Source organism: Exiguobacterium artemiae, from assembly GCF_033342815.1.
Classification (GTDB): domain Bacteria; phylum Bacillota; class Bacilli; order Exiguobacteriales; family Exiguobacteriaceae; genus Exiguobacterium_A; species Exiguobacterium_A artemiae_A.
The window spans coordinates 1-57,025 of the sequence record NZ_JAWPEN010000007.1 but is presented as its reverse complement, the minus strand read 5'-3'; the positions used below and the strand labels follow the sequence as shown (position 1 = coordinate 57,025).

General features: G+C 46.0%; 61 protein-coding genes, 1 tRNA gene, 1 riboswitch and 1 other annotated feature. Of the genes, 21 read left to right on the top strand and 41 right to left on the bottom strand.

Translation table 11 applies throughout. The features are described 5' to 3' along the window. Positions 1-7 precede the first annotated feature (7 nt). The 4 genes from R7V76_RS08625 to R7V76_RS08610 all read right to left on the bottom strand — a co-directional run bounded on the left by R7V76_RS08625 (position 8) and on the right by R7V76_RS08610 (position 3,623). Complete coding sequence (locus R7V76_RS08625; RefSeq protein WP_012369488.1) at positions 8-229, bottom strand: hypothetical protein; 222 nt, start codon at positions 227-229, stop codon at positions 8-10. A 174-nt stretch (positions 230-403) separates the two neighbouring features. Next, entirely contained in the window at positions 404-1,378 is a 975-nt protein-coding gene (gene asnA / locus R7V76_RS08620) for an aspartate--ammonia ligase (RefSeq protein WP_318092070.1), read from the bottom strand. Between the two features lie 67 nt (positions 1,379-1,445). Then, positions 1,446-1,705: a binding site (T-box leader), on the bottom strand. A gap of 143 nt (positions 1,706-1,848) precedes the next feature. Further along, positions 1,849-2,736: a carbohydrate ABC transporter permease gene (locus R7V76_RS08615; RefSeq protein ID WP_318092069.1), complete on the bottom strand. Its 888-nt coding sequence runs from the start codon at positions 2,734-2,736 to the stop codon at positions 1,849-1,851. Continuing rightward, a complete protein-coding gene (locus tag R7V76_RS08610; protein WP_012369485.1) occupies positions 2,733-3,623 on the bottom strand; it encodes a carbohydrate ABC transporter permease in 891 nt (296 codons plus the stop codon). The genes R7V76_RS08615 and R7V76_RS08610 overlap by 4 nt, the downstream gene beginning before the upstream one ends. A 167-nt stretch (positions 3,624-3,790) precedes the next feature. Between R7V76_RS08610 and R7V76_RS08605 the strand changes: the two genes are divergently transcribed. Both R7V76_RS08605 and R7V76_RS08600 read left to right on the top strand, forming a co-directional pair. Then, entirely contained in the window at positions 3,791-5,470 is a 1,680-nt protein-coding gene (locus R7V76_RS08605) for a formate--tetrahydrofolate ligase (RefSeq protein WP_318092067.1), read from the top strand. A gap of 10 nt (positions 5,471-5,480) precedes the next feature. Then, positions 5,481-6,452, top strand: a complete 972-nt coding sequence (locus R7V76_RS08600) for an alpha/beta hydrolase (RefSeq protein ID WP_318092066.1) — start codon at positions 5,481-5,483, stop codon at positions 6,450-6,452. A 41-nt stretch (positions 6,453-6,493) separates the two neighbouring features. Here the strand turns inward: R7V76_RS08600 and R7V76_RS08595 are convergent, their stop codons facing one another. Together R7V76_RS08595 and R7V76_RS08590 are read right to left on the bottom strand one after the other, a co-directional pair. After that, positions 6,494-6,913 carry a hypothetical protein gene (locus R7V76_RS08595; RefSeq protein WP_214767353.1) on the bottom strand — a complete coding sequence of 140 codons (420 nt, stop codon included), beginning with the start codon at positions 6,911-6,913 and terminating at the stop codon, positions 6,494-6,496. Next, entirely contained in the window at positions 6,910-7,455 is a 546-nt protein-coding gene (locus tag R7V76_RS08590; protein WP_261966374.1) for an imm11 family protein, read from the bottom strand. The genes R7V76_RS08595 and R7V76_RS08590 overlap by 4 nt, the downstream gene beginning before the upstream one ends. 172 nt (positions 7,456-7,627) lie before the next feature. On the opposite strand from R7V76_RS08590, the gene R7V76_RS08585 reads away from it, so the two are divergent. Then, positions 7,628-7,701, top strand: a tRNA-Gly gene (locus R7V76_RS08585). Between the two features lie 171 nt (positions 7,702-7,872). Then, on the top strand, positions 7,873-8,682 hold the full coding sequence (locus R7V76_RS08580; protein ID WP_318092065.1) for an MBL fold metallo-hydrolase: 810 nt from the start codon (positions 7,873-7,875) through the stop codon (positions 8,680-8,682). 50 nt (positions 8,683-8,732) lie between these two features. Here R7V76_RS08580 and argF read toward each other — a convergent pair whose 3' ends face one another. Genes argF through argC form a run of 7 tightly spaced genes read right to left on the bottom strand, consistent with a single transcriptional unit; the run spans position 8,733 to position 17,880 of the window. After that, positions 8,733-9,671, bottom strand: coding sequence for an ornithine carbamoyltransferase (gene argF, locus R7V76_RS08575; RefSeq protein WP_318092063.1), 939 nt, complete (start codon positions 9,669-9,671; stop codon positions 8,733-8,735). Continuing rightward, positions 9,668-12,700 carry a carbamoyl-phosphate synthase (glutamine-hydrolyzing) large subunit gene (gene carB, locus R7V76_RS08570; RefSeq protein ID WP_318092061.1) on the bottom strand — a complete coding sequence of 1,011 codons (3,033 nt, stop codon included), beginning with the start codon at positions 12,698-12,700 and terminating at the stop codon, positions 9,668-9,670. Before carB ends, argF begins: the two co-directional genes overlap by 4 nt. After that, the gene (locus R7V76_RS08565) at positions 12,687-13,742 is read right to left on the bottom strand and encodes a carbamoyl phosphate synthase small subunit (RefSeq protein ID WP_318092059.1); all 1,056 of its coding nucleotides are present in this window, start codon (positions 13,740-13,742) and stop codon (positions 12,687-12,689) included. Before R7V76_RS08565 ends, carB begins: the two co-directional genes overlap by 14 nt. Next, the gene (locus R7V76_RS08560; protein WP_318092058.1) at positions 13,739-14,881 is read right to left on the bottom strand and encodes an acetylornithine transaminase; all 1,143 of its coding nucleotides are present in this window, start codon (positions 14,879-14,881) and stop codon (positions 13,739-13,741) included. The genes R7V76_RS08565 and R7V76_RS08560 overlap by 4 nt, the downstream gene beginning before the upstream one ends. After that, positions 14,847-15,620, bottom strand: a complete 774-nt coding sequence (gene argB / locus R7V76_RS08555; protein ID WP_318092057.1) for an acetylglutamate kinase — start codon at positions 15,618-15,620, stop codon at positions 14,847-14,849. The genes R7V76_RS08560 and argB overlap by 35 nt, the downstream gene beginning before the upstream one ends. Further along, positions 15,617-16,834 (bottom strand): bifunctional glutamate N-acetyltransferase/amino-acid acetyltransferase ArgJ, encoded by a 1,218-nt coding sequence (argJ, locus tag R7V76_RS08550; protein WP_318092056.1) that lies wholly within the window; start codon positions 16,832-16,834, stop codon positions 15,617-15,619. Before argJ ends, argB begins: the two co-directional genes overlap by 4 nt. A 14-nt stretch (positions 16,835-16,848) precedes the next feature. After that, positions 16,849-17,880 carry an N-acetyl-gamma-glutamyl-phosphate reductase gene (argC, locus tag R7V76_RS08545; RefSeq protein WP_318092055.1) on the bottom strand — a complete coding sequence of 344 codons (1,032 nt, stop codon included), beginning with the start codon at positions 17,878-17,880 and terminating at the stop codon, positions 16,849-16,851. A 502-nt stretch (positions 17,881-18,382) separates the two neighbouring features. Here argC and nhaC point away from each other — a divergent pair. Together nhaC and R7V76_RS08535 are read left to right on the top strand one after the other, a co-directional pair. Next, complete coding sequence (gene nhaC / locus R7V76_RS08540; RefSeq protein WP_318092054.1) at positions 18,383-19,756, top strand: Na+/H+ antiporter NhaC; 1,374 nt, start codon at positions 18,383-18,385, stop codon at positions 19,754-19,756. Positions 19,757-20,013: 257 nt separating this feature from the next. Then, positions 20,014-20,223, top strand: a complete 210-nt coding sequence (locus tag R7V76_RS08535) for a DUF3006 domain-containing protein (RefSeq protein ID WP_012369470.1) — start codon at positions 20,014-20,016, stop codon at positions 20,221-20,223. A gap of 87 nt (positions 20,224-20,310) precedes the next feature. On the opposite strand, the gene R7V76_RS08530 is transcribed toward R7V76_RS08535, so the two are convergent. The 5 genes from R7V76_RS08530 to nfsA form a co-directional block, all read right to left on the bottom strand. Further along, entirely contained in the window at positions 20,311-20,760 is a 450-nt protein-coding gene (locus R7V76_RS08530; protein ID WP_318092053.1) for a hypothetical protein, read from the bottom strand. Between the two features lie 4 nt (positions 20,761-20,764). Beyond that, a complete protein-coding gene (locus R7V76_RS08525; protein WP_318092051.1) occupies positions 20,765-21,310 on the bottom strand; it encodes a TlpA family protein disulfide reductase in 546 nt (181 codons plus the stop codon). Positions 21,311-21,487: 177 nt separating this feature from the next. Beyond that, positions 21,488-22,198 carry an NAD(P)-binding oxidoreductase gene (locus tag R7V76_RS08520; RefSeq protein WP_318092050.1) on the bottom strand — a complete coding sequence of 237 codons (711 nt, stop codon included), beginning with the start codon at positions 22,196-22,198 and terminating at the stop codon, positions 21,488-21,490. A gap of 79 nt (positions 22,199-22,277) precedes the next feature. Further along, complete coding sequence (locus R7V76_RS08515; RefSeq protein ID WP_318092049.1) at positions 22,278-23,495, bottom strand: LCP family protein; 1,218 nt, start codon at positions 23,493-23,495, stop codon at positions 22,278-22,280. Between the two features lie 14 nt (positions 23,496-23,509). Beyond that, the gene (gene nfsA / locus R7V76_RS08510) at positions 23,510-24,256 is read right to left on the bottom strand and encodes an oxygen-insensitive NADPH nitroreductase (RefSeq protein WP_318092048.1); all 747 of its coding nucleotides are present in this window, start codon (positions 24,254-24,256) and stop codon (positions 23,510-23,512) included. Positions 24,257-24,443: 187 nt separating this feature from the next. Between nfsA and R7V76_RS08505 the strand changes: the two genes are divergently transcribed. Further along, positions 24,444-25,355, top strand: coding sequence for a hypothetical protein (locus R7V76_RS08505; RefSeq protein WP_318092047.1), 912 nt, complete (start codon positions 24,444-24,446; stop codon positions 25,353-25,355). Between the two features lie 67 nt (positions 25,356-25,422). On the opposite strand, the gene R7V76_RS08500 is transcribed toward R7V76_RS08505, so the two are convergent. Continuing rightward, the gene (locus R7V76_RS08500; protein WP_318092046.1) at positions 25,423-25,686 is read right to left on the bottom strand and encodes a hypothetical protein; all 264 of its coding nucleotides are present in this window, start codon (positions 25,684-25,686) and stop codon (positions 25,423-25,425) included. Positions 25,687-25,796: 110 nt separating this feature from the next. On the opposite strand from R7V76_RS08500, the gene R7V76_RS08495 reads away from it, so the two are divergent. Continuing rightward, the gene (locus R7V76_RS08495) at positions 25,797-26,639 is read left to right on the top strand and encodes a GNAT family N-acetyltransferase (RefSeq protein ID WP_318092045.1); all 843 of its coding nucleotides are present in this window, start codon (positions 25,797-25,799) and stop codon (positions 26,637-26,639) included. Here the strand turns inward: R7V76_RS08495 and R7V76_RS08490 are convergent. The 4 genes from R7V76_RS08490 to R7V76_RS08475 all read right to left on the bottom strand — a co-directional run bounded on the left by R7V76_RS08490 (position 26,628) and on the right by R7V76_RS08475 (position 29,105). After that, a complete protein-coding gene (locus R7V76_RS08490; RefSeq protein ID WP_318092043.1) occupies positions 26,628-27,560 on the bottom strand; it encodes a hypothetical protein in 933 nt (310 codons plus the stop codon). The genes R7V76_RS08495 and R7V76_RS08490 overlap by 12 nt on opposite strands. 116 nt (positions 27,561-27,676) lie before the next feature. Then, positions 27,677-28,048: a hypothetical protein gene (locus R7V76_RS08485; RefSeq protein WP_318092042.1), complete on the bottom strand. Its 372-nt coding sequence runs from the start codon at positions 28,046-28,048 to the stop codon at positions 27,677-27,679. A 44-nt stretch (positions 28,049-28,092) separates the two neighbouring features. Next, positions 28,093-28,560 carry a GNAT family N-acetyltransferase gene (locus tag R7V76_RS08480; RefSeq protein ID WP_290829729.1) on the bottom strand — a complete coding sequence of 156 codons (468 nt, stop codon included), beginning with the start codon at positions 28,558-28,560 and terminating at the stop codon, positions 28,093-28,095. A gap of 29 nt (positions 28,561-28,589) precedes the next feature. Then, positions 28,590-29,105 carry a GNAT family N-acetyltransferase gene (locus R7V76_RS08475; RefSeq protein ID WP_318092040.1) on the bottom strand — a complete coding sequence of 172 codons (516 nt, stop codon included), beginning with the start codon at positions 29,103-29,105 and terminating at the stop codon, positions 28,590-28,592. A gap of 261 nt (positions 29,106-29,366) precedes the next feature. On the opposite strand from R7V76_RS08475, the gene murB reads away from it, so the two are divergent. Beyond that, on the top strand, positions 29,367-30,281 hold the full coding sequence (murB, locus tag R7V76_RS08470) for a UDP-N-acetylmuramate dehydrogenase (protein WP_012369457.1): 915 nt from the start codon (positions 29,367-29,369) through the stop codon (positions 30,279-30,281). Positions 30,282-30,369: 88 nt separating this feature from the next. On the opposite strand, the gene R7V76_RS08465 is transcribed toward murB, so the two are convergent. Beyond that, complete coding sequence (locus tag R7V76_RS08465) at positions 30,370-31,593, bottom strand: aminopeptidase (protein WP_318092039.1); 1,224 nt, start codon at positions 31,591-31,593, stop codon at positions 30,370-30,372. Positions 31,594-31,688: 95 nt separating this feature from the next. Here R7V76_RS08465 and R7V76_RS08460 point away from each other — a divergent pair, with 95 nt between their 5' ends. Continuing rightward, complete coding sequence (locus R7V76_RS08460) at positions 31,689-32,111, top strand: DUF1232 domain-containing protein (protein ID WP_318092038.1); 423 nt, start codon at positions 31,689-31,691, stop codon at positions 32,109-32,111. A gap of 79 nt (positions 32,112-32,190) precedes the next feature. On the opposite strand, the gene R7V76_RS08455 is transcribed toward R7V76_RS08460, so the two are convergent. Continuing rightward, on the bottom strand, positions 32,191-33,027 hold the full coding sequence (locus R7V76_RS08455) for a formate/nitrite transporter family protein (protein WP_012369453.1): 837 nt from the start codon (positions 33,025-33,027) through the stop codon (positions 32,191-32,193). A 183-nt stretch (positions 33,028-33,210) separates the two neighbouring features. Next, positions 33,211-33,819, bottom strand: coding sequence for a hypothetical protein (locus R7V76_RS08450; RefSeq protein ID WP_318092037.1), 609 nt, complete (start codon positions 33,817-33,819; stop codon positions 33,211-33,213). Between the two features lie 139 nt (positions 33,820-33,958). Here R7V76_RS08450 and R7V76_RS08445 point away from each other — a divergent pair, with 139 nt between their 5' ends. Beyond that, positions 33,959-34,828: a YitT family protein gene (locus R7V76_RS08445; protein ID WP_318092036.1), complete on the top strand. Its 870-nt coding sequence runs from the start codon at positions 33,959-33,961 to the stop codon at positions 34,826-34,828. Positions 34,829-34,990: 162 nt separating this feature from the next. After that, complete coding sequence (locus tag R7V76_RS08440; RefSeq protein WP_318092035.1) at positions 34,991-35,635, top strand: CHASE3 domain-containing protein; 645 nt, start codon at positions 34,991-34,993, stop codon at positions 35,633-35,635. A 35-nt stretch (positions 35,636-35,670) separates the two neighbouring features. On the opposite strand, the gene R7V76_RS08435 is transcribed toward R7V76_RS08440, so the two are convergent. The 7 genes from R7V76_RS08435 to R7V76_RS08405 form a co-directional block, all read right to left on the bottom strand. Next, positions 35,671-36,042, bottom strand: a complete 372-nt coding sequence (locus tag R7V76_RS08435) for an ArsR/SmtB family transcription factor (RefSeq protein ID WP_251136040.1) — start codon at positions 36,040-36,042, stop codon at positions 35,671-35,673. 154 nt (positions 36,043-36,196) lie between these two features. Further along, positions 36,197-36,640 (bottom strand): hypothetical protein, encoded by a 444-nt coding sequence (locus R7V76_RS08430; RefSeq protein ID WP_318092034.1) that lies wholly within the window; start codon positions 36,638-36,640, stop codon positions 36,197-36,199. Between the two features lie 14 nt (positions 36,641-36,654). Continuing rightward, positions 36,655-37,293 carry a thiamine phosphate synthase gene (gene thiE, locus R7V76_RS08425; RefSeq protein WP_318092032.1) on the bottom strand — a complete coding sequence of 213 codons (639 nt, stop codon included), beginning with the start codon at positions 37,291-37,293 and terminating at the stop codon, positions 36,655-36,657. Next, on the bottom strand, positions 37,283-38,053 hold the full coding sequence (gene thiM / locus R7V76_RS08420; RefSeq protein ID WP_318092031.1) for a hydroxyethylthiazole kinase: 771 nt from the start codon (positions 38,051-38,053) through the stop codon (positions 37,283-37,285). The genes thiE and thiM overlap by 11 nt, the downstream gene beginning before the upstream one ends. Next, positions 38,034-38,843: a bifunctional hydroxymethylpyrimidine kinase/phosphomethylpyrimidine kinase gene (thiD, locus tag R7V76_RS08415; protein WP_318092029.1), complete on the bottom strand. Its 810-nt coding sequence runs from the start codon at positions 38,841-38,843 to the stop codon at positions 38,034-38,036. The genes thiM and thiD overlap by 20 nt, the downstream gene beginning before the upstream one ends. Before the next feature lie 116 nt (positions 38,844-38,959). After that, positions 38,960-39,070, bottom strand: a riboswitch (TPP riboswitch). Positions 39,071-39,130: 60 nt separating this feature from the next. After that, the gene (locus R7V76_RS08410; protein WP_318092028.1) at positions 39,131-40,408 is read right to left on the bottom strand and encodes a murein hydrolase activator EnvC family protein; all 1,278 of its coding nucleotides are present in this window, start codon (positions 40,406-40,408) and stop codon (positions 39,131-39,133) included. 210 nt (positions 40,409-40,618) lie between these two features. After that, positions 40,619-42,061, bottom strand: a complete 1,443-nt coding sequence (locus tag R7V76_RS08405; protein WP_318092027.1) for a murein hydrolase activator EnvC family protein — start codon at positions 42,059-42,061, stop codon at positions 40,619-40,621. A gap of 254 nt (positions 42,062-42,315) precedes the next feature. On the opposite strand from R7V76_RS08405, the gene R7V76_RS08400 reads away from it, so the two are divergent. Continuing rightward, on the top strand, positions 42,316-42,723 hold the full coding sequence (locus R7V76_RS08400) for a VOC family protein (RefSeq protein WP_012369442.1): 408 nt from the start codon (positions 42,316-42,318) through the stop codon (positions 42,721-42,723). Between the two features lie 54 nt (positions 42,724-42,777). On the opposite strand, the gene R7V76_RS08395 is transcribed toward R7V76_RS08400, so the two are convergent. The 6 genes from R7V76_RS08395 to R7V76_RS08370 form a co-directional block, all read right to left on the bottom strand. Further along, the gene (locus R7V76_RS08395) at positions 42,778-43,290 is read right to left on the bottom strand and encodes a type 1 glutamine amidotransferase domain-containing protein (RefSeq protein WP_318092024.1); all 513 of its coding nucleotides are present in this window, start codon (positions 43,288-43,290) and stop codon (positions 42,778-42,780) included. Positions 43,291-43,319: 29 nt separating this feature from the next. After that, positions 43,320-43,490, bottom strand: coding sequence for a hypothetical protein (locus R7V76_RS08390; protein WP_165871683.1), 171 nt, complete (start codon positions 43,488-43,490; stop codon positions 43,320-43,322). A 28-nt stretch (positions 43,491-43,518) separates the two neighbouring features. Next, positions 43,519-43,959: an Ohr family peroxiredoxin gene (locus R7V76_RS08385; protein WP_318092023.1), complete on the bottom strand. Its 441-nt coding sequence runs from the start codon at positions 43,957-43,959 to the stop codon at positions 43,519-43,521. A 145-nt stretch (positions 43,960-44,104) separates the two neighbouring features. Next, entirely contained in the window at positions 44,105-45,490 is a 1,386-nt protein-coding gene (locus R7V76_RS08380) for a hemolysin family protein (protein WP_318092021.1), read from the bottom strand. A gap of 144 nt (positions 45,491-45,634) precedes the next feature. After that, positions 45,635-46,117, bottom strand: coding sequence for a DUF456 domain-containing protein (locus R7V76_RS08375; RefSeq protein WP_214767302.1), 483 nt, complete (start codon positions 46,115-46,117; stop codon positions 45,635-45,637). 63 nt (positions 46,118-46,180) lie between these two features. After that, positions 46,181-47,386 carry a DUF2254 domain-containing protein gene (locus R7V76_RS08370; protein ID WP_318092019.1) on the bottom strand — a complete coding sequence of 402 codons (1,206 nt, stop codon included), beginning with the start codon at positions 47,384-47,386 and terminating at the stop codon, positions 46,181-46,183. A 192-nt stretch (positions 47,387-47,578) separates the two neighbouring features. Between R7V76_RS08370 and R7V76_RS08365 the strand changes: the two genes are divergently transcribed. After that, positions 47,579-49,063, top strand: a complete 1,485-nt coding sequence (locus R7V76_RS08365; RefSeq protein WP_318092018.1) for an aldehyde dehydrogenase family protein — start codon at positions 47,579-47,581, stop codon at positions 49,061-49,063. A gap of 66 nt (positions 49,064-49,129) precedes the next feature. Next, positions 49,130-49,519 carry a tautomerase family protein gene (locus tag R7V76_RS08360; protein ID WP_318092017.1) on the top strand — a complete coding sequence of 130 codons (390 nt, stop codon included), beginning with the start codon at positions 49,130-49,132 and terminating at the stop codon, positions 49,517-49,519. 49 nt (positions 49,520-49,568) lie between these two features. On the opposite strand, the gene yidD is transcribed toward R7V76_RS08360, so the two are convergent. Next, the gene (yidD, locus tag R7V76_RS08355; protein WP_318092016.1) at positions 49,569-49,835 is read right to left on the bottom strand and encodes a membrane protein insertion efficiency factor YidD; all 267 of its coding nucleotides are present in this window, start codon (positions 49,833-49,835) and stop codon (positions 49,569-49,571) included. A 105-nt stretch (positions 49,836-49,940) separates the two neighbouring features. Here yidD and R7V76_RS08350 point away from each other — a divergent pair, with 105 nt between their 5' ends. The 4 genes from R7V76_RS08350 (at position 49,941) to R7V76_RS08335 (ending at position 54,359) form a co-directional block, all read left to right on the top strand. Then, positions 49,941-50,906 carry a quinone oxidoreductase family protein gene (locus tag R7V76_RS08350; RefSeq protein ID WP_318092014.1) on the top strand — a complete coding sequence of 322 codons (966 nt, stop codon included), beginning with the start codon at positions 49,941-49,943 and terminating at the stop codon, positions 50,904-50,906. Between the two features lie 191 nt (positions 50,907-51,097). Then, positions 51,098-53,455, top strand: coding sequence for a YhgE/Pip domain-containing protein (locus R7V76_RS08345; protein ID WP_318092012.1), 2,358 nt, complete (start codon positions 51,098-51,100; stop codon positions 53,453-53,455). Beyond that, positions 53,442-54,002: a TetR/AcrR family transcriptional regulator gene (locus R7V76_RS08340; protein ID WP_214767289.1), complete on the top strand. Its 561-nt coding sequence runs from the start codon at positions 53,442-53,444 to the stop codon at positions 54,000-54,002. The genes R7V76_RS08345 and R7V76_RS08340 overlap by 14 nt, the downstream gene beginning before the upstream one ends. Before the next feature lie 78 nt (positions 54,003-54,080). Then, positions 54,081-54,359 (top strand): hypothetical protein, encoded by a 279-nt coding sequence (locus R7V76_RS08335; protein WP_318092011.1) that lies wholly within the window; start codon positions 54,081-54,083, stop codon positions 54,357-54,359. A gap of 51 nt (positions 54,360-54,410) precedes the next feature. Here R7V76_RS08335 and R7V76_RS08330 read toward each other — a convergent pair whose 3' ends face one another. Further along, positions 54,411-55,145 (bottom strand): metallophosphoesterase family protein, encoded by a 735-nt coding sequence (locus R7V76_RS08330; protein WP_318092010.1) that lies wholly within the window; start codon positions 55,143-55,145, stop codon positions 54,411-54,413. Positions 55,146-55,492: 347 nt separating this feature from the next. Between R7V76_RS08330 and R7V76_RS08325 the strand changes: the two genes are divergently transcribed. Together R7V76_RS08325 and R7V76_RS08320 are read left to right on the top strand one after the other, a co-directional pair. Continuing rightward, a complete protein-coding gene (locus R7V76_RS08325) occupies positions 55,493-56,515 on the top strand; it encodes a PTS transporter subunit IIC (RefSeq protein ID WP_041261459.1) in 1,023 nt (340 codons plus the stop codon). A gap of 158 nt (positions 56,516-56,673) precedes the next feature. Next, positions 56,674-57,025 (top strand): helix-turn-helix domain-containing protein (locus R7V76_RS08320; protein WP_318092009.1); only part of this gene is annotated, 352 nt, incomplete at its 3' end.

Here is a 57,025-nt window from a genome sequence, read left to right as displayed (position 1 = left end):
CTCTAAATCAGCCTCGTGCAGGACGAAGAAGATAATAAATGATGACGACGAGCGTCGTCCAAACTCCTGTAAAGATCCCGATGATTCCGACGATAAAGAAGCCAAGTGCCATCATTGATCCTGTGCGTTTGTAATCACGCCACATCGTCCGTAATCCTTTGATGTTAAACCAAAGAAACGCGACGAAAAGTAGGGCAAACACTAATCCTGTAATGAGTATCGCTGACATATCTTCACCTCTCTCTTATTAGTTCATATGCCCATTATAACGTGTTTTCACACGTCTTTCCTCCGTCTGAGGTCGGATGAACTTATTTTTATGTATAAAAAAACCATACTGCCGTCCATAAAATCATGGTCAGCAGTACGGTTTGCATTATATTTATCAATACATCACTCGTTCTTACAGCAGGTGCACACCTTGCGCACGGTACGCCGCACGTGTTTCATCCGACCAGACCGATGCTTGAACTTCACCGATATGACGTTTCTTCAAGAGGAACATCGCCATCCGGGACTGCCCGATTCCGCCGCCGATTGTCAGCGGAAGTGTCTCTGCCAGTACCCCTTGATGGAACGGGAAATCAAGTTTTGCCTGTTCGCCTGTTGTCTCGATTTGTGCGAGCAGTGTGTCGCGGTCGACCCGGATACCCATCGACGACAATTCGAATGCTCCGATTTCCGGATGGTGAACTAAAATATCACCGTTGAGTGTCCAGTCATCGTAGTCAGCCGCTCGACCGTCATGTTTTTCTCCGGACGCCAATGCGCCACCAATCTGCATCAAGAAGACTGCCCCATACTCTTTTGTTACTTCCGTTTCCCGTTCTTTTGTCGAAAGGGTCGGATAGGCGTCCTCAAGTTCTTGTGTCGTCATGAAATGGATCGTTTCCGGTAAAATCGCTTCAATCGCGAGTTTCTCTTCGACTTCATGTTCCACTTGACGAATGGACGCGTAAATCGCACGCACCGTCGTCTGCAAGTAGTCGATCGTCCGCTCTTCTTTTGTAATGACACGTTCCCAGTCCCACTGGTCAACGTGAATCGAATGGGTTTCGTCCAGTACTTCATCACGACGGATAGCATGCATCAATGTGTACAAGCCTTCTCCTTTTGAGAATCCGTATGTGTGGAGTGCCTGGCGCTTCCACTTCGCAAGAGATTGAACGATTTCGAGTTCTGCCTGATGGTCAATTGCATCAAAGCGGATGACGCGTTCGATTCCGTTCAGGTGATCGTTGACTCCGAGTGTACTTTCGACGAATAACGGTGCTTCGACGCGTGTTAATCCGAGTTGTGCCGAGAATTGCTCCTCAAAGCGTTTTTTTACAAGTGTGATGGCTTCCTGTGTCTGTTTCATAGATACGAGTGTTGTCATGGTAATCTTCCTCCTCAATTGTGTGTTTGAAAAAGAAGCCATAAAAAAGAGCCCTTCTCTCCCAAGAATATGGGACGAAAGACTCGGTTCCGCGGTACCACCCATGTTAACAGCTCAGCTGCTCACTCAAAAGACTGATGATCAATTATCATCTCAATCTTCGGCCATATGATAACGGACAGGCGACTCCGGCTACGCCTACTGACTTCAGTGTTCGGGTAGCGACTCCGGGATGTTCTTCGCAACTTGTTTCCGACTGGGCTCTCACCGCCCCCAGCTCGCTAATCCGGTTTTACAAGATGTTACTCTTCCCTTCAACGTCGTTGTTACAATTGAATTGAGAACATCGTACACCATCCGGCAAGCATTTGAAAAGCCCTTTTTTCAAAAAAAAAATAAAATAATCTGACTAATCAGATTAACCAATCAAAAGAAAAACGTTCCCGCAGAAGCGAGAACGCGCTTACATCTTATTTGATGGAACCACTCGTAATTCCTTGAATAATTTGTTTTTGCATTGCAAAGAAGAAGAGTAACAAGGGAATGATCCCGAGGATTAATCCGGCAAGTGCTAAGTCCCACTGCTTCGTATACTGACCGAAGAAATAGAACGTCGCGAGCGGAATCGTCCGCAGTTCGACATCACGCAACATCAGTGACGGCAACAAGAAATCATTCCAAATCCACAGTGTGTTTAAAATGACAATCGTCACTGTGATTGGTTTAAGCAACGGGAAAACAATCCGCCAAAAGACACCCCATTGGGAACAACCGTCAATGATGGCTGCCTCTTCAATCTCTTCCGGGATCGATTTCATAAATCCATGATACAAGAAGATCGATAGACCGGAACCAAAGCCGAGATACATCAAAATCAGACCCCAGTAACTGTTTTGCAGTCCAAGATCCCCCGACAGTTTCGACAATGGAATCATAATCGACTGGAACGGAATGATCATCGCAGCGACAAACAGGAAAAAGATGATGGTCGACAGACGCGTTTTCGTCCGAACGAGTTTCCAAGCGGCCATCGAACAAAAAATGACGATGACGGCATTTGCACCAACAGTAATGATGACGGAGTTCAGGAACACTTTCCCGAAGTTCATCGCTTCCCAGGCATCGGTATAGTTCGAGGTGATCCATTCTTTCGGAAGTCCCGATGTATTCGTAAAGATGTCACCCTGTGTCTTAAAGGAATTCGAAATGACATAATAAAATGGAATCATATACAGTAACCCCATTAACAACGCGGCAATCTCGACGGTTCCGAGGCGTACGGAATAACGGCCGCGCTTTTTCGGTACCGGTTGCTCCGGCTTCAGCTCCGGTTTCGGTAAAGGTTGTGCAGTACTCATGCTTCCACCTCCCGTTTTTTCGTCAAGTACACTTGAGTGACGGTAATCGCAGCAACGACCACAAAGAAAATGATGGCTTTGGCGGAACCGAGACCCAGGTTATTGTTTGTAAACGATTCTTTATAGATGTTCAGCGCCAACATTTCCGTCGATTTAAACGGTCCGCCGTTCGTCAGCGATAAGTTCGTATCAAACAGTTTGAATGACCATGAAATCGTCAGGAACAGACAAATCGTGACCGAAGGCATGATCAGCGGAATCGTAATGTTCCGTAAAGTCGACAATCGGTTGGCCCCGTCAATTTTGGCTGCTTCTATCAGTTCCTGCGGGACATTTTGCAAGGCCGCAATATAGATGACCATGATATATCCCCCGCCTTGCCAGATCGAGACGATGACAATTCCCCAGAAACCGGTTCGGGCGTCACCGAGCCAAGGAAGTTCGAATAAACTCCACCCTGTCAGTTCGCCAATCGATGCAAATCCTTTAACGTAAATGAACTGCCAGACGAATCCGAGAATCAATCCGCCGATTAAGTTCGGCATGAAGAAAATCGTCCGTAAAAAATTCCGTGTCCGAATATTTTGCGTGAGTAAAAACGCTAAGATAAATCCAACCAGATTCGTTAAAACTACGGCAACGACGGTATATTTCGTCGTCAGCCAGAAGGACTGCTGGAACTGTTCGTCCACTGTGAACAGCCGGACATAGTTGTCAAATCCAATCCAATTTAATTCACCGGTGATTCCGTTCCAATCTGTGAATGAATACATGACACCATTAAAAAAAGGTACGAGAACGATTACTGCGAACACCAAAAAAACGGGTCCGACAAACATCCAAAATTCAAGTCCGCGCTTTACTTTTTTCTTATTGCTTACTGCCATTGCTCATCCCTCCTCTATCCCTAGACTACGAGACTTTCTATAAAATGAAAACGCAACCATTTGACCCATTGGGTGGAATATATTGAACGATTATTTGGCGCGTTCGTTTCAGATAAGCTACTATTAAGGAAATATAGAGAAACTTATCTTGAGAGGAAGATTACGCCATGGAAAAAACGATTCGTTCTGATTTAGAAATTGCCCAGCAAACCATCCTACGTCCCATCTCCGAAATTGCCGAACACATCGGATTAACTGACGCGGATTATGATACGTACGGAAAATACAAAGCAAAGTTAACAGACGGACTGGTGAAACGATTGGCGACGAAAGCAGATGGAAAACTGATTCTTGTCACAGCGATTAATCCGACGGCTGCCGGAGAAGGAAAATCGACAGTCACGGTCGGACTTGGTCAAGCGTTACATCGACTCAATCATAAAACGATGATTTGTTTGCGCGAACCGTCACTCGGACCAACGATGGGGTTAAAAGGTGGAGCCTGCGGTGGTGGGTACAGCCAAGTCTTGCCGATGGAAGAGATTAACCTGCATTTTACAGGCGATATGCATGCCATTACGTCAGCCCACAATACAATCAGTGCCCTGCTCGATAATCATCTTCATCAAGGAAACGACTTAAGAATTGATCCGCGTCGTGTGACGTGGAAACGTGTTCTCGACCTGAATGACCGCGCCTTGCGACAAATCACAATTGGGCTCGGCGGACCGGCTCACGGTGTTCCGCGTCAGGACGGGTTTGATATCACGGTTGCTTCGGAAATCATGGCTGTTCTTTGCTTAGCGGATTCCATCACGGATTTAGAGGAACGGATCAGCCGGATCGTCGTTGCCTATTCGTACGACCAACAGCCGGTTACAGTCAAGGATATCGAAGCTTCCGGTGCTGCGACATTACTCTTAAAAGAAGCCTTCCGTCCTAATCTTGTCCAGACGGTCGAAGGCACACCGGCTTTGATCCACGGCGGTCCGTTCGCAAACATTGCCCACGGCTGTAACTCGCTGATCGCGACACGCACTGCTTTGAAGCTAAGTGATTATGTCGTCACGGAAGCCGGATTTGGTGCCGACCTCGGCGCGGAAAAATTCTTTAACATCAAATCAAGGATCGGTCATTTACATCCGGATGCTGTTGTTGTCGTTGCGACCGTCCGTGCATTGAAAATGCATGGCGGGGTGGCAAAAGATCAATTGGCGGAAGAAAATTTAGCTGCTTTAGTCGAAGGGCTGGCATTGCTCGAGAAACACGTCGAGACAATGGATCTGTTCGGTGTCCCGGCCGTCGTCGCCTTGAATCGTTTCGCAACCGATACCGATACGGAACGCGAGAGCGTGCTTGAATGGTGCCGTGAACGGAACATCCGTGTCGCGGAAAGCGAAGTCTTCAGCCAAGGGGGAGCTGGCGGAGAAGCATTGGCGGAACAGGTCTTTGAGGCTTTGGAGGAAGAGAGTCAGTTTACACCGCTTTATCCGGCTGAACTGCCGCTGACACAAAAAATCGAACGGATTGCCAAACGGGTCTATGGTGCAGCAGATGTGCACTTCGAAGAAAAGGCATTACGTGAGCTTGAACGTTGCACCGAACAAGGACTCGGACATCTGCCGATCTGCATGGCGAAGACTCCATTCTCATTGACGGATGATCCAAGCAAGTACGGACGTGTCGAAGGATTTACGATTACTGTCCGTGAAATTAAGCCGTCCATCGGTGCGGGATTCATCGTCGCCTTGACCGGGAATGTATTAACCATGCCGGGTTTACCGAAAACACCGGCTGCCAATAAGATGGGAATTTCTGAAGACGGAACGATATACGGACTTTCTTAATCAGGGAAGGATGATAGATGTGACAATCGACCATACACACTGGGTTGCATCAGACGGCTATACGACGACGATGCATCTGTTAGAAGCTACTGCTCCGAAAGGGGTCGTCATTGTTTTCCACGGCATGATGGAACATGGCGCGCGCTATCAAGAGTTTGCTGAATTTCTTTATGCCCACCATTATCACACGATTATCCCGGATTTACGTTGTTTCGGTGCACGTGCGCAACAACGGGAGTCACTCGGGCATCTGGAGCCGAATCATGGTTTTGCGCAACTGATGCAGGATGCTGAAGAACTGGTTTACGATATCAAGGACCGTTATCCCGATTTGCCAATTTTTGTATTCGGTCACAGTTTCGGGTCACTTATTTCAAGACGCCTCGGTCAGACACTTGGGCATGAGCTGGCAGGTATCATTGCAAGTGGTCCTCCCACGGACAGCGGTTTACTTGGAAGCGTCAGTCAAAAAATTGTCGGACGTCTCATCGAACAGACTTCTTCTCAGCACCCTGCTGAAGGAATCAGTAAACTGATTTTCGGCCGGTACAACTTACGTTTCTTCCCGGCACTCTCATCGAATGCCTGGTTATCTTCCGATCCTCAATCGGTCTTACGTTACGACGAAGATCCTTTATCGGGAAAAACCGTGACACTCGGCTTTTTCCATGAGTTGCTTGCGGCGACCAAATCCGTCAACTCACTGGCTTATCTGTACCAACACCCGCGCCATCTGCCTTTGTTGCTGATCGCCGGGGAAGATGATCCGGTTGCCTTTGACGGTAAAGGAATCCATACGCTGTTTGACGCTTACAACCGTGTCCGTGTCGAAGGCGTTCAACTCACCGTCTACCGTGGATTGCGGCATGAGTTATTCCATGAGTTTGAACGGATCCGTGTCTTTGCAGATATCGCGGGCTGGCTGAACAAGCAAGTCGGCTCACATCCACTTTCTTCCATGCGAAAGCAAGGACATCAATAAAAAACGGGGTGCTCTCAGTTGAGAGACACCCCGTTTTGTCCTTAATGGATCCAGCTTAATGATAAAATCATCGCTTCGATTTCTTCTAGTTCCAACGATTCCCGATCTGCAGAATACGTCAATAGAACAAGCCGTTCTCCGTCTGAGTATGCATAAATCCGGATGAAGACGCCTTCTTCTTTTCCGTCTACAGCAAGAAGTGCTTCTTTAGATGAGTTCCGACGTGCTTCGAGTGGTCCCGTCAGTTCGATTCCAAACTCTTCCACCAATAAATTGATTTCCTGTTCCGCTGCTTCAAAAGGTGTGAGTTCTTCTGCATCCGACTCATAGATGGATAATTGTAATGTCCCCATCGCATTTTCTTCTGTCGAATAAAAACTGACGAATGTTTCTTCTTCTTGATATTCAAACGTTTTTGGATATTGCAGTGTAATCCAATTATCGACCGTGTACTGTTTCATATGATTTCCTCCATTCGATTTATCTCGTCAAAATGTATGCCTGTCACGGCCAGTTGCTGGAAACACCGTGCTAGCGTATCCGAGAGGAAAATACGTTCCGTACGTTCATCCCGTAAGATGTGGTGGGGACCAAGCGATGTACTGATGATTCGCTCCGTCATGAAGTAGACTTGTTTTTTCCGAAGCGTGCGGAAAATCTCCGTCTTATGTAGATGTTCCACCCGTCTTACCGCTAGAATATTGATGAGATAGTAATTGACGAGTCCCGTTCGTGTCTTCAATTGGACACGGAGACATTGGACGGAAAACGGTGTCAGCCGTTCCAACATCTGTTTCATCCGTTCAGATACTAATGGGATCCTCAATTCGTTCGGAAGCACGTCCGGTAGCATATCTGCATCCTGTTCGATTGAAAAGGCAAGTAAGCTTGCGTTCAGAAACCACTCTCCTGTCGTGAAGCGATAACGATCGATTTGATGGTGACATGTCGCCATCCATCCTTTTCCCATCAGCTGTTCGCTCCAAACTCGAACTTTGTTCACCAGTCATTCGCTCCTCTTTCCATCCTCAGCCACTCACTTTCGTTACAGGAAGCCCATGTAAACGATTTAGCTCTTATTATTGTACACATAAAATCAAAAGAATTACCTTTTTTCATAAAAGTTATGGAAATAAACGCTTTGCTATGCTACTATATTTCATGTAGCAACTCTTGCGGGTGTAGTTTAGTGGTAAAACCTCAGCCTTCCAAGCTGATGATGAGAGTTCGATTCTCTTCACCCGCTCCAATTTATGACATAACATAGGTCACGACACATAGGTCAATGACTTTTATGCCTTCGAGGGCAGACGGCTTGCAACTTGCAAGTCGTCTTTTTTGTTTTCTCCAGGATACATTTCCCCTGCTTTCGGGTATAGTTCGATATAAAACGTTACATCCCGAAAAGAGGAGGACTCTCATGATTCAAATGAAGATGCCTGGTGTCACGGTCTACCAAAGTACATTAATGAAAACGACCTCGACTTTGATTGAGACTCCCGATTGTCTGATCGTCGTTGATCCGGGTTGGTTACCGGATGAGATCGCAACGATCCGTCGTGATGTGGAAATCATCCGGCACGATCGGCCTCTCTATATCGTGTATACGCATGCTCATTTTGATCATATTCTAGGAGCTTACGCTTTTAAAGATGCCATTGCGATTGCTTCCCGTCGTTTCGTGGATGTCGATCGGACAACAGCGCTTGAGGAAGTGCAGAACTTTAATGACGAATACTACATCGAGTCTCCCGTTCTGTTTCCGGATATCACACATGTCATCGAAGAATCCGAAACGACATTGACAATCGGTAAAACCAAACTGATTTTTTTCCTGACTCCCGGTCATGAATCAACCCATTTGTCTTTTGTTGTCATGCCGCTTCATCTCCTTGTCTGTGGTGACTATGCCTCCGACGTCGAAATTCCTTTAATCGAACATGATTCGAGTGAATACTTAACGACCCTTGAATTACTCGAATCCTTTATTTATGAATATGAGGTAAAGTTACTTATTCCCGGACACGGTCATATTTGTGATGTTCGCACAGAAATGATTGAACGGCTTCATTTGAGTTATGACTATATCTTGGCCTTACGTGCACACAAGGAGTCCGACTGGTCGCCGTCTTGGCAGCGGACATCCTTCATGGGACGTCTGCACGAGAAAAACAAACGCCAGATTACCAAAGAACAGACCGAGCAACTCGCCCGGCGTCAATACGATTAAAAAAAAGACAGGCTGTTGTTTCCATAAAGGAACAGAGCCTGTCTTTTCTGTTAATCCATTACTCCAATCAGTTCAATCATTAAAGCTTTTTGCGCATGAAGGCGGTTTTCCGCCTGATCAAATACGAGGGAGTGACTGCCGTCAATGACTTCCGCTGTCACTTCTTCCCCGCGGTGCGCCGGAAGACAATGCAGGAAAATCACATCCGCTGCTGCTGACGACAACAACGTTTGATTCACTTGATATCCTTCGAATGCCTTGAGACGTGCTTCTGACTCCTCTTCCTGACCCATACTGGCGAATACATCACTGTAAATGACATCGGCACCGGCAACCGCTTGAACAGGATCCGTATACTGTTCAATCTGTCCTCCGGATTGTTGTGCCAGCATCTTCGCCTGATTAATAATCGTTTGATCCGGTGCATAATCAGCCGGACTACAAATTCGAACGGTCATTCCACTTAATGCGCCGCCTAACAGCAATGAATGGGCCATGTTGTTTCCGTCCCCGATATAAGCCAATACCTTTCCTTTCCGTTGACCAAAATGCTCCTCAATCGTCAGTAAATCAGCCAACACCTGACACGGGTGATGAAGGTCGGTCAATCCGTTGATGATCGGAATCGTTCCGTGCGCCGCCAACGTCTCGACCGTTTCATGTGCAAATGTCCGAATCATCAAGGCGTCGACATAACGGCTCATGACTTGAATCGTATCGCTGAGGGACTCTCCGCGACCGATCTGCATATCTGATCCGTTTAAGACGACCGGATATCCTCCCAATTCGACGACACCGACTTCAAAAGAAATCCGTGTCCGCGTCGATGCTTTTTCAAACAGCAACGCGACTTTTTTTCCGGCAAGTGTTTGGGCATACGTTGCCGGAGAAGCTTTAACGTCTTTCGCCAGTTCCAACAGATCGGTCAGACCTTCTGCTGTCAGTTCTTCCAGTGTCAGCAAATGTTTTAATCGTTGTGTGGTCGTCATTGGATTCGCTCCTTTTGTGTCGTCCATTCGGATAATGGCTTAACGGTACACATCGGTATCGTTTGGACGGATTCGAAGTATTGGGCAAGATGTTCTTCAGTAATGACAATCGCTCCTTGGGCCAGCGCTTTTTCCCGTTGTCCCCGTTCTGATTCTGATTTCGAGAAGAACACAAGACACGTATCAAACTCGGTATCCGGCTTAACTGCCGCTCCTTCTGACCACGCGTCTGTTCCCGCTCCACAGATTCGAAGCGTTCGCTTGGACATCGCTGTTTTTGTCGTCTGGTCGAAGACGAACCGTTCTTTGGCAAGTCCCGCTTCCGTCCACTGCAATGTTTCCCCGGTCGAACGCATGACAGGACCTGTCATCGGATCGACACCACGCAACTTCAGCGTCGAGAATACCGGTGTCTTGACCGCATGGAACGGTAACGTCAACCGGGTTGCCGGCAAGGCTTCAACCTTCATTCCGATGGCGGCTTGAACCGCCCACTCGAGCAACGGTTGTCCCGTCACCTTTGAGACAATCGGCAAGGTACGCGAAGCCCGTGGATTAATTTCGAGAACATAGACGGTTTGATCTTTTACGACGAACTGGATGTTGAAGGCACCTTGATAATCCAGATGTTGACCGATTGTTTGCGCAATCCGTTCGATTTCATCCTGTAAGCTTGCCGGAGCTGAGACAGGCGGCAAAATCATCGTGGAGTCGCCGGAGTGAACACCGGCGGCTTCGATTTGTTCCATGATGACCGGTACGTAGGTCGTCGTCTTGTCTGAAATACAATCGACTTCGAACTCGTGTCCTTCGATATAGGCATCCACCAAAATCGGAAACGCCATTTCCGGCAATAGTTTTTCTAAATCGGTTGCTGTCGTTAATCGGTGCATCCCTTTTCCACCAATGACGTACGATGGACGGATCATCAGCGGATACCCCAATTCCTTGACGATCGCCGTCAATTCTTCTTCGTTCGATACTTCCTGGCCCGGTATGCGGTCAATCTGAAGTCGATCCAAGAATTGATAAAAACGATCACGGTCTTCCATCTCGTCAATCGTGTCGGCCGTCGTTCCTAACAGCTGATATCCTAATTGTTCAAGTTCCGCAGCCAGTGTAATGGCTGTCTGTCCACCAAACTGGACAAGCACCTGCCGGCATTGTTCTGCTTCCAGTACATGAACAACATCTTCAATCGTCAGCGGTTCAACGTAAAGACGGTCCGCCACTTCAAAGTCGGTCGAAACGGTTTCTGGATTGTTGTTGATCATGATGGTTTCATAACCGGCTTTCTGTAAAGCACGAACAGCATGAACCGAACAATAATCGAATTCAATTCCCTGACCGATCCGGATTGGTCCGGCGCCGAGAACCGCTACCTTTTTCCGACTGGACGGAGTCACTTCCGTTCGGCCGGACCAACTGCCGTAAAAATACGGCGTCAGACTTGAAAATTCCGCTCCACAAGTGTCAATCATTTGAAAACTCGGTTGAATTAAAAAAGTATTCCGTTGCTGTTGCACGACTTCAAGTGGAACGTCGGTAATCTGTGCGATCTGCTGGTCTGTAAATCCGAAGCGTTTTGCCTGTTGTAGCGACTCTTTGGATTCCAGATCCAACGTTTCCTGCATCAAAATCAATGTCTCGAGCGTCGTGATGAACAAGGACTGAATCTGCGTTTTTTCAGCCAGTTCTTCGTGCGTCGCTGCTTTTCGGTCGAGCAATGCCAGCATGGCCGATAACCGGCGATCCGTGATTTGATTGACTTCATGCCACAAGACCTCCGTTTCAGCCTGCTTCATCCAATTCGGATATAACGGCGCTTGTTCGATTCCGGCGCCGCGCCACGCTTTTTGCAAGGCTTCCTCGAGTGTCTTGCCCATCGCCATGCTCTCGCCGGTCGCCTTCATCTGTGTACCGAGCGACCGGTCACTTCCCGGAAAAAGATCAAACGGGAAACAAGGCACTTTAGCCGTGACATAATCCAGGACCGGTTCGAAACTGGCCATCGTTTCCTTCGTCACCGGATTGATGCAGTCATCAAGACGCTCACCGAGCGCAAGACGGGTCGCTAATTTTGCAATCGGATATCCCGTCGCCTTAGAAGCTAAAGCAGAAGACCGACTGACGCGGGGGTTGACCTCAATGACATAGTAGGTCTGTTCTGTCGGATGGATTGCAAATTGAATATTACAGCCACCGACGACACCAAGCGCAGAAACGATTTCCCGCGAAGCCGTCCGCAAGATTTGATTCATTTTGTCAGAGATCGATTGAATCGGTGCAAAGACGACAGAATCTCCCGTATGCACGCCGACCGGGTCGATATTTTCCATATTGCAGACGATGATTGTCGTATCAAAGGCATCCCGCATCACCTCGTACTCGACTTCCTTATAACCAGCAATGCTGGCTTCGACGAGACATTGTGAAATCGGACTGGCCTGAAGTCCATTCGCTGCAAGTTTGCGGGCTTCTTCTTTTGTTTGAGCAATCCCGCCACCGGTTCCGCCGAGCGTAAACGCCGGACGGACAACAAGCGGGACGCCCGCTTTTTCCATGAACCCTTCCAGTTCCTCCAACGTCTCGATCGTTTGACTGATCGGGAGCGGTTGATCCAGTTCCAGCATCCGCTGTTTAAACCGTTCACGGTCTTCCCCGTCCCGGATCGTTTCAAGGGATGTCCCGAGCAGTTTGACTTGATACTGATCCAGTACTCCTGCTTCTTCCAACGACAGTGCCAGATTCAAGGCGGTTTGTCCGCCGACTGTTGCCAGTAAATGGGTCGGGCGTTCACGTTTGATAATGGCCGTCGCTTTTTCAAGCGTCATTGCTTCGATATAGATATGGTCCGCTGTTGAGGGATCCGTCATGATCGTAGCCGGATTCGAATTCATCAACATGACCTCGCATCCCGCTTCCCGAAGTGTCTGACATGCCTGTGTGCCCGAGTAATCAAATTCCGCTGCTTGACCAATCACGATTGGGCCTGATCCGATGACCAGGACTTTTTTAGCTTCCTGCATATGCTACCTCCTGCTTTAAGATGCCCGCTACGAATTGATCGAATATCACCATCGCCTCCAGTGGACCGGGATGAGCTTCCGGGTGAAACTGAACCGTCAAAATAGGATGCGTCGGATGAAGCAGTCCTTCAATCGAGCCGTCATTGATATGTTCATAAGCGACGTTCAGTTCAGATTTTTGAACGCTGTCCGCTTGAACGACATAACCATGATTTTGTGAAGTCATGAAGACACGTCCGGTTTTCAACTGACGGACCGGATGATTTGCCCCACGGTGACCATGGTGTTGCTTTTCGATTCGACATCCGAAGGCTTTGGCAATCAGTTGATGCCCCATGCAGATGCCAAGCGTCGGATAGGCAAGTGCCAGTTTCTTGATTTCTGGAATCAAGTGATCGAGTTGGCTCGGATCTCCGGGTCCATTCGAAAAAAGTAACCCGTCAGGCTTTAATTTATCGATGACTGTTTTCGGTGTATCGAACGGCACGACCGTCACTTTCATCTGGCGCTCCTGCAAGGCTTCAATCATCGATTTTTTCACCCCGTAATCGAGACACACGATATGTCCGCCCTCGTCATCGGTTGGATAAACCTCCGGCTGTTTGGTCGAGACGGTGGCAATCAAGTTCGACTGTTCCTGAACAGATGACGTCTCGTTTGTGAGGATACCGATCTGATCCCCCTGATTGCGTAAATGATGGACCAATGCCCGTGTATCGACTTGGGTCAAAACCGGGATATCCGATGCGGCCAACCAATCCGCCAAGTCTGACCGTAATCCGTTGTTCGCTAATGTCTGAACGACTACACCGGATACTTGAATCTGACGGCTTTCTGAATCCTGTTCTGAAATTCCGTATTGTCCAATGAGCGGGTAGGTAAAAACGATGATTTGTCCCCGGTAGGAAGGATCGGTCAATACTTCTTGATAACCGGTCATTCCCGTGAAAAATACAACTTCTCCTTGAACGGACGAGGAACCAAGCAATTCACCTGGATATACATGTCCATCCGCTAATGTTAATGCCCCTGTTCCTTTCACATCATGACCTCCTGTTGACATACTGTTTTGATTTTTTCGACCGCGAGATCAAGCTCTTGTTCCGTGACGAACAATGAAGGTAACAATCGAATGACATTCGGTCCCGCGCTGACGACGAGCATTCCGGCTTGTTGCAACGCTGTAATCAGGGATGAGACCGGTTCATGAAATTCAATTCCGATCATCAGTCCGCGTCCCCGCACATCAACAACCATCGTCTCCGGCAATTGCTTCAGTTGTTGCATCAAATAAAGTCCTTTTTGTTGGACTTGTTTCATTTGTTGCTCGTTTAGCAAGACGTCCAGTGTCGCTTCTGCCGCTGCCATCGCCAACGGATTTCCTCCGAACGTCGATCCGTGGGTACCCGGTGTGAAAACAGTCGTCGCTTCCGGTGTCGTAATGATGGCTCCGACCGGGAATCCGCTTCCGAGACCTTTTGCCACGGTAATGATATCCGGCTTTAACGGCGTTTGCTCAAAGGCGAAACGCGATCCGGTTCTTCCGATTCCTGTCTGGACTTCATCGATGACTACTTTCACATCATACTGTCGAGCTTTCTCCATCAACGCTTCCAACCAGGCGTTTTCCGCTACGATGACACCGCCTTCTCCCTGAATCACTTCAAGCCAAACGGCAGCCGTCTGGTTCGTTATCATTTCAAGGCTGTCAAAATCGTTAAAGGTCAGATGCTTGAAATCCGGAACCATTTCTCCGAACCCGGCTTTAATCTTGTCTTGACCTGTGGCTCCCATCATGGCAAAGGTTCTTCCGTGAAACGACTGACTAAACGTCAGGATTTCTTTTTTCTGTGTCCATTTCCGAATCAGCTTAAATGCCCCTTCATTCGCTTCCGTCCCGCTGTTACAAAAGAAGACATGGCTCAAATGACTGTTTTCCGTCAACATCGCGGCAACACGCTCCTGTTTACTGCTCATGAATAAATTAGACGTATGCCATAATTTTTGAAGTTGTTCTTGTAACGCCTGTTCCACATGCGGATGTCGATGACCGGTGTTGCAGACGGCAATTCCCATCACGAAATCCAGATAGTTTTTGCCTGCCTTGTCTTGTACGAACGATCCGTTCCCTTCAACCAATTCAATGTCATGACGTAAATACGTCGGTAGTAAAGCGCTCATTGGTTTCCTCCTTGATCCGTGTCCCCCGGCTCGTCACGTCTTGTCCTGAACGAATCTTAACCCGGTTTATTCCTTGTCGGACGGCTTCGATGACGGCTTCAACTTTCGGAATCATGCCTCCGTTGATTTCCGTTGATTCGATTCCCTCCTCCAGTTCCGCGACCGTCACTTCTGACTGGAAGGTGCCATTCAGCCGGACACCGGATACATCCGTCAGTAGTTCGAATTCATCGACAGCGAGTCCTTTCGCTACAGCAATCGCACAGGTGTCCCCATTACAATTCAACGTCCCTTCCGTCCCTGTAATCAGAGAGGTGACGACAGGAAGGAATCCCGATGCCATCAATGTCGTAAATAATTTTGAATCCACCCGTGTGACGTGTCCGACTGCCCCGAAAGCCGGTTGCTGCTTTCCCCGAATACTGGCTCCGTCAATTCCCGTCAAGCCGATTGCCGGCAGCCCGTTTTCATTCAGTGCATAGACGATTTTTGATTGCACTTCTCCTCCAAGCACCCGTTCCGCTCCCAGCAGAACCTGCTCTGTCGTCACCCGGATCCCGTTGTTGAATTCCGCTTTAATATTCATGTCCCGGCAATAGGCCGATAAAGCCGGTCCACCACCGTGGAGGATGATCAATTCATTTTTCTCAGCAAGCCACTGACTCCATTCTTCGTAATAACGCGGGTCCAGCTGTTCGAAGACACTTCCGCCCAATTTGATCAATTTACGTTTTGTCATGTCCGGTAACTCGCATTGATTTTGATATAGTCATACGTCAAGTCACAACCGAAAGCATGACCGCTGGCAGGTCCTTGATTTAAATTGACTTCGATTTCCACAACCTCTTGCGCCAGTTCACGGGAAGCCAACGATTCGTCGAATAAAACCGGCATGCTGTGACGCAGAACCCACTGGGAACCGATCCGGATATCAATTTGTCCGACATCAATCGGTTCATCGATACTGCCGACCGCTGCGATGATTCGGCCCCAGTTCGCATCTTCACCGAAAATCGCTGTTTTCACGAGGGAAGACCCCACAATCTGTTTGGCAATTTTCCGGGCAGTCCATTCGTTCGCCGTACCATGTACGTTGACTTCAATCAGCTTCGTCGCCCCTTCTCCGTCACGTGCAATTTGCTTCGCTAAATCTTGGCATACTTCCTCAACCGCTTGTTGGAACTGCCCGATTTCGTCCGTCTCCGGTTGAAGCGGCTCTGCTTGTGCGGCTCCGCTTGCAAGAATCATCACCATGTCATTCGTCGAACTGTCACCGTCGACGGTGATGCAGTTAAACGTCCGGTTGACTGCAGACTTCAAGATGTCCTGTAATAACGGCGAAGGAATTGAGGCATCAGTCGTTAAAAAACCGAGCATCGTCGCCATATTCGGATGAATCATGCCCGAACCTTTGGCCACTCCGCAGACTGAAACCAACTCGCCGTTTAACCAGATTTGACGTCCAGCCGTCTTCGTACCGGTATCGGTCGTTAAAATCGCCAGGGCAAAATCATCGGCTTGTTCTTCACCTTCATCCGGCTGCAACTGCTCAATTCCTTGAAGTAACGTATCGATTGCGAGCGGCTGTCCGATGATGCCGGTCGAAGCGATGACAACATGTTCCTGTGCCAATTGAAACTGATCGGCAACGGCTTGTTGGGAGGCATAGGCATGTTCGAGTCCGAGCTGACCTGTACAGGCATTGGCATTCCCGCTGTTGACTAAAACGGCATGGACTTTTCCACCCGATGTCGCCATTGCCTGTTTCGTTACGGTAATCGGTGCAGCCTGGACCTGATTGGTCGTGTAAACCGCTGCCGCATCGGCACCCGCTTCACATAATAAAAGTGCTAAATCTTTCCGTTTGCGTCTGAGCCCGACATGAACTCCCGTCGCCTTGAATCCTTTTGGTGTCGTCACGGTCAATGGTGATGTCAGTTGTATATTTAACATAGTTATGGTCCCCTCTATATAAAGAATGGCTGTTGTGTCAGACCTAGTGTTTCTGGATATCCGCCAATGACATTGGCATTTTGAATCGCTTGTCCTGCTGCGCCTTTTTGCATGTTATCCAGCACGGATATGACCGTCAGTCTTCCCGTACGTGTATCCAGATAGACCGAAATGTCACAATAGTTGCTTCCGGCTGCCGATTTGATTTCCGGATCCGTTTGTCCGACACGGATAAAGGATTCCTGTTTATATTTTTCAATGAACCATGTCCGCCACTCTGCTTCCGTTTTTTCAACGAGGGGCTGTAACGTCATCGTCGCCATGATGCCACGGTTAAGTGGAACGAGATACGTCGCAAGTGACACGATGATTTTTTGTCCTGTGATGTCTTCAGCAATCGATTCGATTTCCGGAATATGTTGATGTTGGTTCATTTTGTACAATCGGACATTTTCGCTTGATCGAACGTGGTGTGTTTGTTCCGTCAATGTTTTTCCTGCTCCCGACAAGCCGGAGCTCGCATGAATGATGATTTGCGACGGATCAATCACCCGCTCTTCTAATAGCGGTAATAATCCGAGTAAGACAGCCGTGGCATAACAACCCGGATTGGCAATTAAACGACTGTCCTTGATTTGCTCCCGCTTCCATTCCGTCAGTCCGTAGGTTGCTTTTTTCTGGAGAACCGCATCGACGCCTTCATGGGGATACCATTTTTCATACAATGATTTTTCAAGACGCAAGTCTCCGCTCAAATCGATGACCGTCCCTTTCCAGTCATCCAGCTGTTTCAGATACTTCGTGGAAACTCCACTCGGCGTCGCTAAAAATAAAAGATCTGTTTCAACCGCTTCAATCTGTTCCAGTGAAAATGCTGTCAGTACAGGAAATTGTTTATTATTCATGAAACTGTATAAATCATTCATTTCCTGATTGGTTTGCGAATCGCTGATCAATGAGACGATTTCCAAATGAGGATGTAATTCAATCAGGCGTATCAGCTCAATCGCAGCATATCCGGTCGCACCTACAATCGTACATTTCATCGTCGAAACCCCTTTGTCCTTAAATGATAACTCGATTTAAACATATGTATATTTATACTGTCAAATGAATTTTTATTTATTTTAAACATAAAAAAAAGGCTTTGATCAATGACATCTCATTAGATGTGACTGATCAAAGCCTTTTTTTATCCGAAATGAAATTATCTTTTTTCCGCACGTTGAGCGACCATGTGATCAATTCCGTAAACACTGGCTCCCATTAACGCAATGACTACGACAAAAATTGCAGTAAACATATGTATCTCCTCCTGTTCACAAAATCGACATCTCTTATTTCCTATTGTGCAAGATTTCCGTCGAAAAAGAAAGCGTTTACGACAAATTTTCGTCACATTTTCTATTTATCCTGTCATTTAGAGCGGAATCCAGATAGTTGACGAATGAATTCATATCCTTTAACATAACAACTGTTCTTCACTTTACTTTCGCACGTAAAAGCAAACAAGCATAAACGCAACATAGAACTTAAGGAGGTGGAAGCATGCGTATGTCTTTTCGTGAATCCGCAGCTGTCCTAGGAATTAGTATCATTATCTTATTATCCGTCATATTCGGTGCCAAAGCCGAACCGCATCTCGCTATATTATCCAGTTTGATTTTTGTCGTCGCCTATGCCGCTGTCCGCGGTTTCCGTTATGAACAACTGGAACAACATATGATTAACGGAATTCGTGAAGCCATCAAACCGATCTTAATCATGCTGCTTGTCGGTATGACAATTGCCGTCTGGATGATGAGCGGAGCTGTTCCGACACTCCTTCATTACGGACTTGAAACACTTTCTGCAACGTGGTTCGCACCAAGCGCTTTAATCATTACGATGGTCGTTTCGACGTTTACCGGGAGTTCCTTTACAACGATCGGAACGGTCGGTGTTGCTTTGATGGGAATCGCAGTCGCACTTGGTGTTAATCCAGCCCTTGCCGCAGGTGCCATCATCAGCGGTGCCTGTTTCGGAGATAAGATGTCCCCTTTATCCGATACAACGAATTTTGCACCGGGAATCATCAATGTCTCGGTCTTTGATCATATTCGTTTTATGATGGGAACAACAATTCCTGCCATTACGATCACGTTCATTCTGTTCTTCATCTTTGGACGGGGAGACGGTTCGATTGATTCACAAACTATTGTGTCCACCCAACAGGAATTAACACGTCTGTTTAATCTCTCACCATGGACATTGCTGTCACCGTTACTCGTAATGATTCTTGCATTACGTAAAACACCCGTCGTTCCGACTCTGATCGTCGGCGTCCTGAGCGGTCTCCTGTTAACTGGATTAACACAAGGCAACTGGAACATCGGACAATGGATGAGCGTCATCCAAAACGGATTAAAGATTGAAACAGCCAATGACACGGTTGCAAGCATCGTCAGCAAAGGCGGTCTCCAGTCGATGATGTGGTCCGTTTCACTCGTCATGCTTGCTCTAGCTTTCGGCGGTGTCCTTCGTGGAATTGGCGTCATCGATGTCATCATCGAAAACACGGTTTCAAAATTAAAACGGGACGGTAGCATCATCTCATCGGCTGCACTCGCTTCAATCGGCGTCAACTTCATGGCCGGTGAACAATACTTGTCTATCCTGTTACCCGGTCAAGCGTTTAAACAGATCTTTAAAGACCGTTCGATTGATCCGCGCTTTCTCTCACGGGCTCTGGAAGACGGCGGAACTCTTGTGAATCCGTTGATTCCTTGGGGGGTATCCGGTGCGTTCTTCGCTTCAACACTCGGTGTCCCGGTTACTGCATATGTCCCATTTGCCTTTTTCTTGTTACTGTCGCCTTTCTTCACTTTTGTTTTTGCTTTTACCCGTCCTACCAAACAAGCTGCAAAAGATTTGGCAGCTTAACCGATGGCTTTCCTTAAGCAGAACTGAAAAATCAGTTCTGCTTTTTTCTTGAAAATCATTCGAAAATATATTCCTTTTCACTTTGTTTGACAAATATTGTACAGAATTCAGCAATTACAAATAAACATGTGTAAATTCAAAAGGAAATGGGAATATACCAAACATAAGATTAAAAAATTACAGCGAATTATAAAAAGAGAAACTTGCACCTGACCCTAAGGATGCGTTCGATGTAATTTTGTAGGAGGAGTTCGATTATGATCAAACGTGGCACACTGGAACGGCTTGATGGCAAATATGCTGTTCTTCTCTGGGAGAATGGTTCAAGTTTCATCCCACGCCGCTATTTGCCTACTGAAGCAAGGCTTGGTGATACAATATTATTCGACGGATCAAATTACTCAATTGATGCAACTAACTCTACCCAGTCTTCCTTTCAAACGTTTTCGTTTCGGCAAATGGGTTGACACTTAAAAAGCCACCTGACCGCTTAAAATGACTAACAGACATATTGTCTCGAATAGTCGTTTCTTGCGACAGGTGGCTTTTGTCTGTTAACGGATTTCGAGCGTCTGTTCAGCGCAGCTTGGACAGGGCGTTTGTGTGAGCTCATCCAAAGAAAGTCGGACCAAAACAGAATCATCTTGTTCACAGCGATGGACCGGTTCAATGATTGCCCCTTTCAAAAACAAGGCGCACCAAAACCGGGTAGAGATTTGCTGACAGGTCGGACACCGAAAGACATCATATTGATGCGGTACCCATCCGTCTTCAATTTCCTCAATATGGGCATGATATGTCCGAATCAACTCGGCTCGTATCCGGTCATCAATTTTTTGGCGACTGACGAGCGGCTCTTGATACGGTGGAACAAATAAAAAAGGTAATGCTGATGCGTAACTTTCCATCCCATACGTCAACACCGATGGAAATCCTTTCCACTCTTCCTGCTGACCGATTTCAATGATTTGACGATACGTACATACCGCACAATATAACTCCATCCGGTTATCCTCCGATCTTCCGCACCATCTCTTTCAACATCTCTTGTGTAACGGGTCCGACATGTTTTCCGACAATCATCCCTGTTTGATCAATAATGTAAGTCGCCGGCATCGCCACTAACTGATACGTTTTTTCCGATTGTCCTTTCGTATCATAAAGTACCGAGTACGTAATCGGCGTTTTTTTCAAAAACTGTTTTACATCACTCAACCGTCTTTCCGCAGTCGTCACGTTGATGCCGTACACCGGGATTGATGTCGATTTGGCAAAGGCGTTTAATTCCGGTATTTCCTGCTGACAAGGGGGGCACCAGGTTGCCCAAAAATTAATAACGATGAGCTGATCCGTTAAATCAGACAAATGAATCATTCGACCGTCTTGTTCTATTTCGAGGTCAGGCGCTTTCATTCCTGTTTCAAGTCCACCCTCTGCTTGTTGTTTCGCTTTCATTTGTTGTTGGTCCTGTTTCGTCTGATAGGCGCTGTAGCTTGTATAGGCAATTCCCGAAATGATGATTGCCGCCATCAGGTACACTACATATTTTTTCACTGATTTCGTCACTCCTCTATGTATGTAGTGTAGCAGAATCGTCCGCTTGATTTGTGACAAAAAAGGCAGATTGGTGCTGACCTTTTTTTCCGCTCAGATGAAATGTATTTGACGCACAAAAAACAGGAGTCGGATACTCTCCAACTCCTGTCAACGATTTTCATATTGTCTCGTTCATTAATTATAACGCGGCAATTGTTTTTTGACTTGACGGTTGTCTTTAACGCTTCCAACCGCTTCATCTCCGCCGAGTGCTTCGTTTAATGTCGTTTTACCTTCTTTGACTTCCAGCCGGCGATTAAAGAGTGCCCGATTGTCGACCGAAGCGACCAGGATGGAGGCAACATCCGTTTCGGAAATCGTTGCTTCCTTGACGTCCTTCAAGTCTTCATCGGCCTCAATCAATCCGCGCCCTTCTCCGTCAACGATGTTAACCGGACAAATGATGGTATATGTGAGTCCACTATGTTCAATCTGTTCTTCGGCTGCATTTTTGGCAGCGTAGAACGGATACATCTCTTTTTTGAATTGGTTCGGACGATCAGCACCATAGGCACTGAGGAGGACGAAATGACGAACGCGCGCCTTTTTCGCAGCATCAATCGTTTTTAAAGCAACCGTCCGGTCAAGTAACTCGATTTCAGTTGGTTCCCCGTCAACACCGGCTGTCGCTGCACAAATGACAGCGTCTTGACCGGAAACACCCTGTTCGATGACTTTTTCGAGTTCTGTTTCGATATCGACATAGTGCGCTTTAACACCAAGTTTTTCAAATCGTTCCACTAAATGCTGATGGCGGACGATAACCGTAACTTGATGACCTTTAGCGAGCGACTTGACGACACGAGCTCCGATTGTACCTGATGCACCTACAACTAATACTTTCATATGATAGGTCCCTCCTCGATAGATTAGTCACCTTTAGTAATTTCCACTGTTCGAGAAAGTACAAACCCGTTTTGAAAAATTAATCGTTTTTTAATGTCCCATAAAACGTCGTATCGAGTTTCGCACGCAAGTCCTTCAGTTCTTTTTCCTTAGGGAAATCGTAGAAAATACCATTCATCCGCTCACTGACACCTTCGACTTCGAGGTGTTCCCGCTTCGAAAACAGCGCGAGTGATAGTCCCGCCGTCATCATTTGACGGATGCTGACATCGAGATTCATTTCTTCTTTCATATACCTGTGTGCGCCGGGAATACTGGACCATCCCGTCGGTTTCATCAAATGTGTCGCCACGGCTTGGATGACTTCTGACTGTCGGTTTGCCCGTGCCACGTCTGTATCCGTTTTACGGTGACGGGAATAGGCTAACGCCATTGCGCCATCCATGTGATATTCTTTTCCTTTTTGGAACGAATACTGATTCGCTTTTCCGCTCGCATCTTGTTCCGAGAACGTTCCCGTCGACACTAAATCGACTCCTCCGATTTCATCAATCAATCCGATGAAGCTGTCAAATGAAATGACGATTTTACTATCAATGTCTTGTTCGAGAAGTCCGCTGACTGCACTGCTCGTACAGTCTTCTCCGCCATACGCAAAGGCATGGGTGATCTTATCTTTTTTCCCATTTTCACAGGCAATTGGCGTATACGTATCACGAGGAATCGACGTCAATTGAATCGTCCGTGAGAGCGGTACGAATTGCATGACGGACAGTGAATCTGATCTCGAACCGCGTAATGACTCTCCCGGTCGGGCGTCACTTCCGATCAGAAGAAACGTAAACGGTTGTGAACTAAAAAGAACGGCTCCAATCAGGACGAGTAATAATAAACCGATCAGCTTTGATTTGAAGCGACGTTTCTTTTTCGGAACAGGCTGTTTTTTTAACCGCTGTTCAGCTTCTACTTCACGCACCGGCTCTTTCGTTCTGTTGCTTCTTGACGCACGGCGTTGGCTGAAACGATTCAAGGCCATACTCGCCAGTCTTGTTCCTGAACGCACGATGATTCCGGCTCCGGCCTGCAAGCGCTTTTCAGAACGTCTTGATACCTCTTTCCGGGCAGGCGTTTTTTCCGACGGCTCATCTAAATACCGTTGACTGGCAGATCGTTCGCCTTCGTGATTTTGATCCATGGATTCGCGGGATACTTTCTCCTGATCCATCTTCTCTGATTCACGCAATTCTTCCTGACGTCTGCGCTCTAAACGGGAACGTCCTGAATGAAATTCTTCCATAGGTTACCTCCGTATCAATCTCGGGCTAAGTGTTTTTCCTGTAAAAAGTCACGCATATACGTCCGTTTCGGCTCCTTCATCGAAGCAGCCATCTGATAAACCCATCCTTCCGTCCGGCGTCCATCTGTTCGTTCTCCATAATACGTAGACGTTTCTTCTTCATATTGCGACAACAATTCACGCATCGTGTCGTCATTAGTATACGTATTCCGGTGGAAGACCGCATCCATCGGAAGGCGGGGTTTTTTACCCGGCTGTTGGTCTGGAATCCCGACTGCGACTCCAAATAACGGAACGACATGATCCGGCAAGCTCAACAATTCACTTACTTTAGCAGCGTCATTTCGTAATGAACCGATATAAACTGTGCCATATCCTAACGATTCCGCTGCAATAACTAGATTTTGGGCGGCTAAACCGGCATCGACCGCACCGACAATCAAGGCTTCCGTCGTTTCGACCGTCCGGTCCACGGAACCGGATGCAATTTCTGCCGCCAGGATGTGTTTATGATAATCGATACAAAAAACGAAGAAGTAACTGTTCTCAGCGACGTAAGATTGACCGCTCGCTACGTCCACCAATTGTCGTTTAAGTGCTTCGTCCTCCACGCCGATGATGGCATAGGCCTGCTGATAAGAAGACGTAGATGCAGACTGTGCCGAACGGACGAGTGTTTCGACTGTCTCTTGATCTAATTGATGAGGTTTGAATTTACGGATAGACCGGTGGTTAAGTAAATGTTCGATTGTTTCATTCATGAATAATCGCTCCCTTTTTGTTAATGATTCTCTTAACGATAGGCAAACCTTTCCGGAAGTGCAAATGTTAGCTACCCGTGTTCCAAAACAATCATTTTTGAATTCCATGCACTGCCGATTACTTCTTAAAAAAATCGGGAAAAGGATAGAACTACTATTGTGTCTTTTTTGTCGAAGGAGGGCGATCATGAGAATTCGTAAACTGCGTCTTTTACTTGAACAATATGGCGATACGACCCTTCGCGACATCATCGTAGAAATCTATCGTCAACTTCCGAAACAAGTCATCGAAGAAAAAGATCTTGATTTGATGTTATCCCAGTTTGCGAAGTACAAAGGATTACAAAAAGAACAGGATCAACCGACTGTCGAACAGGCGATTGAACAAACAGAACAATTCATTCAACTCGCGTATGATTTACAGTACTTGGAGCCGAATGAGCTGGTCTCCGTCCGCGAACAAAAAAATTGGTACGTGACGGCAAAACGCCTGCTTAAACATTTGCGCCATTATATCGGTCGAAAAAACGGAACACGGGTTGCTTTTGAGGAATTCTTTTTTTTACTTTCTTCAGCCGCCGGAGAAGAACCGCTTTTTTTAAGTAACGATCCCTTCCGACTGATTAAGGTCACACAAGTTGAACTATTCGAAGAGCTGGTCGGGTATTACAAACTGGACGCACCGGATCAGACATGGATGCAACGCGCCATTTATACTGCCGTCAAGGTACCGATTGATGTCGACACGGAACGCAGTGACCTTTTCCTCGCCGTCCTCACACATTGTACGGACGTCAGTGAACGGGAGGCTTATGTTGCCTTATTGAACACGCATGCCAAGAAACTCCGAGCGAAAGTTCGTGTCGATGCTGATATGCTGGTTTTGTATCAAGAAATCCGTTTCGCCGAACTGCATGCCCTGATCGCCTTACGTGAACTCGAACGCGCTGAAACGATGTTGTTTACGGAATATATTCCTTATTTCTCACATCGTTCGACGCCCTTCCGGTATTATCTTAGCTTGCTTGAACAAGCCGGATTAAAGGATGAACATGATCGGATTGAACGGGTTGGACGACGTAAACATATTCACTTTTAAGCTGAAATCCACGCAAAAAAGACGAAACGTTCTTCGGCAAATTCCGAGAACCGATCGTCTTTTTGCTTTAATCTGTCGCATTTACGATTCCTAATCCAACTGTCGCAAGCAAAGCAATGCAGGCGAATAAAAAAGCCATATCGTTCGGAGAGTCGAATCCGTCATATGTCGGTTCTTTTTGATCCGTGATAATCTCATCCATCGTCCCGTAACTGCCGTATGTCGTAGATTGCCGGACTGTCGTTTCTTTTTTTTCAATCTCCTGTGCCTGAACAGGATTCATACCGAGTAAGACCAAAAAAAGACCTGTCGCCATCAGTAGTTTCGTCATCTCATCACCACCTGATTATTTACCTTTAATTTCAAATTAATACATTAAAAAACCCTATTTTTGTTATACTGAATGCACTGGCTTTCATTTTTTTCTGAAAGGACGTGCACGTGTTGAACATTTTATCGTACGATCAATTATCTCATCCACAACGGCGTTTGGTCCATCGCTTACTCCGTACCAATCCGTCTTCCCCGTCATCATTTTCCTACCCACCAATCGAACACCAGCAATGGACGATTTGGCATGAAGATCATGTCCAGGCAACTCTCGGATTTCATGTTTTCGAACATACCGTTCAACTTTTAAATGCTTCCTATACCGATTTACAGGCGTTTCAAATCCTCGCTCACCATGTCCACTCGCAGGCACTCTCGTTTTCTCCACGTCATATCGATGTCCAAATCATACCACCGCACGACTTTGGATTCATCACGACCTGGAACGCTTTAGGATACGCTTTGTCCTGTGAACAATTTCGACTGATTGGTCTGACGCGTGACCGCCCCGTCTCCGTTCAATTCAAACCACTTTCCTTGCGCAACCGTCAGTTGTTCTTGACGATTCGCAATGACGCAATTCGTTATTCCGACTTTCTCTTTCCTTATGATGCTGCCCATCTCGATTATTTAGTCGATCAAGGTGTCCTGCCATACCTCGTCTACGACAAGAACACCGTTGTCGGAACCATTCTGATTGAACAGCATAAGCAGGTCGTCCGCCTTTTGGAAATTACGTGTTTACCGCAATTAAAAAACCAAGGATACGGGCGCCGGATTCTCGATACGTTCCAAATGAAATTACATAAGAAAAATATCTTATCTTTTGAAGTGTATTGTTTTTCGACCCATCAAGAAGCTCTTCGCCTGTATCAACCGACAACTTTTTGTGATATTCAAATTTTCTCGAATTGGCACCGTTATTCCTGCGAACCGGTTTCGTTAACCACGTAACCGTTGAACGATTTCCGAGTATTCGCTGAGTATATATTGATCATCCAACGTATTGAAATCGATACCCGCCTGCCGCTTTAAACGGTCGCCGATGACAAATAAACTTTCGTAATAATCCGTCCCCATACTTGCTGCAAGACCCGGTTGATGATTATGAAATGCCAACAAGGCATCTTTTAGAATTTCCTGCTTATTTTGTTCCATCAAAACATCGTCCAGCATCTTCGGGAATTGTTCCGTCTGACGACCGACGATCGCATAAAAAAGTGGAAAATGTTTGGCATACCGAAACGTTGCAACATACCGGGTGTTCTCAATGATGGATTGCAGGCTTTCAAATTTCGTCCGCTGAAGCCGTTCCGCCAGACCGACTGTCGCCGGATGTTGAAACAACGGAAGACTCTGTTCATCCAGTGCTTGCTCGTGCGTCAACAACAACACGATGTCCAGGGTATTGATTTCATCCGTTTCAAGAAAACGGTCACTCCGTTGCAATGTCGTTGTGTAGTTTAGGTCCAACCCCGAATCGACGGCAAGTTGGAACAGAACGTAGTCATAGACTGTATACAAACCTACAGGAAAAGATAACGGCTGTCTGACAAGCGACCGGTGACCTTCGACTGTGATAAGTTGATTCAGATCGAGACCGGATGTGAGCAACTGTCGAAACAGCAACGCTCCCTGCTCGATTTCCGTCAATTTCATCAGCAAACGGTCCACCTCAATCAGCGGCTGTTTCGTCTCAAGAGCTAACGCAAGATGTTTGTCCGATTGAAGCGCGACGGCCCGTCCGACAAAATTCAAAGCTTGCCGCTCTTGTGCTGTCAGCAGTTGATTATATGTTTGAAAGGCTTCGTTCTCCAGTGTAAGAAAAGCATTCAGCGCCGGAGCGATGGCTTCATTTTTAACAAATCTTTTCATAAATTATTGTCCCCCTGCATGATGTCTCTCTTCGTAGTGTACGCAATATTGAATCGTCTTGAAAGGCTCAAAAAAAATCTTGGCAGCTTCTCATAGAGAAAGAAGCACCAAGATTTTTATTTTTTACTTAACTGGAGATGTGAATTCCGGAAAGCTTCATCCTGTTTTCCGGTTTTTTCAATACTGGTTCCAACCGAGCCGCTGTATTCAATCTGTTGTTTAGGCTGAATGAATTCATAAGTAATTGCCGGTTCACCGCGCAAACGTACTTTAATCACTTGACGATGTTGAATTGAAAAAGAAGCCTTCACTTCCAGTAGTGACGTTTTATCGATGTTGTGCTGTGTCTGCAACATCTTCGCTAACTGTTCTTCTGCACTGCGTTGACTACTTTGAAGTTCAGCGTAGGAAATTCCGACAGCAAATGACAATACGCCAATCAAACTTAACGCGAGAATGACCAGTACTTTTTTCAATGACTGACTCACCTCCAGACAAAGTTCTTCCTGCTCTCTTCATCGGTTCGTCCGTCCTATTCCTGAAGTCTTTTTGAATCTTCCCCCAAGTTCATTTGCATGTCTAGATGAGGAATTCCGTCCTCTAAATATACGTCGGACGTTTCTTTAAAACCAAATGAACCGTAAAACTGTTTCAAGTGTGCCTGAGCCTGGAGATCAATCAATGATTCCCCCTGCTTCTCGATGTGAGTAATCGCTTCGTTCAACAGTTTTCTTGCTACGCCGTTTGACCGGTAATCCGTCTGGACCGCTACCCGACCGATTGCAACGGCGCCTGACGACTTCCTCGGCAAAATGCGCAGGCAACCAATCAAACGTTCGCCGTCATACGCGAGACCATGCAGGGCATCTTGATCACGGTTATCGAGTTCCGGATACGGACAATTCTGCTCCACAACAAATATATCTGTTCTTAATTTCAATAATTGATACAAGCTTGTATTGTCCAACTCATTGAATCCCATCCACTTTGTCTGATACATACCTGATTCGCTCCTCTTTGCTTCTAAAATCAACCTCTGAACAACCGGGACAACCGGCAGGAATAGATCACGACCGGAATTCCATTGAACAACGTGTCTTTTTCCCATTGTAACCCATTCGCCCGCGCGACATTTTGCGAAGAATGATTTTCCGGGTGAATGATGGAAATCAGACGGTCATGTCCCCGCTCGAATGCTTCGCGCATCAGTCGTTTGGCTGCTTCCCGGCCATATCCCACTTTCCAGTGAATCGGCGTCAACCAGTAGCCGACTTCGAGTTCCTCGATTCCATCGACTGTTTGTAAAAGCAGTCCGGCAAATCCAATCGGTTCATTCGTCTCTTTTTTGATCAACAGTAAAAATCCGGTTTGCCGTTCATCCTTGTAGCGATCCAGTTGACGCTCAAACCAACTCCGCGCCTCATCCTCGTCCAAAGCGACACCGCCGTTGATGTAACGCATGACCTGCTCATTTTGAACAAGGGTTTTATAAAACGTAAAATCCTCTTCCACGAACGGACGCATTTCCAGTCGTTCACTTTCCATTTGAATCCCCCTCTTTCCGGATGACAGTCGTTTCTTTAATTTTCCCTTTTTTACTTTTATTCATTCACAATCCGCTCATTTTTCATAAAAAGAAATCAACATCTACATGTTGATTCGATTACATTCTTCACGAACAGCTTGCTTTTTATCTGTCAACTCTGTATTTTGGGAACAGTATGCTAAACATCAATCACGGAATTAGTGTAAAATATATTTTGAGCGTTTTTTGGCTGAATGGAATTTATGAAAAAGGACTGAGACATGATGACTGAGCAATTATTAGCTGGATTATATGAAGGTATTGCAAAAGAAGCTGTTTTAATTAATGAACCCTTAAAAAACCATACGTACACCAAGATGGGCGGACTGGCAGATTTATTCCTCATCCCGTCGACATACGAAGAAACTGCATTCGCTGTCCGGTATGCCTATGAACATGATCTCCCGTTGACAATGCTTGGAAACGGTTCGAATCTCGTTGTCCGCGACGGCGGTATCCGTGGTATCGTTTTATCCTTTGAAAAATTAACGGATATCTCGGTTGAAGGACATGAACTGATTGCGCAGAGCGGTGCGGCCATTATCCAAGCTTCACGTATCGCTTACGACCACGCCTTAAGTGGTCTTGAGTTTGCCTGCGGTATCCCGGGAACGATTGGCGGCGCACTCATCATGAATGCCGGTGCCTATGGCGGAGAAGTAAAAGACTGCCTCCACAGTGCAACGGTCTTGACACGTAAAGGTGAGCTGTTGAACATCTCACACGAAGAACTTGAACTCGGGTACCGGACAAGCTGTTTTTCGAAAAAAGAGTACATCATTCTCGAAGGACGTTTTTCATTAACAGAAGGCGATCCTGCTTTAATCAAGGAAATGATGGACGATCTGACACATAAACGTGAGACGAAACAACCCCTCGAGTATCCTTCATGCGGGAGTGTCTTCAAACGTCCGGAAGGATATTTTGCCGGTAAACTGATTCAAGACAGCGGCTTGCAAGGTGCACGAATCGGTGGCGCAGAAGTGTCACAAAAACACGCCGGTTTCATTGTCAATATCAAGGATGCCACAGCGACCGACTACATCTCGCTCATCCGCCATGTTCAGGAAACCGTCCAGGAAAAGTTCGGCATCTTACTGGAGCCAGAAGTGAAAATCATCGGGGAAGAAGCTTAATCATTTTTACTCAAACCAAACAAAGAGAGCACCCCGACATGATCAACATGTCCGGATGCTCCTTTTTTCTTATCCGCAAAAAATTGTCTTAGATTGCCCAGTTTCCGTCACGCATCAATGGTTCGCGTGTTCCGTCAGACAACTCACCGTCAATCGACATCTGACCTGAACCAATCATGAAATCGACGTGTGTCATTGAATCGTTTGCACCTTGTGCAGCCAATTCTTCATTCGACAGACTCGGACCGTTTTCGAGACATGTTGAATATGCACGACCGATTGCCAAGTGACATGAAGCATTTTCGTCAAACAACGTATTGTAGAACAAGATACCCGAATCTGAAATCGGTGAGTGGTGAGGTACGAGGGCCACTTCTCCGAGATAACGGGCGCCTTCATCCAATGAGATGAGTTCGTCAAGCGCTGCCTGTCCCTGTTTCGCCTCGGCTTTGACGATTTTTCCGTCTTCAAACCATAATGTGAATTCATCAATCAGATTCCCGCTGTAGCTGAGCGGTTTCGTGCTCGAAACATGACCGTTGACTCCTGTTTTCTTCGGTAACGTAAATACTTCTTCTGTCGGCAGATTGGCGATGAAGTCAACACCATCCGCGTTTGGTCCGCCGCCACCTAACCAGACGTGACGCTCCGGCAGTTCAATCGTCAGTTCTGTTCCAGGCGCTGAATAATGCAATTTATTGTATTTCTTTTCGGTCAGGAACGTTGCTTTCGTCCGCAGGTTCGCATCATGTCGCTCCCACGCCGCGACCGGATTGTCCTGATCGACACGTGTCGCCTTCAAGATAGCTTCCCACAGGTCTTCTACAGCGTGTTCCGAGTCTGGGAATACCTTTGCCGCCCAAGCATCTGACGGCGCGGCAATGACGCACCAGCTGACGTTATCGCTCATGACGAACTTACGCCAATTCGCCAATGCTACCCCTGCAGCTTTATTCGCCCGGGCAATCCGGCTGGATTCGACGCCGTTCAATAGGTCAGGATCTTCACTGACAACGGACAGGAAGGCTGTTTTTTCTTCTGCCAACTGATCAAAGCGGGCTTTCAGCCACTCCGGGAACGCATCAAATGAATCTTCCGGTGCGTCGAAGTAACGGATTTTCGTCATTTCGTCATCTGACCATTGGACGTAGACATTCGAAGCGCCCACTTCGTAGGCAACGCGTGTGATTTCACGGACTAACGGTGCGTTTTCGATCCCCGCCCGAATTTCGAGTTGTTGACCGGCTTGCAGGTTAATTCCTGTACGTACCGCGAGTGCGGCATATTTTTTTAATTGTTCTTGAGTCGGCATTATGTAATCCCCTTTCAACTATTACTCTTATTTTCACGAAATAGTTGCAATTTTGCAAGAAATAAGGTGAAACTAGAGATACAGAAGGAGTGTTGATGATGGAATTTACACCAGGCGATTTTAAATCCGCTTACACCTATTTTCACCGGCAAGCGTTAACCGCGGTCGGAAATGCGAAAGCGCAAGAAGACTTATTGATTCAAGGGGAACTCGGATTAGCTCGATTGACGACAGATCTTGCCTCTGAGGACGGCTCGGATGTCGAACGCGAAGCAGAACTTGTTCTTTACTTCCAGCTCAAGCAGTTGCTCGAGATGTTACGTGCTTTGTACAACAAACGTTTCGAAATGCAACCGGAACAGGAACAACTTTTATTGACGGCCGTTTTATACTTCACGTCTCCGGTTGATGCCTTGCCCGATGAAAATATTTTAGGCCTGTTCGATGATGCTCAAATCGTCGAAGCCATTTATGAAGAACTGGCAGCAGATGTCGATCGTTTTCAACATCTCGAATAATGACAGACATCAAAAAGAAGGACCCGATTTTTCATCGGATCCTTCTTTTTTGTTTTTATAACGACGTCCTTAACGATTTTTAAGCTTTTTGTTTGGAAGCGATGTTGATTGTCGCTGCCTGTTCGTTTGACTGTTCTACTTCAAGTTTCGATTTATTGAGCCATGTGTAAACCATTCCCATGAACAATGCTCCGCCGATGATGTTTCCAAGCAACGCCGGAACCAGGTTATGGATCGCACCGGCAAAGGAAATCGCTTCAGGATGCGGAACGACTAAAGCCAGTGAGAACAATGCCATGTTGGCAATGACGTGATCAAAACCGGAGGCAAAGAACACAGCAACTAAAATCATCATCATCATGATTTGTGCCAGTTCGTTTTTCATGTTTTTCGGAATGAAAATCGCCAGACAGACCATCCAGTTACAGAAGATTGCTCGTGTAAAGATCTCCCATGTCGTATGATGAATTTTCGTTTCAGAAACTGCAAACAACCAGTTCTCCATTCCGAGCTCCTGGATAATTCCTGTCTGTGAAAAGAGTAAGGCGAAGGCAAGTCCACCAAGACCGTTTCCGATAAAACACAGTGTCCATACTTTCAATGTATCCATTTTCGAAGTAAAACCACGCATGGTCGATGTCGTGAAATACATTGTGTTTCCGGTAAACAATTCTGCTCCACCGTAGACGATCAAGACGAGTGCGACACCGAATGTCAATCCACCGACAAGTGTCGTAACCGGTGATTCATTTAAATATAAACCGTTGATTGCTTTAAGTGTAAATATGATGGCAAAACCAATGAATACTCCAGCTAACATCGCTCGAACCAAATATTCCAGCGGACGCATCCGTAGCATTTGTGTCGATTTGACAGCTTTTTTTCTTAACCCTTCTAATGCTTCTACTTCATTCATTGTAGAAACCCCGCTTTCTTTTGTTCAACACTTCACAATGTCTGTTCATTTATTATCATACTTCCATCTTATAAGATGTTCAAGTCATGAATAGACACTATTTAACGTTTTATTAAAAGAGCAGGATGTAAACGATACCATTGTGTCAAGTTTGTGAAAAGTGCCTTTTCTTGGTGAATACAACTAGTTTGAAGGAAGGATTTGAAGCGCACCCTGGAATTTTTCAAAGAATACCGACCGTCTGGATTCGACCAGTACATAGTCTTCGACAACGACGCGGTTAAAGCGGGTTGCGGAAGAAGTGGCCCGCTCGATATCCCGCGGTGTATAGTCTTCAATCCGTTGTCGGTCCGTCTCAAACGTAACGTCAGAAAATGTGTCGGTATAACGGATTTGAAGTTCAGATAAATCAGAGACACTTAAAAAAAGTGCTAATGTATGATGCATGATCAGCTTGGATAATCGGCTTTCGAGAAAAGAAACACCGGCAGACCGGACTGTCTTCCCATCCCTGCCCGTCCAGTCCGCCTGTTCTTTTTCGGCTGGTTCGTATGTCATCTTCACGGACGTCCCCTCTACCGATACGGCAGTCAAAGCTTCTGAAAATGGCAACTGCTTAACTAGCTCTTCAATCGCAACCGTATTGGAAACCGAGATCCCGACATGACGCGCAATCACCTGACCATCCTTAAAACGCTCTTCTTCCGGCGGCTGCTGTAAATTCAGAACGAACCATGATCCTGCCGATAATCCGAATCCAATACAAAGAATGAACAATATGATTTTTTTCAAAAAAATGGTCTCCTTTCTGAAAAACAGACGATTTGATTGTTCTTTTTTCAAAACAGGGGTTGAATTAATCCTCATATCAGCGTACTCTTGCAGGCAGATACTTTATGGAGGAGGAGCATGAGATTACTCATCAATCAACATGAAAACTAAACAGCCTGCAAAGAAAAAACGTACAGAGAAAATCGGTTTCCTCTTGATCGGGACGCTGCTGTACTCGTTGTACATCAGTCTTCTCTTATCGCCGAATGATATCGGATCCGGCGGCATCATGGGAATCACACTTATTGTTCAGGAATTATTCCACACGCCGATCGGCTTGACACAACTGGTCTTGAATATTCCACTTTTTTTACTTGGATTTCGTTTTTTGAGAAAACGTTTTATGTTTTTATCCGGTCTTATCGTCTTGGCTTCATCATTCCTGATCGACTGGATTCCGACTCAAATCGTTCCGGAATCTTTAAATGATCCGTTGGTCGCTTCCATTTTTGCCGGACTTGTCTCCGGTTTGGCAATGGCTTTAATCTTCTTTGGCGGCGCCTCGACTGGCGGTCTTGATATCCTTGGAAAGTTCTTTTATGCCCGCTTCCACAACTGGCCGCTTCCACGTATTTTTTTAATGCAGGATCTAGTCATCTATGTACTTGTCTGGTTCGTGTTTGATTTAAAACATGTCATGTATGCTTTAATCATGAGTTTCGTTCGAGCAAAAGCACTTCAGACGGTATATAGTTTTTATTCTGCTTCTAAACAATGTATCATCATCTGTGAAAAAGCTGATGAAATTAATGATGTCATTACAAAAGAGCTCGGTCGCGGTGTAACGATTCTCGATGCGCGCGGCGGGTATTCGAAACGAACGAAAAAGATGGTCTATGTCGTTGTTCAGAACAATGAGATTCTTAAACTACAGGAAATTGTTTCCTCTGTTGAAGCAAATGCTTTTGTTACATTTTCTGAAATCCACACGGTTTTCGGAAACTATAAAGAGCATTCCTATTCTTTTTAACTGCTTAAAATTCTGTGCCGTTACACTCGATGTAGCGGTTTTTTTGTGTATAATACGCAAAATCAAAGAAAATGTTCCACATTTTATTGAAGAATCCTTCACTTTTTGGGAAATAGTGGTTAAGCTAGTGACATTACGTTTTGTAAGAAAAGGACGGATTGCATGAATCAATTATGGCGTCATCGTATCATCCTTATCCTAGTCGTCAGTCTGTTTGCCTCGATTCCGCTCCTCTATGCTTTAAGCGGATATCGTACAATTTCGAAGTTGACGGCAGAGATGCATACACAGGATATTCCAATGATTAAACAAGTGGACCAACTGATAGAACATAATCGCGATCGGGCGAATGCCGTTCGGGGACTCTTATTATACGAAGATGATCGTTACATTGAACAATACTATTTTTCCACCTCTAAAGTTCATGATTTACGACGTTTATTGAATTCCTCTAATCAGACACCCGGGACAGTAAAAGATTTATTGTCACGGAACAATGCGTGGGAAGAAGAGATTCAAGAGGTGTTTACCGTCTACGAAACAGATCATCCGCAACGTGCGAAAAAGTTGGCGAAACAAACGACTCAAACGACTCAAACGATTCTTGAAGATCTGTCGCAGATCAAAGACAAATTATATCGTGATTTGGAGCAAAAACTGGAATTGACTACTGAAATGACGGCAGAATATAAACGGATGTGCTTCAGCCTCTCCATTTTAGCTTTTTTGTTAATCGCAACGACCATCATTTTATTTCACCGGTCCAAACCGACTCTCGAAAACAAAACAAACACGTACCGTCTATAAGAACGATGCGTGTTTATTTTTGTGATGGAGCAGACTTATGAGGACGCTTTCCCCTCATTTACATGCTCCATGGCCAGATGGACGAGCGATGAGACATGGTGATCGTCCAATGAATAGTAGACGACCTTACCTTCTTTTCTATATTTCACCAGACCTTGTTTCAGCAAGGTACGGAGATGGTGAGAAGCTGTTGCAATCGAGCAATCTACCGAAGCCGAGACATCACAGACGCAAAGTTCCTCTTCTACCGTTAAGGCGTAAGCAATCCGCAGACGTGTGGCATCTGACAGGACTTTGAATAACTTTCCGATGTCCGTCGTCGGAATCGTATCGACGACTTGCTCAATCTCTTGCGCACGTACCTGATCAATCGCAATCGTTTCACAACGTGGTGCATCCACAGTCATCACCTCTTTCCCTTTAATTCCACCATCGTTTCAAATGAATTGCAAGGAAATCACTTCAAGACTCCAACGACTGACTCCTTTAAATCCGGTAACTGAACATCGAAAAACAAAACAGGTCTGCTTCCCGTTCATCCCAAATGGAAAGCAGACCTGTTCATTTGTCACGGTTTCGTCTTGAGACGGCATAAAAGAACCAACCGCCCAAAAAGTTTCCGATATCCCATACGATTCGATTGGAATCGACGGCACGTACACCGATATCAATCACACCAGTACTTTTCAAACGTTCCTCGTAACGTTTCCGTAAAAAACGGGGTAACGGAAGCGGCAACATCATCCGGTAAAAAATGTCCAGATGTGTGTGCCCCCAAATTTCCGTTGCGATGGAACTCGTTTGAATGAGTAAGGAACGTTTATACTGTTGCTGGTATTTATTTTTTAACAAAACCGCCAGTTGATAGGAATAACGATTCGGGAAAGGAAATAGAGCTGCCCCTAAATGATATTTCCCGCGATTTTCGACTCGAATGATTTGTGGTTCGATTTTATACCGAATCCAACGTCCTCGAAATCGAACAGACTGCCATTTCACGACCATCACCTCTAGAGGGATTATACCCTGTCTGAAACGCTCTGACGCACTTGTTCGACGGTCTGTTTAAACTTTTTTGTGGTGTGTTCGATTTCCGGATTGGCAAATAAAGCTGACACCACGGCGTATCCATCTACGTGAGAACCAAGTAACGACACGTTTGTTTCGCTAATTCCTCCGATTCCCACTAACGGGATGCGAACGGCTTTCCTGATTTGCTCTAACGTCGCCCGTGACATGAATGTCGCATCCTGTTTCGTTGCCGTCGGAAAAAGTGACCCGACGCCTAAATAATCTGCGCCTTCCCGTTCTGCCGCCACAGCTTGTTCGACCGTTGAAACGGAAACACCGATCGTCGCCGTGGGTAACAATCGGCGTGCTTCCGTTAAAGGAATATCGTCTTGACCGATATGCAGGCCCGCTTCGACTAATAAAGCGATATCGATCCGGTCATTGATGATCAATGGAATATTATAACGGGCAGTCAGATCCTTCAGCGCAACGGCTGATTCGAGAAAATTCTTACCCGACATCTCTTTTTCCCTTAGTTGAACAATCGTTGCACCGCCCTTAATCGTTGCTTCGACAGCATCCGCCAGGGGAAGATGCGGGTGCAGACGTCTATCCGTCACTGCATAAATCAAGTATTCACTGTTCATTCATCTGCACCTCCGGCAAACTTTCCTCCGTCATCAGACTGACCGCATCAAACAATCCGGTCCGAAAACTGCCGATACCGTGACGATCTCCGGCCGCTTCCCCTGCTTTTCCCATGGCGTACGTCCCAAACACAGCTGCGTCGAAATGATCGTATCCTGCTCCCAAAAACGTCGCAATCAAGGAAGCGGTCATACATCCTGTGCCCGTCACTTGGCCGAGTCGTTTTGTTCCGACGTCCAGATGACGTTGACGCACTCCATCTGTCACAAAATCAACGGGTCCAGTGACGACGATGACTTGTTTCGTCTGGGACGCGAAGGCATGTACACTTTGAAGATCGAGTGATTCTCCTTCCGCCACATCGACCCCTTTCGTTCGAGCAGCCTGTCCAAGCAACGTTTTAATTTCCGAAGCATTTCCTTTGATGACCGTAAAGGTGATTTCCTCCATCAGTTGTTTCATAAAATCCGTTCTTAATGTCGTGGCTCCCGCGCCCACCGGATCCAAAATGACCGGTTTCCCCAGCCGGTTAGCCGTTTTCCCTGCTAGCAGCTGTGCTTTGCGCATGTCCGGATTGATGGTTCCTGTATTAATCACGACGGCGTCTGCAAGACCAACCATCTCTTCGACTTCGAGCAGGTCCTCTGCCATGACAGGAGATCCTCCAAGTGCAAGTGTCATATTGGCACAATCATTGATCGTGACGGTATTCGTTAAATGATGAATCAACGGTTTTTTATCATGGATGCGTCGTAGCATGTGTATCCCTCCAAAGTTCATGAAAATGATGTGTGGGTCCAATTCCGTGTCCAAGAGCAAAACCGTGACGAATCGCTTCGGTCACATAACGTTTCGCATAACGGATGCTGTTTTCCAGTGAATGACCAAGAGCCAGGTTGGCAGCGATAGCAGCCGACAACGTACAGCCTGTCCCGTGCGTATGACGGGACTCAATCCGTTCTTGTTCAAAGACAACATACCGTTCGTCCGTGTATAAAAGATCAGTGGCGTCTTGCCCTTCCAAATGCCCGCCCTTGAGCAACACAGCTCCTGCTTGTCGTTCAGTCAGCTTGACCGCTGCTTGCTTCATATCAGCAAGTGAATGGACCGTTCCGCCGATCATCCGCTCGATTTCAGGAATATTTGGTGTCACAAGGGTCGCAAGTGGTAACAGCTGTTCGAGCAATGCCTGTTCCGCATTCGGTTGTAACAAAGCATGGCCACCTTTTGCGACCATGACCGGATCAAGAACAATCGGCACAGGATACTTTTCCAGCTGTCGGGCAATCACTTGAATCGTTTCCTGATTAGAAACCATTCCAATCTTGACGGCATCGACACGGATATCTGAAAAGATCGAGGTTAACTGCGCCTCCACAAGCTCGGGAGATACGTCTTCAACCGCTTGAACCCCCCGTGTATTTTGTGCCGTAATCGCCGTGATGACACTCATGCCATATACGCCGAGTGCTGAAAATGTTTTTAAATCTGCCTGAATCCCCGCTCCGCCCCCGGAGTCGGATCCGGCGATCGTCAATACGTGTTTCATTCCAATTCCTCACTTTCCTGTGAGCAAATAAGGAGAAAACGGACAACAAAAAGCGCCGTCCGCTGTAAAAAAGCAGACGACGCCATGAATAACCAGGTTGACCGGTTAAGTACTCATGTCTTCGATCTCAACTTTCCTACGCTGGTATTATCCAGTTCAGGTGACAGGGTCGAAAACAGAATGGTTTTCCTCTCAGCCGGACTCCTCCAGCTCCCCTAGTTGCTCGTAATTTAAATTCTTTTTCACTGTATCACAGCACCATCAAAAAAACGAGCCGAAGCCCGTTTTTACAAGTATCCAAGTGGATCAACCGTGTTGGCAGGTCCTGACGCACTATATTGATATCCACCGATATGCAGTTCAAAGTGCAAATGCGGTCCTGTCGAATTACCCGTACTGCCAAGAGTACCAAGCGTTTGACCTTGAGTGACCGTTTGACCTGCTGAAACCGATAACGAATTCATATGACCGTACACCGTTGTATACACTTGACCGTCAAGGAAATGGGAAATCATGACGTGATTCCCGTAAGGTCCGCCGCTTCCGGCCGTAATGACCGTTCCGGAAGCCGCCGCACGAATTGGCGATCCGACAGGGCCGCTAAAATCGACACCGTTATGGAACGTATAACCGTTCGCTCCACTGGCCGGTCCGAATCCTTGTGAGACACCACCCGAAGCCGGACGAACAAACTTCGCCGATCCGGTCGGTCCACTGCTGACAGGAGTTGGAACAACCGTTGATTCACTTGATTTAGGCATTGATTTTGCCGCCTCTTTTGCTGCTTTTTCCGCTGCTGCCTTTTCGGCCGCTGCTTTTTCCGCGGCGGCTTTCGCGGCGGCTTTTGCTGCCGCAATCGCTCTTTCTTGAGCTTCTAAAGTCGCCTGTAATTCTTTGGCACTCAACAGTTTTGTCGTAAACTTCGTCTTCCCTTTACGTAATTTTTTCAGGGTTGCGCTCCGTTCTTTCATCTGTTGTTTTAATTGTTTCTTTTGAATGAGCAATGATTTTTTTTCTTGAACACGCTCTTCTTTTTTAGTGATCAGGTTCTTTTTCATTTCCGCCAGCTTTTCCTGTGTTTCCAAATAGGCAGAAATCATTTTATCATCTTGTTCGGCGATTTTTTTCCCGGCCATGACACGGCTGAATAAATCCCCCAGGTCTTTTGAACCAAAAATGACTTCTTCCCATTTGATCGAATTACCGTCGTTTTCTTGAAGGACACGTAACCGGTCTCCGAGCAACTCTTCTTGCCGGGTAAGCATGATTTCATAGCGAACGATTTCCGCTTCCAAATCTTCAATCTGAAGGTTTAGTTGTTTAATCTGCTTATTTTTTTCAGAAATCCGGAAAATATTTTCATTAATCGCTGCATCAATTTTATTGATTTCGCGTTGTTCCGCCGATATTTTGGCTTCTTGCTTTTTAATGGCCTTTTCCAATCGACGCTGTTCTGTCGCATTTTGAGATTTCTTTTCTTTAATCGTTGCAGCATGACCAGAAGTCGGCGCAGTTGATACGAGCAACACTCCTAACAATACCGTTGACAACAATTTTTTTAACATGTTTGGTTTCCTCACTTATGTATGATTTCTTATTTGAAAAGTATTTAATTCAAAGTATTTATGCCTGAGATTGATTATAGCATCGTAATAGTTTCAGTAAAATTTCATTTATGTTTCAAGTGAAAGCGTTTTTTTGTAATATAACATTTTTCATTTTGATCAAGACACACAAAAAAAAAGCGATTGCCATAGCAATCGCTTTTTCCGTAATTATAACATCGACATTGGATTTACAGAATTCGCCGGTCCTGAAGCACTGTAGCTGTAACCACCTACATGAATTTCAAAGTGTAAGTGCGGGCCTGTTGAATTCCCTGTGCTGCCAAGGGCACCGATTTGTTGTCCTTGACTGACACGTTGTCCAGCATGTGCATTTAATGAACTCATATGCGCGTAAACCGTTGTATATGTTTTTCCATTTAATTGGTGTGCAATCATGACATGATTACCGTACGGACCACCACTTGATGCAGTGATAACCGTTCCTGTTGCTGCTGCAACAATCGGCGTACCGACCGGCGCTCCGAAATCAATTCCATTGTGGAAAGAGTAACCGTTCGAACCGCTTGCTGAACCATATCCTTGTGTGATTGATCCACTTGTCGGGTGAATAAACATAGAAGAAGATGATGGAGCAGGTGTTGGTGCTGCCGGTTCCGGTGTTGGTGCCGGTGCTGCTTTCGGTACAGTCACAGATGGCGTAGATTGTTTCGTCGACGTAGCAGGTGCTGACGATTTTTGTTCCGCTTTGGCTGCCGCTTTAGCAGCGGCTGCTTCTGCTGCCTGTTGTTCAGCCGCTGCTTTTTGAGCCGCTGCCGCTTGTGCTGCCTGTGCTTCTGCACGTGCTTTCGCTTCACGTGCCGCTTGTGCTTGACGCTCTTTTTCGATTCGTGCTTCACGTTCGCGGGCTGCTTTTTCAGCTGCAATTGCTTGTTCTTGCGCGATCAAAATTTGTTGTACTTCTTTTGCATCCATCAACTGAGTTTCAAATTTCTTTTTCTGTTTCCGGAGTTCTTTTAAGCGTTTGTTACGTTCTTTGAGCTGTTGCTCAAGTTCCGCTTGTTGACGTTTCAACTCTTGTTTCTCCGTCACAAGTTTTGCTTTTTTATCTTTTAATTCTTGTTGAGCAGCTGCTAATTTTTTTTGTGTATTTTGATAATCGGTAATCATTTTATCATCTTGTTGTGAGATTGATTTCCCCGCTAAGACGCGGCTGACCAGATCCCCGACATCTTTTGATCCAAAAATGACTTCTTCCCATTTAATGGAGTTTCCATCATTTTCTTGCATGACACGAAGACGGTCACCAAGCAGTTTTTCTTGGCGTTTTAATTTCGCTTTATACTTTTCGATCTGCTTTCCAAGTTCAACGATTTCTGCTTCAGTTGCTTTGATCTGACGGTCTTTTGTTTCTACTGCAAACATTTTTTCGTTTAACGCTTCGTCCAAGCGGTTAACTTCCTGTTGAGTCTTGGAAATTTTTTGTCCTTCTTGATTAACGGACGATTCTAAGTTTTTTTGCGTTTTGGCATTTTCTTGTTGCTTCTGTTCGTTTTTAGCTTTTTGTTCACTTAAGTCATCTGCTGCTACGAAGTGAGGAGTCGATGAAAGAATAAGTGCCGAAACGATGAGCGACGCGAACGTTTTTTTCATGTAGTATTCCCTCTTTTTCTGTGTAGTTTATATAAGTAATCGAATGATGATATTTAAATTTAATAATACTTTTTAAAAATTATAAGAACGTTTTTGATTATAGCATTCATTTTCCTTGTATTATATTTCAGTGAGATGTCATTTTGGATAAGTTCTCTTTTCACTCTATCCAGACACTCCAACCGGATCTTCTCCATTGCGTGTTGGAAAAGAGTTTGACACACTATGACTATCGAAGTAAAGGAGGAACTGTTATGTATTTAGATCATACCGGCATCGCTGTTCGGGATATGCAGGAAGCGATTACGTTTTATACGACTGTTTTAGGAGGAACGTTAATTCGTGAGTACAGCAATCCGACACCGGGGGTTGCGTCTAATATTGCTGTCATTGAATTTGAAGATGCGCATATTGAATTGTTGACTCCGACAAGTCCGGAGAGTCCGATTGCCCGATTTTTAAAACAACGGGGAAAAGGCGTTCATCATATTGCCTATCGTGTTGATGATTTGGACCAAGCCATTTTGGAAGCAAAACAACGGGGAATTACATTTTTAGAGGACACCTACCGTCAAACCCCGCTCGGCCGCCGATTAATTTATATGGATCCCCGTCATTCGCATGGGGTCATCACGGAACTTTGTGATTATCCGGAAAACTAAAAAATGAGCGTCCGCTGATTGAATTCAGCGGACGCTCATTTTCACTTTAAACAGTCATCCTAATTTAGCTAGCATTTCGCGATTAAATGCCGGGATATCATCCGGCTGACGGCTTGACACGAAGTTGTCATCGACGACTACTTCATTGTCTTCATACGTCACGCCCGCATTTTCTAAATCAATTCGAATTGATTTATATCCTGTCATTTTGCGTCCCTTGACAATCTTCGCATTGATCATCAATTGTGGACCGTGACAGATTGAGAAAATCGGTTTTTTAGATGTATCAAACTCTTCCGTAAATGTGACGAAACGATCGTCTTCACGGAGTAAGTCCGGCGAGAAACCACCTGGAATCAGTAGTGCGTCAAAGTCTGAAGAAGATGTTTCATCAATCGTTACATCGACTGTCACTTTTGCTTCCTCTTGTTTCCCGACAAGTTCTGCACCTTTTTCTGTTCCGATGATCGTTACTTCATGGCCCGCTTCTTTTAACGCATCAACAGGTCCGGTAAACTCGACATCTTCAAAATGATCTGCAAGTACGACTGCTACTTTTTTCCCCATTTTATTCATCCCCCAAATAAAAATTTCCGTTACTTATCAAGTCCTCGATCTCTTGGTGACACCGGATCATCCGGCATCTGATCTTTTCCTTTTAAAACTTCTTTTTGCTGTTCGGGCGAAAGCTCAAGTTCCTTATCCGTTAAACGTTTTCGTTCATCTTCAAACTTTTCGTTTGGTCGATCCGTTTCTTTTGGAGACATGTTACTTTCCTCCCTTTTCAAGACAAAATCAGTTATCTAAGGATTCGACTACTTTAACCGACAAATCAACATCGATGTTGCCGCGTGTTGCTTTTGAATATGGGCAGAATTGATGTGTTTTCTCAAGTAAATCTTGTGCTTCTTCTTCTGTTACACCAACTACTTCGACGACAAGTTTAGCTGCGATTTTGACGCCGCCCGCTTCCTCATCTTCCAGTAAGCTGACTTCAGAATTCGTCCGTGTCTCGACTCGTTTTTTATCTTGGCGGGCCATCAGGTTGAATGCCCCATCAAAGCATGCAGCGTATCCTGCTGCGAATAATTGTTCTGGATTTGAAGTAGGAATATCTTCTTTGCCTTTCGTACCCGGCATGACAAGATCTAAATTAATTACGTTATCGTCAGAGGCGACCTTTCCATCTCGTCCCCCTACTGCAGTTGCACGTGAAGTAAGAATTGTTTTCGTCATGAATAAGAACCCCTTTATCGCTAATTTTAGTAGCTTGTTTCGGCCACATAAACTGTATTACCACTGTCTTGAGAAGAATAAACAATGAAACGTGTTCTTTCTAACAAAAAAAGACCACACCGAAGTGTAGTCTTCCGTCTTACATTCAAACGATTTCTTCCGTCACCGGTTCTTTTTCCGGTAACTGCAAATAAATCGATTTAACTTGATGATTGTCGACTTCCATGACTTTGACCGTATGGTTTTTATAACGGAATTCCTGACCGCTCGATACTTCCGTATCCTGTGCCATGACCCAGCCACCAATTGTATCAATGTCTTCTTCTTCAATTCCGAGATTAAACCGTTCGTTCAAGTCGTCAATCAAGACACGACCTGAAATCCGATACAAGCGCTCGTGAATCTGTTCGATGTCCGCTTTTTCATCTTTATCAAACTCATCGCGAATTTCACCGACGATTTCCTCCAGGATATCTTCCATCGTGATGACGCCGGCTGTTCCACCATACTCATCGATGACAAGCGCCATCGGTGTACGTTCGACCTGCATCTTCAGCATCGCATCCTGCAAAGGAGAGTATTCCGAGACAATTGGAAGGTTGTGCACATAGTAACTCAAGGCATTCCCTTTGTTCGCCATATGATCCGTAAACAATTGCTTCGCATTGATAAAACCTAAGATTTTATCTTTGTCACCTTCTTCTGCAACCGGATACCGGGTGAACTGGTACTCTTCGACAAGGGCGATGATATCCTCCATCGACGCATCGTTTGAGATCGTAATCAGATCCGTCCGCGGCAACATGATATCTTTCGCGATCCGTTCATCAAACGAAAAGATGTTTTGCATATACGACAACTCAGTTTGATTGATTTCACCGCTTTTGTAGCTTTGTGTCATGATGATTTTGATTTCTTCTTCCGAGTGGGCATCTTCATGACCAACCGGCTCGACTCCAAACAAGCGCAAGAAGACCCGTGCTGAACCGTTGAGCAGCCAAATGACGGGTTTCATGACTTTCCCGAACCAATAAAGCGGCGGAGCAAGCAACATCGTAATGGCTTCCGTTTTTTGAATCGCCAGTGACTTCGGTGCCAGTTCTCCGAGGACGACGTGTAAAAATGTCACGACGGAAAAGGCTAACGTAAAGGAAACGACCGTCGAGACGGATTCCGGAAGTGCAATCTCCTTGAATACCATCGCGAGAATCGCACCGACCGTCGATTCGCCTAACCAACCCAGTCCAAGGGCCGTCACGGTAATCCCGAGCTGACAGGCGGATAAATAATAATCCAGGTTGTCTAATAATTTTTTCGCCGTCTTCGCGGTTTTACTGCCTTCTGTAATCAATTGATCGATTCGGGACATTCTCATTTTGACAACTGAAAATTCTGCTGCGACAAAAAAAGCGGTCAGCACAATTAATAGTGCAATAATCAAAAGCCGAATGATAATCGTTGTTGTATCGAATGTCTCCACTGCGTGTGTACTGTCCAATCGTTTCCCCAAACTAAGGGGATTCACCTCCATTTAAATTAAGCCGATCAGTTTCTCATCGGTCTTCTCCACCAAAAAGAAGCTTGTTTTTAATGAACAAGCTTCTCTACTTTTTCATATTCATACTATAACGGAACTCTTGGAAAATGTGTACTTGCAGATAATCTTTCTTTTTCCTTACACGACATACAGGATGAATACGACAATCATTAACAGCATGGCGATCCCTTTTAATAAGGCACTCGACAGAATGCCCAACACAGTCCCGATTCCGATTGAAACAGAATCCTTCCATGTTTTCTTGCTGATGATTTTTTCCGTTAAAATCGCAAAGACGAACGGGAAAATCAACAATCCAATTCCCGGCAGGATAAAGGGACCGGCAATCAAGCCGACCGTCGTCGCGATTTTTGCAGCTTGTGAACCACCGCGTCGATCAACGGTATAAGAGCTGACCAAATAATCCAACGTAAATAACAGGATAACGAAGATAGCTTGAATGACCCAGAAACTGACGGTCAACTCGGTAAAACCGAATCCAAATCCATAAATCAAAAATCCAATGATGAGTAACGGTGCACTTGGAATGACAGGATAGACAAGTCCTGCGAATGCAGCCAAAAAACAGACTGCAATCAAACTCCATAATATGATAGTCATGCCAATCTCCTACTTTCTGCTGTTCTTTCTTCTCTTGATTACGTTAAAAAGTTGCGACTGGTTTCATGAAAGTGCTCTTTTTTGAGCCTGTTCCAAATGTTGACGGTCCCAGTCGTTTAACGCCGACCAGTCGACCTCCGAGCAGACAAATGGAATGAACCGGTCAATGCTCGCTCTGTGTTCCGGTAAAGCATTCCGTTTCATGATTTCAAGTGACTCAAGCATCGTCGAAAGGACTGAAATATCCTCTTCGCCGTAATGCCGCAGTTGATAAAACGTCAAGTACAACAGTTCAGAAAATGCGAGCCGCTTGACTGTCACCGACCCTTCGCCGTTGATCAGGAGATCGCCGTCCGGAAGCATGGTGTACCGTCTGAATAAATCACCGATTTGCCGCATCGCATGGCGTGCTGTATTCGGATCATTGATACCGGGTGAAATCGCCCGAAGTGCCACCTCAGACAGCTTTTGAATCACAAACGCAAAATCTTGTTCTGCCGAACGCGTTGGGCCGACAAGAATTCCTTGTTCCACATGTTCTTTTTCGGCACTGCCGATCCGTTGTCCTTGCGTGACATAACTCCCGATTGTCACCTCAATTGCGACGCGCTCACCTGACTTCATCAGCAATTCATAATCGATCGCCTGTAAATAACCGGTTTGCGGAGCGGTAAGTCCGAATGAATACGTCGACCGGTTTTCCAGCACCAATTGATACTGACCTCCGTCGACTGCTTCCACATGCTCGTCAATCAGCGTACAGCCTTCTTCATGTAAACGATCGAGTAACGTCGTGACCCGAATCGATTGACTGACGATATGCACGAATGCGACAAAGGCAATGACCGCAATCAACACAACGATGACGGCGACGGCAGAAGCGACGACACTGTCTTTCAATGACGGTCGCATGAAGAACAACATCGTAATCGAATACGTGACAGTTCCGATAAAAATCCCGAAAATATGTTGAACTTGTCGATTTTCAATAAAATTCGGTAAGGTGCGGGGAGAAAATTGTGAGGAATAGGTTGTCAGGACGACTAAAATCGTCGAGAACGTAAATGTCATCATCGTTAATAATCCGGTAAAGACTGCACTGTGAATGGTCTGAGCCAAACCGAGTGTTGTTTTCCAGTCATTCGGAAACAGTTCTTTTGCATACAAATCCACCATCAGAACAACCGCTGTCAACACTGCTCCGCCTACTCCATAAAGGAGCGGCCACCACCAATTCGTTTCCCGGTACACCAATTTCAGCTTTTGCACATTCCATCCACTCCACTCTAATATATCGATATATTTTTAATTCCTGTTTCTTCATCTAGTAAAACGTCTTCAGGCATCTTTATTAAAATCCGCCGAGTCAATTCACTTTGTGAAAGTGTCGGTTTGTGTTTTACTTCTTCACATAACGTGAATAACTTAAGTGTTATCAAAACGAATTGGAGATGAAAAGCTATGTCAGAGCATACTGAATCAACACTCAACACAGATTTCACTAAAATTTTCATTAACGGTCAGTGGCGCAAAGGCGCAAGTGACAGCAATATGACGAATACGAATCCTTTCACGGGTGAAACACTGTTTGAGATTTCAGCAGCTAACAATGATGATTTGGATGATGCTTACCAATCTGCTAAAGTCGCCCAAAAAGAGTGGGCAAAAGTTCCTGCACTGAAACGCCAAGGATTGATTGAAGAGTTTTTAAAAGTCATGTACGAAGAAAAAGAAACAATCGTCGATTGGCTGATTAAAGAGTCCGGCAGTACACGCATTAAAGCCGAAGGCGAGTTCCTTGCCTCTGTCTTGATTGTCAAAGAAGCTGCTACTTTCCCATTACGGATGCACGGCGAAATTCGTCCGTCTGTCGTACCGGGCAAAGAAAACCGGATTTACCGGAAAGCGCTTGGTGTCATCGGCGTCATCAGCCCATGGAACTTCCCGTTCCACCTTGCTGTCCGTTCAATCGCAACAGCTATCGCTATTGGGAACGCGGTCGTCGTCAAACCGGCAACTGATACACCGGTTTCAGGCGGTTTGATTTTCGCCAGTCTTTTTGAAAAAGCCGGCTTACCAAAAGGTGTTTTAAACGTCATCGTCGGTCGCGGATCAGAAATCGGCGACTCTATCGTCGAGCATCCGGTTCCACGTTTGATTTCATTCACGGGTTCTACTGAAGTCGGTCGCCACATCGGCGAACTAGCAGGAAAACACTTGAAAAAGACAGCGCTTGAACTCGGCGGAAACAATGTATTCGTTGTACTGGACGATGCTGATCTTGATCGTGCCGTCGAATCAGCGGTCTACAGCAAGTTCTATCACCAAGGTCAAATTTGTATGTCGACGAACCGGATTTTGGTTGCTCAATCCATTCACAATGAATTCGTCGAAAAATACGTTGCGCGTGTCAAAGAACTTCAATTTGGTGATCCATCAAACGGGCGCACACAAGTCGGACCGTTGATCAACCAATCGCAAGTCGACCGCATCATGGAAGAAATCGAAAAAACTAAAGCAGCGGGTGCAACAGTCCGTGTCGGCGGTGAAGCAGACGGAAACGTCATCGCTCCTACGGTCGTGACAGGCGTTACAAACGATATGCCGCTTGCTAAAAACGAAATCTTTGGACCAGTTGCTGTCATCATTCCGTTTAAAGATGATGCAGAAGCACTTGAACTCGCCAACTCACTTCCTTACGGATTAAGCGGTGCTGTTCACGGTTCTTCGATTGAACGTGCAACAGAATTTGCGCTTCAAGTCGAAACAGGCATGATTCACATCAATGACCAATCCGTCAACGATGAGCCGCATATGCCGTTTGGCGGCGAAAAAGACTCAGGTCTCGGTCGCTTCAACGGTGAATGGGTCCTTGAAGAATTCTCGACTGTGCAATGGTTATCTGTCATGCACGAACGCCGTCAGTACAAACCATTCTTTGAATAAGATAAGCTTAAATATGAAGTACGGGGTTTCCCGTACTTTTACATATAGATAGAAAGGAAGATGACTATGCCATTACTGCGTTTTGATGTCATTGAAGGACGCTCGGATGAAGAACTGAAACTTTTACTTGATACTGCTCATGAGGCGATGCTTGAAGCTTTTGACGTTCCGGAACGGGACCGTTATCAAATCGTTCATACGCATAAAGCGAATGAAATGATCATCGAGGATACCGGACTCGGATTGACACGCTCCAATCAAGTCGTCGTTATCAGTGTGACGAGTAAAACACGGACAGAGGAGAAAAAGCAGGCACTCTATCGTTTACTGGCTGAACGGTTGGAAGCTGAATGCGGACTCTCCCCTGCTGATTTGATGGTCTCAATCGTCGAGAATGATGCAGCTGACTGGAGTTTCGGTTTAGGGAAAGCACAATTCTTAACAGGTGATTTATAAAATAAAAAAAGAGACTGAACCCGTCGAACGGATTCAGTCTCTTTTTGCATCAGTCTTCATGCTCTGCCGGATTTTCCCGTTGTAACGGTGCTCTCCAGTCAAACGTCTCAGGGACAAAGTCGAGTCCGCCCGGATGGAACGGTTGGCAACGTAACAAACGACGGGTCGTCAAATAACCGCCCTTCACGGCACCGTGCTTCTCGATTGCTTCTTTTCCGTAATGCGAGCAGGTCGGATAAAATCGGCAGGTCGCCGGTTTCATCGGTGAAATCACTTTTTGATAAAAATGAATCCCACCGAGCAGGACTTGTTTCATATAGTGTCACCTTCTTTCCCCTTACTCTAACGCATATGAAAAGGATTTTCTGCTTAAGTGAATTATACTACCTTTGACAACTACTAAAAAGGACGTGTATTTACTATGCGAGCTCTCACATTTCGTACCTTCGGAGATTCCAGTGTACTGCATTACGAAGAATATCCGACTCCTGAAATCAAGCCGGATGAAGTATTAATTGAAATGAAGGCCATCGGATTAAACTTTGCCGACATCTACCGCCGTAAAGGAAATTATCATTTAGAGGGTACTCCGCCTTATTTACTCGGTTACGAGGGTTCTGGAATCATCACACAAATCGGTGCTGCTGTGACTGATCTTCAAGTCGGGCAACGGGTCGCCTTTGCCGACGTCCCGAACGCGAATGCCGAATTCGTTGCCGCACCCGTCGATAAAGTGATTCCTTTACCGGATTTTGTTTTGTACGAAACAGCGGCTTCCGTTCTATTACAAGGTTTGACTGCGCACTACCTGACACGGGACAGTTATCCGATCCGGCCGAAAGATTTGGTGTTGGTTCACGCAGCAGCCGGTGGCGTCGGTCAATTGTTGACACAGATCGTCCGATTACACGGAGCCATTCCGATCGGTTTAACGTCTTCGATGGAAAAGGCGGATATCGCCAAACAAGCCGGTGCCGAACATGTCTTTTTGTATTCGGATAACTGGGTCGAACAGATCTTAACATTGACGGATCAACGTGGCGTCGATGTCGTCTACGAATCGGTCGGATCGACGTTGATGGACAGTTTCGAAGTGACGAAAACCCACGGAACAGTCGTCTTTTACGGCATGGCCGGCGGAGATCCGGTCTCCGTTGATCCACGCTTCCTAATGGATACTTCGAAAACATTGACCGGCGGGGACTTATGGAACGTCCTGACGACTCGTGAAGAACGTATCCGTCGGGCCGGAGAATTGTTCAGTTGGTTGGAGTCCGGTCAACTGCAAATCGCTCATCCGACTACCTTCGCCCTCTCGGACGGACGACGGGCTCATGATTATTTGGAAAGTCGTCAGAGCACCGGAAAAATTTTATTGATTCCTTAAGTCTGAAAGCATCCTTCCTTCATTGGTTGGATGCCTTTTTCGCCTGGAATGATTACAAAAGAGAAACAATTCTTCTTATCAGAAATTCATCGACTTAAGTAGTTGCTTTCCTTCATAAAAGAGCGTAAAGTAAATCTCATCAAAACCAGAAACTTAAATTAGTTTTTAGTTTCAAGAAGGAGATTTGATTTATGTTTCGCTCAGAATGGAAAAAACTAAAAAACCCGATGATGATCATCGTGATTCTTGCACTTATCCTCGTCCCGTTTCTTTACAACTCGATCTTTTTATCTGCTTTCTGGGATCCCTATGGTAAGACAGAAAACATCAAGGTCGCAGTCGTCAATGAAGACAAGGCGACGAAGTTTGAAGGAGAAAAAATTGACATCGGAGATCAGTTTATCAAAAAACTGAAAAAAAATGATGACTTTGACTGGCAGTACTTATCACGAAAAGATGCAGCTAAAAAGCTTCGTGCCGGTGATATTTACATGACAGTCGTCATCCCGAAGAAGTTTTCTCATAATGCGACTACTTTACTCGACGATCACCCGAAAAAAATTGAGTTGGAGTATTACCTGAATCCAGCGAAAAACTATTCCGGTACGCAGATTTCCAGCGCTGCTGCTAAGCAATTGAACGAAAAGATCCGAAAATCCGTAACGAAACAATACAGCAGTGCGATTTTCGGATCCCTAAAAAAAATCGCCAAAGGACTCGAAGATGCATCCGAAGGTTCAGCGAAACTGGAGGACGGCGCGAAGAAAACGACAGATGGCGCCAAAACACTGACGACGAACCTCAGTAAATTAACGAGTGGCACAAATGATTTATCAACGAACCTAACAAAAGCTGCAGACGGTTCGGCCCAACTGTCGAGCGGTCTGAATACATTAAGCGGCGGAACACAAACACTGGCCGAGAAATCCGGTCAATTATCGAGCGGTCTGAATCAACTCGATGACAACAGCGGAAAGTTACTCAAAGGATCATCCGATTTACAAGCCGGCTCCACAAAACTCCGCCAAGGTATTGAAAGTGCTTCCGCGGGATCAACGGAACTCCGTCAAGGGCTGGAAACAGCTTCGGCCGGTGCGTCGAAGCTTGACAACAATCTGCCGGAGTTCACAGCCGGTCTCGATCAACTGAACGCCCGCGCCCAAGAAGCAAATGCTTCGCTAAATGCAGTCAACGAGGCAGCGGATACGTTAAAACAAGAGTTGAGTTCACGTCGTGAAGCGCTTGAGGCGAATGTCGCAAGCATCAAGGACGTCATTGCTTCATCCGAAACGTTAACGGAAGAAGAAAAAGGTGCTCTGCTTCAGTCCATTGCAACGATGGAACAAAACGTTCAAAATCTATCCCAGCAAGAATCTGCTCTTGATGCAAGCCTTGCTCAAGCAAATGACGCAACAGAAAAGATTAATCAACTGGCGGTTGGTGGTCAAAGTATCGCTTCTGCCGTTTCACAACTCGATGGCGGATTGGCAAAATTACTTGACGGTTCAAAACGATTAGAGCAGGGACAAGCTCAATTACTGAACGGTGCCAAGAGTCTTGAACAAGGACAAAGTGAGCTCACGCAAGGGCTGACGACTTATACGGACGGCGTCCATAAAGCAGCTGCCGGAAGCAGCCAGTTAACAGCCGGGGCGCAACAACTGGCAACCGGTGCGAACGATGCCAGTACAGCATCCAGTCAATTGACCTCAGGTCTCGGACAGTTATCGGACGGTGCCGTTGCCATTTCCTCTGGTGCCGGTCAACTGACAGACGGAGCATCACGTCTCGCAGACGGTAACTCGAAACTTGCAGACGGAGCCAACACATTGAAAACGGAACTCGGCAAAGGGGCAAAAGATGCGACTGTGAAACCATCGAATGCCCGGGATAATATGCTCGCTGAGCCGGTCGTCTTAAAAGAACACGATTATTCAACCGTCAACAACTACGGATCCGGTCTTGCAGCTTACATTCTCAGCATCGCTTTATTCGCCGGTGCGCTGATGTTCTCTTCCGTTTATCAGATCCGTCCTGAACACGGCGAGACATTAACATGGCGTTTCCTCGTCGGTAAACTATCGATCATCTTACCGATTGGTGCGCTACAAGGGATTGCGGCTTCTGTCGCTATCGTCTATGTACTTGATGCCGATGTCGCAAGTACGCCTGCGCTGTACGGATTTGCCGCCTTAACAGGTATGACCTTCATTACGTTACTCTTTACGTTAACAATGCTCTTTGGTCGGGTCGGACAATTCAGCGCCTTCTTACTGTTGTTACTGCAAATCGGCGGCAGCGGCGGAACATTCCCGGTCGAAATGACACCAAGCTTCTTCCAATCGATTCACCGCTTCCTGCCGATGACATATTCAGTCACAGGTTTCCGTGAGGCACTTGGAATCGGTGTTACTGACACACTCATCACAAACGGACAAATCCTTGGTTTGATTCTGTTTTCTGCACTTGTCATCAGCTTCGCTGGTGCTTTAGGCGGAAAACGAATCTTACTCTCAACGAAAGCGAGAAAACGCCATGACACTGTCTGATAAAGAACATCTCATTTTAGATGCAGCGATGTCCTGCTTTTCAGAACTCGGATATAAAGGAACGACCATCGAACGGGTTGCCAAACGGGCTCATGTCGGAAAACCAACCGTCTATCAATTGTTTGAAAGTAAACTTGATTTGTTTGAATCCCTCGTCACACGGGTGTTGCAGGAGATGAAAGCAGAAGCAGAAAACGCCTATACGACGACAGCTTCTGTCGAAGAAAATAAACAGGCGATGATTGATGCCATTGTCAATCATCAACAGCAACATCTATTTATCTTACAAATCACACAAGAAACCCAGACATTGAAACTCCAAGAGATGTCGGAACTACGGATTCGAATCGAGCAACATATCGTCGAATATATAAAGAATTTACTGGAGACGCGGTTGGAACTTGAAAAACGGTCTCCGGCAGTTCCGGTCGAAGTAACTGCGTTCTTACTGTTCAAGACATATATTGCCTTGATTTCTGAATGGCCGCTGATTGGAAAACCGCTTGATTTAAAAACAATCAGTCAAGCAATGTTAAAATTGTTATAATGAAAACAGCCTCTCGATGAATGGAGAGGCTGTTTTTGCGTAATCGATTCTTACTCGTATCTGAATGGAGTGTTTTATTTGTCTCAACTGTTACTATCCAATTTCCTCTTTACGTTAGCTTTGCTAGTCTACGTCATTATTTCGCTTTTTGATATGTGGAAATCGTACACCCGTACCAGTTCCAAATCAGACTTTCTGTTTTTTATCCTGACGTTAGTCACGCTGTTCGTCGGATTTCTTGTATCGCCTTTTCTTGCACTCGCTTTTCAATGGAAACGAAGCCGGACGAAACGAATCATCGGGATTTTACTCATTGCCGTCCCTTTAGGTCTTTCTCTTTTAAGTCGCTTTTTATGAAAACATTGTTTCTCACTAAACGATCCGTACTCTTGCAGACGGATCGTTTTTTCATGTTCTTCCCCCGAGAAAAAGTTTACGCAGTAATTCTTTTTCCGGCATCGGTGCCGCATTAAATGCTTCAAGATATGGCCGGTCATCATACTTCACTTCAATGACATTCACGTTCCATCCGTTGCTGTTCAGTTCGACTACCGCAAATGGCGCTACAGCTTCCGGCTGACAGCCGAGTGCCCCTGGATTCAGGTAAGTTACCCCTTTCGCCCGGACCAACTGTCTCGGATGATGATGTCCAAAACAGACCAGGCTTGCCTGCTCATCTTTAAAGAGCTCGGGCAGGGATTGTTCGGTTCCATCCACTGCTTCCGCCAACGGTTCCTCCCCAATCGCTTTTGTTTCATCCAGATACGCATAATGTGTAAACAATACTTCCTGCTCCGAAAATGTTTTTCGGACGGTTCTTGGGAGTTGCTCCAAAAAACGTTGATTATCCGGTGTTAACTGATCAGCAATCCATTGGTGATGGTTTTTCGCATGGCGGTAACTGTCCGGATATTTTTGATCATGGATTAACGCCAGGACATTTTCGTCATGATTGCCGCTGATGGTCGTCATGTGTGGTGTCGATCGCACAATTTCGATGACTTCATTCGTTTGTGGTCCAATCCCAATCAAATCTCCGAGACAGAAGACTTCCGAGATTCCCCCTTCTTCCGTTACTCTTTTTAAAACGGCTTTGAGTGCCGTTGCATTTCCGTGAATATCTGTGATGACTGCAAATTTCATGAAACCGCCTCCAATGTTTATCTGATGCCATTCCTGTCTTTCCCCTGATTTTAAGTCTGAAAATCATTGAAAATAAATTGTCAGAAAATATTGATTATTCATCTTACACATGTTAGGCTTAGAAAAATTCATTGAGAGGGGAATCATTTTTATGAATGTTAAACAAATTGCTGGCCGACTGATTATTCTATGCTCGAGGGACTGAAACCTTTCCGTTGATTTTCGGAATTGATTTTGGGCCCTCCTTTCGATGCATCGAATGAGGCGCCCGCAGGAATGATGGCGCCTATCCGATACCGGATAGGTTTTTTTAATGGCAAAACGAACTAGAGAGAAACAGAGAGAGGATGAGTGAATTGAAGGAATATGCGATGGATCGAATGGTAAAGGTATCTGCCGGTATGGCAAATGCCGTGTTAGTGACATTAGGGGTAGGATTATTAATTGAAACATTCGGCAACCTCTTACATATTGAAATGTTACTGACAATCGGCGGTGTCGCCAAAGTCTTACTCGCTCCCGCACTCGGAGCCGGAATTGCCTATCAGCTTGGTGGAAATACATTGGTTTTGTTCAGTGCGATGATTGCCGCGACAATCGGCGGGGCTGCCCTTCAACCGACGGATGCCGGGCTTGTCCTCGTACCGGGACAACCGATCAGTGCATTACTCGCAGCTGCCGTTGCCGTCTTCGTCGGAAAACGGATGACCGGTAAAACGAAGTTCGACATGATGGTCATTCCGGTCAGCGCTGTTCTTGCCGGCGGATTCACCGGTCTTGGTGCCGCTGCCGTTACAACACCTCTGCTCACACGATTCAGTGCCATGGTTACCGCATCTGTCGAATCTTCACCTATCGCGACATCACTTGTTATTGCCCTTATCTTCAGCGTCTTATTGATGTCTCCCGCTTCATCGGCTGCACTCGCAATCGCCCTTCAACTCGACCCGGTCGCGAGCGCCGCTGCTTTGATCGGCTGTTCAGCACAGTTCGTTGGTTTTACATTAATGGCATATCGTCAAACGGATCCCGGTGGATTGATTGCTTCGTTCTTCGTCACACCAAAGGTTCAGTTTCCGAACATCGTTAAGAATCCGAGACTTGTCGTTGCTCCGTTCCTGGCCGCGATGATTTCGGCACCGATTGCGACACTCGTTCTTTCCCTTGAAGTTCCTTATGAGCTTGCAGGTCTTGGGTTGAATTCCATGATTGCCCCACTTAACATCTTCGTCAATCAAGGATTTAACGCATTTCTGATCTTTTTCGCAACAGGAGTCGTACTTCCCGGCGTCTTGACTCTCGTCTTTTACCGCATGACGACGATGGCCGGTTGGACAAAAATGGGTGATCTCCGGTTAGAGATTCAATAACGATTCATCTTGCTGTTCCTTCATCTAATGAAGGGACAGCTTTTTTTGAGACGACGAATTGTAATATTAAGTGCAACACCTAGCTGAAAACACAAAAAAACCCATAACGGCCTCGTGTAGAATAAAGTTACCACACCACATTCAACGGAGGATTCGTTATGAGCTATGTTCATCTTACCACATCAGAAAGAGTCAAAATAGAGACGTATCTCGAGCTAGGTTTCTCTGTCCGAAAGATTGCTGGACGCCTGGGGCGTCAACCTTCTACGATTTCACGAGAATTAAAACGAAACCCTTACTATGATGCTTCCTGTGCTGATCAGCGCTATGTGGAGCGAAAAAGGAAGTGTGGTGCACGGACGAAGTTTACGCTCGAAAAAGGAGTCCGCATCCTCGAAAAGTTACGGGAGACGTGGTCTCCTGAACAGATTGCCGGACGATTATTCCAAGAAGAAGGACTCTCGTTCAAGACCATTTATCGCTGGATCTATACGGGCCTCGTCGAGGCCA

Coding starts and splice junctions, on each gene's coding strand:
- R7V76_RS08625 (WP_012369488.1), bottom strand. CDS start 229: ATGTCAGCGATACTCATTACAGGATTAGTGTTTGCCCTACTTTTCGTC.
- asnA (WP_318092070.1), bottom strand. CDS start 1,378: ATGACAACACTCGTATCTATGAAACAGACACAGGAAGCCATCACACTT.
- R7V76_RS08615 (WP_318092069.1), bottom strand. CDS start 2,736: ATGAGTACTGCACAACCTTTACCGAAACCGGAGCTGAAGCCGGAGCAA.
- R7V76_RS08610 (WP_012369485.1), bottom strand. CDS start 3,623: ATGGCAGTAAGCAATAAGAAAAAAGTAAAGCGCGGACTTGAATTTTGG.
- R7V76_RS08605 (WP_318092067.1), top strand. CDS start 3,791: ATGGAAAAAACGATTCGTTCTGATTTAGAAATTGCCCAGCAAACCATC.
- R7V76_RS08600 (WP_318092066.1), top strand. CDS start 5,481: ATGATAGATGTGACAATCGACCATACACACTGGGTTGCATCAGACGGC.
- R7V76_RS08595 (WP_214767353.1), bottom strand. CDS start 6,913: ATGAAACAGTACACGGTCGATAATTGGATTACACTGCAATATCCAAAA.
- R7V76_RS08580 (WP_318092065.1), top strand. CDS start 7,873: ATGATTCAAATGAAGATGCCTGGTGTCACGGTCTACCAAAGTACATTA.
- argF (WP_318092063.1), bottom strand. CDS start 9,671: ATGACGACCACACAACGATTAAAACATTTGCTGACACTGGAAGAACTG.
- carB (WP_318092061.1), bottom strand. CDS start 12,700: ATGCAGGAAGCTAAAAAAGTCCTGGTCATCGGATCAGGCCCAATCGTG.
- R7V76_RS08560 (WP_318092058.1), bottom strand. CDS start 14,881: ATGAGCGCTTTACTACCGACGTATTTACGTCATGACATTGAATTGGTT.
- argB (WP_318092057.1), bottom strand. CDS start 15,620: ATGACAAAACGTAAATTGATCAAATTGGGCGGAAGTGTCTTCGAACAG.
- argJ (WP_318092056.1), bottom strand. CDS start 16,834: ATGTTAAATATACAACTGACATCACCATTGACCGTGACGACACCAAAA.
- argC (WP_318092055.1), bottom strand. CDS start 17,880: ATGAAATGTACGATTGTAGGTGCGACCGGATATGCTGCGATTGAGCTG.
- nhaC (WP_318092054.1), top strand. CDS start 18,383: ATGCGTATGTCTTTTCGTGAATCCGCAGCTGTCCTAGGAATTAGTATC.
- R7V76_RS08535 (WP_012369470.1), top strand. CDS start 20,014: ATGATCAAACGTGGCACACTGGAACGGCTTGATGGCAAATATGCTGTT.
- R7V76_RS08530 (WP_318092053.1), bottom strand. CDS start 20,760: ATGGAGTTATATTGTGCGGTATGTACGTATCGTCAAATCATTGAAATC.
- R7V76_RS08520 (WP_318092050.1), bottom strand. CDS start 22,198: ATGAAAGTATTAGTTGTAGGTGCATCAGGTACAATCGGAGCTCGTGTC.
- R7V76_RS08515 (WP_318092049.1), bottom strand. CDS start 23,495: ATGGAAGAATTTCATTCAGGACGTTCCCGTTTAGAGCGCAGACGTCAG.
- nfsA (WP_318092048.1), bottom strand. CDS start 24,256: ATGAATGAAACAATCGAACATTTACTTAACCACCGGTCTATCCGTAAA.
- R7V76_RS08505 (WP_318092047.1), top strand. CDS start 24,444: ATGAGAATTCGTAAACTGCGTCTTTTACTTGAACAATATGGCGATACG.
- R7V76_RS08500 (WP_318092046.1), bottom strand. CDS start 25,686: ATGACGAAACTACTGATGGCGACAGGTCTTTTTTTGGTCTTACTCGGT.
- R7V76_RS08490 (WP_318092043.1), bottom strand. CDS start 27,560: ATGAAAAGATTTGTTAAAAATGAAGCCATCGCTCCGGCGCTGAATGCT.
- R7V76_RS08480 (WP_290829729.1), bottom strand. CDS start 28,560: ATGTATCAGACAAAGTGGATGGGATTCAATGAGTTGGACAATACAAGC.
- R7V76_RS08475 (WP_318092040.1), bottom strand. CDS start 29,105: ATGGAAAGTGAACGACTGGAAATGCGTCCGTTCGTGGAAGAGGATTTT.
- murB (WP_012369457.1), top strand. CDS start 29,367: ATGATGACTGAGCAATTATTAGCTGGATTATATGAAGGTATTGCAAAA.
- R7V76_RS08465 (WP_318092039.1), bottom strand. CDS start 31,593: ATGCCGACTCAAGAACAATTAAAAAAATATGCCGCACTCGCGGTACGT.
- R7V76_RS08460 (WP_318092038.1), top strand. CDS start 31,689: ATGATGGAATTTACACCAGGCGATTTTAAATCCGCTTACACCTATTTT.
- R7V76_RS08455 (WP_012369453.1), bottom strand. CDS start 33,027: ATGAATGAAGTAGAAGCATTAGAAGGGTTAAGAAAAAAAGCTGTCAAA.
- R7V76_RS08445 (WP_318092036.1), top strand. CDS start 33,959: ATGAAAACTAAACAGCCTGCAAAGAAAAAACGTACAGAGAAAATCGGT.
- R7V76_RS08440 (WP_318092035.1), top strand. CDS start 34,991: ATGAATCAATTATGGCGTCATCGTATCATCCTTATCCTAGTCGTCAGT.
- R7V76_RS08435 (WP_251136040.1), bottom strand. CDS start 36,042: ATGACTGTGGATGCACCACGTTGTGAAACGATTGCGATTGATCAGGTA.
- R7V76_RS08430 (WP_318092034.1), bottom strand. CDS start 36,640: ATGGTCGTGAAATGGCAGTCTGTTCGATTTCGAGGACGTTGGATTCGG.
- thiE (WP_318092032.1), bottom strand. CDS start 37,293: ATGAACAGTGAATACTTGATTTATGCAGTGACGGATAGACGTCTGCAC.
- thiM (WP_318092031.1), bottom strand. CDS start 38,053: ATGCTACGACGCATCCATGATAAAAAACCGTTGATTCATCATTTAACG.
- thiD (WP_318092029.1), bottom strand. CDS start 38,843: ATGAAACACGTATTGACGATCGCCGGATCCGACTCCGGGGGCGGAGCG.
- R7V76_RS08410 (WP_318092028.1), bottom strand. CDS start 40,408: ATGTTAAAAAAATTGTTGTCAACGGTATTGTTAGGAGTGTTGCTCGTA.
- R7V76_RS08405 (WP_318092027.1), bottom strand. CDS start 42,061: ATGAAAAAAACGTTCGCGTCGCTCATCGTTTCGGCACTTATTCTTTCA.
- R7V76_RS08400 (WP_012369442.1), top strand. CDS start 42,316: ATGTATTTAGATCATACCGGCATCGCTGTTCGGGATATGCAGGAAGCG.
- R7V76_RS08395 (WP_318092024.1), bottom strand. CDS start 43,290: ATGGGGAAAAAAGTAGCAGTCGTACTTGCAGATCATTTTGAAGATGTC.
- R7V76_RS08390 (WP_165871683.1), bottom strand. CDS start 43,490: ATGTCTCCAAAAGAAACGGATCGACCAAACGAAAAGTTTGAAGATGAA.
- R7V76_RS08385 (WP_318092023.1), bottom strand. CDS start 43,959: ATGACGAAAACAATTCTTACTTCACGTGCAACTGCAGTAGGGGGACGA.
- R7V76_RS08380 (WP_318092021.1), bottom strand. CDS start 45,490: ATGGAGGTGAATCCCCTTAGTTTGGGGAAACGATTGGACAGTACACAC.
- R7V76_RS08375 (WP_214767302.1), bottom strand. CDS start 46,117: ATGACTATCATATTATGGAGTTTGATTGCAGTCTGTTTTTTGGCTGCA.
- R7V76_RS08365 (WP_318092018.1), top strand. CDS start 47,579: ATGTCAGAGCATACTGAATCAACACTCAACACAGATTTCACTAAAATT.
- R7V76_RS08360 (WP_318092017.1), top strand. CDS start 49,130: ATGCCATTACTGCGTTTTGATGTCATTGAAGGACGCTCGGATGAAGAA.
- yidD (WP_318092016.1), bottom strand. CDS start 49,835: ATGAAACAAGTCCTGCTCGGTGGGATTCATTTTTATCAAAAAGTGATT.
- R7V76_RS08350 (WP_318092014.1), top strand. CDS start 49,941: ATGCGAGCTCTCACATTTCGTACCTTCGGAGATTCCAGTGTACTGCAT.
- R7V76_RS08345 (WP_318092012.1), top strand. CDS start 51,098: ATGTTTCGCTCAGAATGGAAAAAACTAAAAAACCCGATGATGATCATC.
- R7V76_RS08340 (WP_214767289.1), top strand. CDS start 53,442: ATGACACTGTCTGATAAAGAACATCTCATTTTAGATGCAGCGATGTCC.
- R7V76_RS08330 (WP_318092010.1), bottom strand. CDS start 55,145: ATGAAATTTGCAGTCATCACAGATATTCACGGAAATGCAACGGCACTC.
- R7V76_RS08325 (WP_041261459.1), top strand. CDS start 55,493: ATGAGTGAATTGAAGGAATATGCGATGGATCGAATGGTAAAGGTATCT.